At 73.2% G+C, this 56,975-nt stretch carries 50 protein-coding genes (1 of these 50 running past the window's edge); 34 read left to right on the top strand and 16 right to left on the bottom strand.

Annotation, left to right across the window (positions count from 1 at the left end):
- Both trpS and KUM38_RS05035 read left to right on the top strand, forming a co-directional pair.
- Positions 1-1,009: the 3' portion of a tryptophan--tRNA ligase gene (gene trpS, locus KUM38_RS05040; RefSeq protein ID WP_217128053.1), read on the top strand. 5 nt of this gene lie to the left of the window's left edge; 1,009 of the gene's 1,014 nt are visible here — the last part of the coding sequence; its start codon lies off the left edge, out of view; its stop codon occupies positions 1,007-1,009.
- Positions 1,010-1,211: 202 nt separating this feature from the next.
- On the top strand, positions 1,212-1,790 hold the full coding sequence (locus tag KUM38_RS05035; protein WP_217128052.1) for a 2'-5' RNA ligase family protein: 579 nt from the start codon (positions 1,212-1,214) through the stop codon (positions 1,788-1,790).
- Between the two features lie 17 nt (positions 1,791-1,807).
- Here KUM38_RS05035 and KUM38_RS05030 read toward each other — a convergent pair whose 3' ends face one another.
- Both KUM38_RS05030 and KUM38_RS05025 read right to left on the bottom strand, forming a co-directional pair.
- Positions 1,808-2,563, bottom strand: a complete 756-nt coding sequence (locus tag KUM38_RS05030; protein WP_217128051.1) for a decaprenylphospho-beta-D-erythro-pentofuranosid-2-ulose 2-reductase — start codon at positions 2,561-2,563, stop codon at positions 1,808-1,810.
- Positions 2,564-2,582: 19 nt separating this feature from the next.
- Entirely contained in the window at positions 2,583-3,938 is a 1,356-nt protein-coding gene (locus KUM38_RS05025; protein WP_217128050.1) for an FAD-binding oxidoreductase, read from the bottom strand.
- 134 nt (positions 3,939-4,072) lie between these two features.
- Here KUM38_RS05025 and KUM38_RS05020 point away from each other — a divergent pair, with 134 nt between their 5' ends.
- From KUM38_RS05020 to KUM38_RS05010, 3 genes are all read left to right on the top strand, one after another.
- On the top strand, positions 4,073-4,606 hold the full coding sequence (locus KUM38_RS05020; RefSeq protein WP_217128049.1) for a phosphatase PAP2 family protein: 534 nt from the start codon (positions 4,073-4,075) through the stop codon (positions 4,604-4,606).
- A 5-nt stretch (positions 4,607-4,611) separates the two neighbouring features.
- A complete protein-coding gene (locus KUM38_RS05015) occupies positions 4,612-5,538 on the top strand; it encodes a decaprenyl-phosphate phosphoribosyltransferase (protein WP_254396716.1) in 927 nt (308 codons plus the stop codon).
- An 87-nt stretch (positions 5,539-5,625) separates the two neighbouring features.
- Positions 5,626-6,543, top strand: a complete 918-nt coding sequence (locus KUM38_RS05010; protein WP_217128047.1) for a YihY/virulence factor BrkB family protein — start codon at positions 5,626-5,628, stop codon at positions 6,541-6,543.
- Here the strand turns inward: KUM38_RS05010 and KUM38_RS05005 are convergent.
- A complete protein-coding gene (locus KUM38_RS05005; protein ID WP_366812696.1) occupies positions 6,491-7,780 on the bottom strand; it encodes a D-alanyl-D-alanine carboxypeptidase in 1,290 nt (429 codons plus the stop codon). The genes KUM38_RS05010 and KUM38_RS05005 overlap by 53 nt on opposite strands.
- A gap of 91 nt (positions 7,781-7,871) precedes the next feature.
- Here KUM38_RS05005 and KUM38_RS05000 point away from each other — a divergent pair, with 91 nt between their 5' ends.
- The 3 genes from KUM38_RS05000 (at position 7,872) to KUM38_RS04990 (ending at position 9,873) form a co-directional block, all read left to right on the top strand.
- Positions 7,872-8,120, top strand: a complete 249-nt coding sequence (locus KUM38_RS05000) for an SCO4848 family membrane protein (RefSeq protein WP_030829790.1) — start codon at positions 7,872-7,874, stop codon at positions 8,118-8,120.
- A gap of 24 nt (positions 8,121-8,144) precedes the next feature.
- The gene (locus KUM38_RS04995; protein ID WP_217128045.1) at positions 8,145-9,488 is read left to right on the top strand and encodes a metallophosphoesterase; all 1,344 of its coding nucleotides are present in this window, start codon (positions 8,145-8,147) and stop codon (positions 9,486-9,488) included.
- A 178-nt stretch (positions 9,489-9,666) separates the two neighbouring features.
- On the top strand, positions 9,667-9,873 hold the full coding sequence (locus KUM38_RS04990) for a hypothetical protein (RefSeq protein ID WP_217128044.1): 207 nt from the start codon (positions 9,667-9,669) through the stop codon (positions 9,871-9,873).
- Positions 9,874-9,880: 7 nt separating this feature from the next.
- Here the strand turns inward: KUM38_RS04990 and KUM38_RS04985 are convergent, their stop codons facing one another.
- Positions 9,881-11,407, bottom strand: coding sequence for a HAMP domain-containing sensor histidine kinase (locus tag KUM38_RS04985; RefSeq protein ID WP_308408902.1), 1,527 nt, complete (start codon positions 11,405-11,407; stop codon positions 9,881-9,883).
- On the bottom strand, positions 11,404-12,093 hold the full coding sequence (locus KUM38_RS04980) for a response regulator transcription factor (RefSeq protein WP_217128043.1): 690 nt from the start codon (positions 12,091-12,093) through the stop codon (positions 11,404-11,406). Before KUM38_RS04980 ends, KUM38_RS04985 begins: the two co-directional genes overlap by 4 nt.
- Before the next feature lie 163 nt (positions 12,094-12,256).
- On the opposite strand from KUM38_RS04980, the gene KUM38_RS04975 reads away from it, so the two are divergent.
- Positions 12,257-14,671, top strand: a complete 2,415-nt coding sequence (locus KUM38_RS04975) for an MMPL family transporter (RefSeq protein ID WP_217128236.1) — start codon at positions 12,257-12,259, stop codon at positions 14,669-14,671.
- Here the strand turns inward: KUM38_RS04975 and KUM38_RS04970 are convergent.
- From KUM38_RS04970 to KUM38_RS04960, 3 genes are read right to left on the bottom strand one after another with little or no spacing between them, the layout of a single operon-like run.
- Positions 14,664-15,437, bottom strand: coding sequence for a TetR/AcrR family transcriptional regulator (locus tag KUM38_RS04970; RefSeq protein WP_217128042.1), 774 nt, complete (start codon positions 15,435-15,437; stop codon positions 14,664-14,666). The two genes, KUM38_RS04975 and KUM38_RS04970, sit on opposite strands and share 8 nt — an antisense overlap.
- A 31-nt stretch (positions 15,438-15,468) precedes the next feature.
- Positions 15,469-15,972 (bottom strand): thiol-disulfide oxidoreductase DCC family protein, encoded by a 504-nt coding sequence (locus tag KUM38_RS04965; RefSeq protein WP_374227039.1) that lies wholly within the window; start codon positions 15,970-15,972, stop codon positions 15,469-15,471.
- Positions 15,969-16,385 (bottom strand): hypothetical protein, encoded by a 417-nt coding sequence (locus tag KUM38_RS04960; protein ID WP_217128040.1) that lies wholly within the window; start codon positions 16,383-16,385, stop codon positions 15,969-15,971. The genes KUM38_RS04965 and KUM38_RS04960 overlap by 4 nt, the downstream gene beginning before the upstream one ends.
- Before the next feature lie 157 nt (positions 16,386-16,542).
- Here KUM38_RS04960 and KUM38_RS04955 point away from each other — a divergent pair, with 157 nt between their 5' ends.
- Together KUM38_RS04955 and KUM38_RS04950 are read left to right on the top strand one after the other, a co-directional pair.
- Positions 16,543-16,935, top strand: a complete 393-nt coding sequence (locus KUM38_RS04955) for a hypothetical protein (protein WP_217128039.1) — start codon at positions 16,543-16,545, stop codon at positions 16,933-16,935.
- A complete protein-coding gene (locus KUM38_RS04950) occupies positions 16,935-19,397 on the top strand; it encodes a DUF4132 domain-containing protein (RefSeq protein ID WP_254396698.1) in 2,463 nt (820 codons plus the stop codon). The genes KUM38_RS04955 and KUM38_RS04950 overlap by 1 nt, the downstream gene beginning before the upstream one ends.
- Here KUM38_RS04950 and KUM38_RS04945 read toward each other — a convergent pair.
- The 6 genes from KUM38_RS04945 to KUM38_RS04920 all read right to left on the bottom strand — a co-directional run bounded on the left by KUM38_RS04945 (position 19,394) and on the right by KUM38_RS04920 (position 24,458).
- A complete protein-coding gene (locus KUM38_RS04945) occupies positions 19,394-20,014 on the bottom strand; it encodes a Uma2 family endonuclease (RefSeq protein ID WP_217128038.1) in 621 nt (206 codons plus the stop codon). The genes KUM38_RS04950 and KUM38_RS04945 overlap by 4 nt on opposite strands.
- A gap of 157 nt (positions 20,015-20,171) precedes the next feature.
- Complete coding sequence (locus tag KUM38_RS04940; protein ID WP_217128037.1) at positions 20,172-20,951, bottom strand: succinate dehydrogenase iron-sulfur subunit; 780 nt, start codon at positions 20,949-20,951, stop codon at positions 20,172-20,174.
- On the bottom strand, positions 20,951-22,705 hold the full coding sequence (sdhA, locus tag KUM38_RS04935; protein WP_217128036.1) for a succinate dehydrogenase flavoprotein subunit: 1,755 nt from the start codon (positions 22,703-22,705) through the stop codon (positions 20,951-20,953). The genes KUM38_RS04940 and sdhA overlap by 1 nt, the downstream gene beginning before the upstream one ends.
- A gap of 19 nt (positions 22,706-22,724) precedes the next feature.
- A complete protein-coding gene (locus KUM38_RS04930; RefSeq protein WP_217128035.1) occupies positions 22,725-23,207 on the bottom strand; it encodes a succinate dehydrogenase hydrophobic membrane anchor subunit in 483 nt (160 codons plus the stop codon).
- A 5-nt stretch (positions 23,208-23,212) separates the two neighbouring features.
- Positions 23,213-23,593: a succinate dehydrogenase, cytochrome b556 subunit gene (sdhC, locus tag KUM38_RS04925; protein ID WP_078903214.1), complete on the bottom strand. Its 381-nt coding sequence runs from the start codon at positions 23,591-23,593 to the stop codon at positions 23,213-23,215.
- Between the two features lie 178 nt (positions 23,594-23,771).
- Positions 23,772-24,458 carry a 2-oxo-4-hydroxy-4-carboxy-5-ureidoimidazoline decarboxylase gene (locus tag KUM38_RS04920; protein ID WP_374227038.1) on the bottom strand — a complete coding sequence of 229 codons (687 nt, stop codon included), beginning with the start codon at positions 24,456-24,458 and terminating at the stop codon, positions 23,772-23,774.
- Positions 24,459-24,640: 182 nt separating this feature from the next.
- On the opposite strand from KUM38_RS04920, the gene KUM38_RS04915 reads away from it, so the two are divergent.
- The 4 genes from KUM38_RS04915 to KUM38_RS04900 all read left to right on the top strand — a co-directional run bounded on the left by KUM38_RS04915 (position 24,641) and on the right by KUM38_RS04900 (position 27,987).
- Complete coding sequence (locus KUM38_RS04915) at positions 24,641-26,218, top strand: glycoside hydrolase family 20 protein (RefSeq protein ID WP_217128233.1); 1,578 nt, start codon at positions 24,641-24,643, stop codon at positions 26,216-26,218.
- A 122-nt stretch (positions 26,219-26,340) separates the two neighbouring features.
- Positions 26,341-26,847 carry a hypothetical protein gene (locus KUM38_RS04910; RefSeq protein WP_217128232.1) on the top strand — a complete coding sequence of 169 codons (507 nt, stop codon included), beginning with the start codon at positions 26,341-26,343 and terminating at the stop codon, positions 26,845-26,847.
- Between the two features lie 106 nt (positions 26,848-26,953).
- Complete coding sequence (locus tag KUM38_RS04905; RefSeq protein WP_217128034.1) at positions 26,954-27,511, top strand: hypothetical protein; 558 nt, start codon at positions 26,954-26,956, stop codon at positions 27,509-27,511.
- 83 nt (positions 27,512-27,594) lie between these two features.
- Positions 27,595-27,987, top strand: a complete 393-nt coding sequence (locus KUM38_RS04900) for a hypothetical protein (protein ID WP_217128033.1) — start codon at positions 27,595-27,597, stop codon at positions 27,985-27,987.
- 106 nt (positions 27,988-28,093) lie between these two features.
- On the opposite strand, the gene KUM38_RS04895 is transcribed toward KUM38_RS04900, so the two are convergent.
- Complete coding sequence (locus KUM38_RS04895; protein ID WP_217128032.1) at positions 28,094-30,823, bottom strand: FG-GAP-like repeat-containing protein; 2,730 nt, start codon at positions 30,821-30,823, stop codon at positions 28,094-28,096.
- A 406-nt stretch (positions 30,824-31,229) separates the two neighbouring features.
- Between KUM38_RS04895 and KUM38_RS04890 the strand changes: the two genes are divergently transcribed.
- On the top strand, positions 31,230-31,847 hold the full coding sequence (locus KUM38_RS04890; protein ID WP_217128031.1) for an RNA polymerase sigma factor: 618 nt from the start codon (positions 31,230-31,232) through the stop codon (positions 31,845-31,847).
- Between the two features lie 236 nt (positions 31,848-32,083).
- Positions 32,084-33,010 (top strand): hypothetical protein, encoded by a 927-nt coding sequence (locus tag KUM38_RS04885; RefSeq protein WP_217128030.1) that lies wholly within the window; start codon positions 32,084-32,086, stop codon positions 33,008-33,010.
- 291 nt (positions 33,011-33,301) lie between these two features.
- Here KUM38_RS04885 and KUM38_RS04880 read toward each other — a convergent pair whose 3' ends face one another.
- Positions 33,302-34,660, bottom strand: a complete 1,359-nt coding sequence (locus tag KUM38_RS04880) for a hydrolytic protein (RefSeq protein WP_308408901.1) — start codon at positions 34,658-34,660, stop codon at positions 33,302-33,304.
- Positions 34,661-34,864: 204 nt separating this feature from the next.
- Between KUM38_RS04880 and KUM38_RS04875 the strand changes: the two genes are divergently transcribed.
- From KUM38_RS04875 to KUM38_RS04795, 17 genes are all read left to right on the top strand, one after another.
- Positions 34,865-35,587 carry a LuxR C-terminal-related transcriptional regulator gene (locus tag KUM38_RS04875; protein WP_366816051.1) on the top strand — a complete coding sequence of 241 codons (723 nt, stop codon included), beginning with the start codon at positions 34,865-34,867 and terminating at the stop codon, positions 35,585-35,587.
- A gap of 168 nt (positions 35,588-35,755) precedes the next feature.
- Positions 35,756-39,034, top strand: a complete 3,279-nt coding sequence (locus KUM38_RS04870; protein WP_217128028.1) for a DUF11 domain-containing protein — start codon at positions 35,756-35,758, stop codon at positions 39,032-39,034.
- Positions 39,031-39,738 (top strand): DUF4255 domain-containing protein, encoded by a 708-nt coding sequence (locus KUM38_RS04865; protein ID WP_217128027.1) that lies wholly within the window; start codon positions 39,031-39,033, stop codon positions 39,736-39,738. The genes KUM38_RS04870 and KUM38_RS04865 overlap by 4 nt, the downstream gene beginning before the upstream one ends.
- Before the next feature lie 110 nt (positions 39,739-39,848).
- Positions 39,849-41,906 (top strand): ATP-binding protein, encoded by a 2,058-nt coding sequence (locus tag KUM38_RS04860; RefSeq protein ID WP_308408909.1) that lies wholly within the window; start codon positions 39,849-39,851, stop codon positions 41,904-41,906.
- A gap of 145 nt (positions 41,907-42,051) precedes the next feature.
- On the top strand, positions 42,052-43,458 hold the full coding sequence (locus KUM38_RS04855; RefSeq protein WP_217128026.1) for a DUF4157 domain-containing protein: 1,407 nt from the start codon (positions 42,052-42,054) through the stop codon (positions 43,456-43,458).
- A 261-nt stretch (positions 43,459-43,719) separates the two neighbouring features.
- Positions 43,720-45,282: a phage tail sheath family protein gene (locus KUM38_RS04850; RefSeq protein WP_217128025.1), complete on the top strand. Its 1,563-nt coding sequence runs from the start codon at positions 43,720-43,722 to the stop codon at positions 45,280-45,282.
- A gap of 35 nt (positions 45,283-45,317) precedes the next feature.
- Positions 45,318-45,758 (top strand): phage tail protein, encoded by a 441-nt coding sequence (locus KUM38_RS04845; protein WP_217128024.1) that lies wholly within the window; start codon positions 45,318-45,320, stop codon positions 45,756-45,758.
- The gene (locus tag KUM38_RS04840) at positions 45,755-46,252 is read left to right on the top strand and encodes a zinc-ribbon domain-containing protein (RefSeq protein WP_217128023.1); all 498 of its coding nucleotides are present in this window, start codon (positions 45,755-45,757) and stop codon (positions 46,250-46,252) included. The genes KUM38_RS04845 and KUM38_RS04840 overlap by 4 nt, the downstream gene beginning before the upstream one ends.
- On the top strand, positions 46,249-46,407 hold the full coding sequence (locus tag KUM38_RS04835) for a DUF6760 family protein (RefSeq protein WP_217128022.1): 159 nt from the start codon (positions 46,249-46,251) through the stop codon (positions 46,405-46,407). Before KUM38_RS04840 ends, KUM38_RS04835 begins: the two co-directional genes overlap by 4 nt.
- Positions 46,408-46,411: 4 nt before the next feature.
- Positions 46,412-49,642 (top strand): hypothetical protein, encoded by a 3,231-nt coding sequence (locus KUM38_RS04830; RefSeq protein WP_217128021.1) that lies wholly within the window; start codon positions 46,412-46,414, stop codon positions 49,640-49,642.
- A gap of 29 nt (positions 49,643-49,671) precedes the next feature.
- Positions 49,672-50,097, top strand: coding sequence for a phage tail protein (locus KUM38_RS04825; RefSeq protein WP_217128020.1), 426 nt, complete (start codon positions 49,672-49,674; stop codon positions 50,095-50,097).
- Positions 50,098-50,154: 57 nt separating this feature from the next.
- Complete coding sequence (locus KUM38_RS04820; protein ID WP_217128019.1) at positions 50,155-50,877, top strand: LysM peptidoglycan-binding domain-containing protein; 723 nt, start codon at positions 50,155-50,157, stop codon at positions 50,875-50,877.
- Entirely contained in the window at positions 50,874-52,703 is a 1,830-nt protein-coding gene (locus tag KUM38_RS04815) for a VgrG-related protein (RefSeq protein ID WP_308408900.1), read from the top strand. Before KUM38_RS04820 ends, KUM38_RS04815 begins: the two co-directional genes overlap by 4 nt.
- Before the next feature lie 67 nt (positions 52,704-52,770).
- Positions 52,771-53,091 (top strand): PAAR domain-containing protein, encoded by a 321-nt coding sequence (locus KUM38_RS04810; protein ID WP_217128018.1) that lies wholly within the window; start codon positions 52,771-52,773, stop codon positions 53,089-53,091.
- On the top strand, positions 53,088-53,510 hold the full coding sequence (locus KUM38_RS04805) for a GPW/gp25 family protein (protein ID WP_217128017.1): 423 nt from the start codon (positions 53,088-53,090) through the stop codon (positions 53,508-53,510). The genes KUM38_RS04810 and KUM38_RS04805 overlap by 4 nt, the downstream gene beginning before the upstream one ends.
- On the top strand, positions 53,510-55,471 hold the full coding sequence (locus tag KUM38_RS04800; RefSeq protein WP_217128016.1) for a putative baseplate assembly protein: 1,962 nt from the start codon (positions 53,510-53,512) through the stop codon (positions 55,469-55,471). Before KUM38_RS04805 ends, KUM38_RS04800 begins: the two co-directional genes overlap by 1 nt.
- Positions 55,468-56,031 (top strand): phage tail protein, encoded by a 564-nt coding sequence (locus tag KUM38_RS04795; protein WP_217128015.1) that lies wholly within the window; start codon positions 55,468-55,470, stop codon positions 56,029-56,031. The genes KUM38_RS04800 and KUM38_RS04795 overlap by 4 nt, the downstream gene beginning before the upstream one ends.
- The last annotated feature ends 944 nt before the right edge of the window (positions 56,032-56,975 follow it).

The raw sequence follows: 56,975 nt of genomic DNA, 5'->3' as shown, positions 1-56,975 counted from the left end.
GACTGACCGACCCCGCGTGCTCTCCGGAATCCAGCCCACCGCAGGCTCGTTCCACCTCGGCAACTACCTCGGCGCCGTCCGCCAGTGGGTGGCCCTGCAGGAGACCCACGACGCGTTCTACATGGTCGTCGACCTGCACGCGATCACGGTCCCGCAGGACCCGGCCGAGCTGCGCGCCAACACCCGGCTGGCCGTCGCCCAGCTGCTGGCCGCCGGTCTCGACCCGGACCGCTGCACGCTCTTCGTGCAGAGCCACGTCCCCGAGCACGCCCAGCTCGCCTGGGTCATGAACTGCCTCACCGGCTTCGGCGAGGCCTCCCGCATGACCCAGTTCAAGGACAAGTCCGCCAAGCAGGGCGCCGACCGCGCCTCGGTCGGCCTGTTCACGTACCCGGTCCTGCAGGTCGCGGACATCCTGCTCTACCAGGCCGACGAGGTGCCGGTGGGCGAGGACCAGCGCCAGCACATCGAACTCACCCGCGACCTCGCCGACCGTTTCAACGGCCGGTTCGGCGAGACGTTCACGATGCCGAAGCCGTACATCCTCAAGGAGACGGCGAAGATCTACGACCTCCAGGACCCGGCGGTCAAGATGAGCAAGTCGGCGTCGACGCCGAAGGGCCTCATCAACCTCCTGGACGAGCCGAAGACCACCGCCAAGAAGGTGAAGAGCGCGGTCACCGACACCGACACGGTGATCCGCTACGACGTCGTGGAGAAGCCCGGGGTGAGCAATCTCCTCACGATCTACTCGACCCTCACCGGAGCGGACATCCCCGAACTGGAGCAGAAGTACGAGGGCAAGGGCTACGGTGCGCTCAAGACGGACCTGGCCGAGGTCATGGTCGAGTTCGTGACCCCGTTCAAGGAGCGCACCCAGCAGTACCTGGACGACCCCGAGACGCTCGACTCGATCCTGGCCAAGGGCGCAGAGAAGGCGCGTGCCGTCGCCGCGGAGACCCTCTCCCGGGCGTACGACCGGGTCGGTTTCCTGCCCGCCAAGCACTGAACCGCCGAGCGCCGGACCGGCGCTGAACCGGCCCACGGCCGCCGTCCGTACCACCGCACAGCGCTGCACATCACTCCGGTTGCGCCTGCCCGCATCCGGGTCGTGGTCGTACAGTCGATGACAGGGTGACCGTTCCGGCGGTCACCCGGTGCTCACCGCAGCTTCACCACCGCGCTTCACCACCACAACGACAGGAGACGACGTGGGGACCGTAACGATCGGTGTGTCGATCGCGGTCCCGGAGCCTCACGGCAGCCGGCTTCAGCAGCTGCGCGCGGGCTTCGGCGACGCCGCTGCTCACGGTATCCCCACGCACGTCACCCTGCTGCCGCCGACCGAGGTCGACGACGCCGACCTGGCGGCCGTCGAGGCGCATCTCGGCGAGGTCGCCGCGGCAGGCCGCCCGTTCCCGATGCGGCTGTCCGGCACCGGCACCTTCCGGCCGCTGTCGCCGGTGGTGTACGTCCGGGTCGTCGACGGCGGTGAGGCCTGCACCTGGCTGCAGAAGCAGGTCCGCGACGCCTCCGGCCCGGTCGCCCGCGAGCTGCAGTTCCCGTACCACCCGCACGTCACCGTGGCGCACGGCATCGAGGAGGCGGCCATGGACCGCGCCTTCGAGGAGCTCGCCGGCTACGAGGCCGAGTGGCCCTGCACCGGTTTCGCGCTCTACGAACAGGGCGCCGACGGGGTGTGGCGCAAGCTGCGCGAGTTCCCCTTCGGCTCCGCGGTGGTGCCCCCGCAGTCCGGGAGCGTGGACCGGGGATCCGTCTCCGCCCACTGAGCACCCCCGGCCGGCCCTCAGACCGGCAGCCGGCGGAACACCCCGCGCGGCAGGTGCCGCAGCGCCGACATCACCACCCGCAGCGCGCCCGGCACCCACACGGTCTCCGCGCGGCGCCGCAGTCCCAGCTCGACGGCCGCCGCGACCGCCTCCGGCGTGGTGGCCAGCGGCGCCTCGGGAAGTCCGGCGGTCATCCGCGTACGGACAAAACCGGGGCGTACGACCATGACGTGCACCCCCGTGCCGTACAGCGCGTCGCCGAGGCCCTGGGCGAAGGCGTCCAGGCCGGCCTTGCTGGAGCCGTAGATGAAGTTGGCGCGGCGGGCCCGCTCGCCCGCGACGGAGGAGAGCACCACCAGCGAGCCGTGGCCCTGTGCCTGGAGCGCGCTCGCGCACACCAGGCCCGCCGAGACCGCGCCGGTGTAGTTGGTCTGCGCGACCCGCACCGCGGCCGACGGGTCCCGCTCGTCGTGCGCCTGGTCGCCCAGGGTGCCGAAGGCGAGCAGCACCATGTCGACGTCGCCCTCGGCGAAGACCTTGCCGAGGGCGTCCTCGTGGGCGGCGGGGTCGAGCGCGTCGAAGGCGACCGTGCGCACCTCGGCGCCGAGGCCGCGCAGCTGCCCGGCGGCCTCGTCCAGGCCGGGGGAGGGGCGGCCGGCCAGCCACACCGTGCGGGTGCGGCGGGCGATCAGCCGCCGCGCGGTGGCCAGCGCGATCTCGGACGTACCGCCGAGGACGAGCAGGGACTGGGGGAGGCCGAAGGCGTCCTTCATGACGGCTCCTGGAGGTTGTCTAGAGATGGAGGCGGCGGGCCAGGTCGGAGACGAACACCCCGCGCGGGTCCAGTTCGGCGCGCAGCGCGCGGAAGTCGTCCAGGCGCGGGTACATGGCCGCGAGCAGCTCCGGGCGCAGCCGGGAGTCCTTGGCGAGGTAGACGCGTCCGCCGGCGCCGGCGACCTCCTCGTCGAGTTCGTCGAGGAAGCCGCCGAGGCCGGGCAGTGACGCGGGGATGTCCAGGGCCAGGGTCCAGCCCGGCACCGGGAAGGACAGCCAGCCGGGGTCGGCCTCCCCGAAGCGCTTGAGGACGGCGAGGAAGGACGGGCAGCGGCGCCCGGAGATCCGGCGCACGATCCGGCGCAGGGCGTCCTCCCGGCCGTGCCCGACGACGAACTGGTACTGCACGAAGCCGCCCCGGCCGTAGACGCGGTTCCAGTGCGGCACGCCGTCCAAGGGGTGGAAGAACGCGGGGATCCGCTGGAGCTGCCCCATCCGCGCGCGGGGGGCCTTGCGGTACCAGAGCTCGTTGAACAGTCCCACGGTGGTGCGGCTGAGCAGGCCCTCGGGGACGAAGGAGGGGGCGGCCGGGAGCCGGGAGGTGCGGAAGGAGAGGGGTTCCCCGCGCGCGCGGCTGCCCCGGGGCAGGGCGTCCAGGGGAGCGTGGTCGCCGCGCGTGAGCACCGCGCGGCCGGTGGCCCGGCCGCGGGCCAGCAGATCGATCCAGGCGACCGAGTAGCGGTAGCGGTGGTCGGTGTCGGCGAGGCGGGCCATCAGGTCGTCGAGGTCGTCCGCGCGCTCGGTGTCGACGCACATCAGCGAGGTCTCGACCGGCTGGAGCCGGACCGTCGCGGTGAGGATCACCCCGGTCAGGCCCATGCCGCCCGCGGTCGCCTCGAACAGCGGCGTGCCCGGCACGACCGTACGGACCCGCCCGTCGGCGGTGAGCAGCTCCAGGGACAGCACATGGCGGGAGAAGGAGCCGGAGACGTGGTGGTTCTTGCCGTGGATGTCGGCGCCGATCGCCCCGCCGACCGTCACATAGCGCGTGCCCGGCGTCACCGGCACGAACCAGCCGAGCGGCAGCAGCACCTCCATCAGCCGGTGCAGGGAGACGCCCGCGTCGCACAGCACGGTGCCGCCGTCGGCGTCGATCGCGTGCACGCGGTCCAGGCCCGTCATGTCGAGCACGGCGCCGCCCGCGTTCTGCGCCGCGTCCCCGTACGCCCGCCCCAGTCCTCGCGCGATGCCCCCGCGGGCCCCGCACTCCCGGACGGCCAGGGCGGCCTCCTCGTACGTCCGTGGGCGGATCAGCCGGGCGGCGGTGGGAGCGGTGCGGCCCCACCCCGTGACGGGAACGGTGTCGGCAGGCATGACGGTGACCGTATCGTCCCTATGTGACTTTTTAGTTTTGAAACGTCATCCCTATCCCTGAAACGGGTGATTAATGGGATGTCGCTCCCGGGCGACGGGAATTCCGGCCCGCCGGGCGTGAACAGTGGGTCCCCATGGACGACCTCCACGACCTCCCCCGCACCCGCGGTCTCCACGGCATGGACCACCGGATCGTCTCGGCCCTCAGAGCGTGCGGCGCGGACCCTCGCGTGGCCGGTGCCGCGCGGGTCCTGTCCCGGGCGGGGGAGCACGGGGCGGTGTGGCTCGCCGCGGGGCTCGCCGGAGCCGTCGTCGACCGCCCCCGGCGCGGCGCCTGGCTGCGCGGCACCGCGCTCACCGCGGGCGCCCACGTCGCCGGCTCGGTGGTGAAACGGGTCGTGCGCCGTCCGCGCCCCGCGCACGTCGAACCCCTGGTCGGTACGGTCGGCCGGCACTCCTTCCCCAGCGCGCACGCCACCTCGGCGGCGGCCGCCGCCGTCGCCTTCGGCGCGCTGGGCGCCCGCGCGGTGCCCCCGCTCGCCGCCGCCGTCTGCGTGTCCCGCCTGGTGGCCGGCGTCCACTACCCGTCGGACGTGGCGGCCGGCGCCGTCCTCGGCGCGCTCACGGCCCGCCTCGGCGCCCGCTGGATGACGGGAGGCCCCGCGTGACCCTCCTGCGCGAGCGCCCCGACCGACGGCAGACCGCACCGTCCGGCAGGGGCGGCCTGCTCAAGGGCCTGCTGCTGACCGCGCGGCCCAAGCAGTGGGTCAAGAACGTCCTGGTGATCGCCGCCCCGGCCGCCGCCGGCGAGCTGTTCTCCGTCCACGCCCTGACCCGGCTCGCCCTGGTCTTCGTCCTGTTCACCGCCTGCGCCGCCGCCGTCTACCTCGTCAACGACGCGCGTGACGCCGACGCCGACCGCGCCCACCCCGTCAAGTGCCGCCGCCCGGTCGCCGCCGGCCAGGTCCCCGTACCGGCCGCCTACGCCGCCGGAGCCGCCCTCGGCGTCCTCGCGCCCGCCGTCGCGGCCCGGCTGTGCCCCCCGGAGGCCGCCGCGCTGCTGACCGCCTACCTCGTCATGCAACTGGCGTACTGCGTCAGCCTCAAGCACGTCCTCGTCGTCGACCTCGTCGTCGTCACCACCGGCTTCGTGATGCGCGCGGTGATCGGCGGCCTCGCCCTCGGCATCCCCCTGTCCCGCTGGTTCCTCATCACCACCGGGTTCGGCGCACTGTTCATGGTCGCCGCCAAGCGCTACTCCGAGGCCGTGCGGATGACCGGGAAAGCGGGCGCCACGCGCGCGTTGCTCACCGAGTACACCACCGGCTACCTCCGCTTCGTCTGGCAGCTCGCCGCCGGCGTCGCCGTCCTCGGCTACTGCCTGTGGGCCCTGGAGGAGGGCGGCGTGCCGCACGCCAGCGTGCTGCCCTGGCGACAGCTGTCCGTGGTCGCCTTCGTCCTCGCCGTCCTCCGCTACGCCGTCTTCGCCGACCGCGGGACCGCCGGCGAACCCGAGGACGTGGTGCTGGGCGACCGCGCGCTCGCCGTCATCGGCCTGGTCTGGGCGGCGATGTACGCCCTGGCGGTGGCCGACTGGTGAGGGACCGTCCGCTCCGCCACCGGTCACGGAAGCCCGGTTCCGGGGTACCAGGACATGGGGCTTCCGGGACGGGGGCAGAGTCGGATCATGGACTGGCTGAAAAGGCTTCCGGTCGTCGGGCCGTGGACGGCCCGGCTGATGCTCACGCACGCGTGGCGGTCGTACGAGCGCCTGGACCGGGTGCACTGGACGCGGCTGGCCGCCGCGATGACGTTCACCAGTTTCGTCGCGCTGTTCCCGCTGCTCACCGTGGCCGCCTCGATCGGCGCCGCCACACTCAGCCGGGAACAGCGGGACACCCTCCAGGACAGGATCGCCGAGCAGGTGCCCGGCATCTCCGACCAGCTGAACATCGGGGACCTGGTGGAGAACGCCGGCACCATCGGGCTCATCGCCGGTGCCGCGCTGCTGTTCACCGGCATCAGCTGGGCCGGCTCCACGCGCGAATGCCTGCGCGCGGTGTGGGAGCTGCCCGACGAGGAGGAGAACCCCTTCCTGCGCAAGGGCAAGGACCTGGGCGTCCTCGTCGGCCTGGGCGGCGCGGTGCTGATCACCCTGGTCGCCTCCACCGTCGCCTCCGCGATGGTCGGCCGGATCAGCGACGCCATCGGGCTCGAGGAGGGCGGCTGGGGCGGGATCGTCCTGCACGTCGCGGCGTTCGCCGTCGCCGTCGGCGCCGACTTCCTGCTCCTGCTGTACGTCCTCACCCTGCTGCCCGGCGTCGAACCCGCCCGGCACCGTCTGATCGTCGCCGCCCTCACCGGCGCGGTCGGCTTCGAACTGCTGAAGCTGCTGCTCAGCGGCTACCTGCAGGGCGTGGCCACGAAGAGCATGTACGGCGCGTTCGGCGTCCCGGTGGCCCTGCTGCTGTGGATCAACCTCACCTCGAAACTGGTCCTGTTCTGCGCCGCCTGGACGGCGACGCGCGGCAAGCGGGACGAGGTCCCCGGGCTCACGGACGCGAGCGGCGGCGCACCAGGTCCGGCAGCGGCCAGCGCCGGTTGACCAGGAACGCACCGCCCGCGAGCAGCACGACCACCCCGCCGGCGATGCCCAGCGCGACCCCGATGCCGTCGGTGCCACCGCCCGACGCGGCGGTCGTCACCGGCTTCGCCCCGGCCGCGACGGCACCGTCCCCGGTGCCCCCGGCCTCACCGGGAGAGGCGGACGGGCCCGGCTGGGCACTGGCCTGCGCCGCGCTCCTCGGCCGCACCAGCTCGCCCACCGGCTCGACCTTGCCGGCCGCCTTGAAACCCCAGTCGAGGAGCTTCGCGGTCTCCTTGTAGACCCCGTTGCTCACGTTTTTCTGCGGGTTCATCACGGTGACCAGCAGTACCTTGCCGTCCCGCTCGGCGACACCGGTGAAGGTGGCGCCCGCGTTGGTGGTGTTGCCGTTCTTCACACCGGCTATGCCCTGGTAGACCGGCACGTCGGTGTCGCCGGCCAGCAGCCGGTTGGTGTTCTGGATCTCGAAGGACCCGCGGACCTTCTTGCCCTTCTTGTTCTTCTTCGTCTCACCGGGGAACCGCGCCCTGACCGTCGAGCTGTACTCCCGGAAGTCCTTCTTCTGCAGCCCGGAACGGGCGATCAGCGTCAGGTCGTAGGCGGACGACACCTGCTTCGGGGCGTCGTAACCGTCGGGGCTGACCACGTGGGTGTCGAGGGCCTGGAGCTCCTCGGCGTGCGCGTTCATCTCCTCGACGGTGTTCTCGACGCCGCCGTTCATCGCCGACAGCACGTGCACCGCGTCGTTGCCGGAGCGGAGGAAGACACCCAGCCACAGGTCGTGGACGGTGTACGTCTCGTCCTCCTTGATGCCGACCATGCTGGAACCGGAGCCGACCCCGGCCAGGTCGGACGGCTCGACCTTGTGCTCCGTCGTCCTGGGCCACTTCGGCAGCAGCGTGTCGGCGAACAGCATCTTCAGCGTGCTCGCCGGGGCCAGCCGCCAGTGCGCGTTGTGCGCGGCGAGCACCTCACCCGACTCGGCGTCGGCGACGATCCAGGAGCGGGCCGACAGGTCCTTCGGCAGCACCGGCACCCCGCTCGCGAGGTTGACCTGCGTCCCCGCCTGGCCGAGCCGGGCGCCGCCCACCTTGGACATGTTCGCCGGGGGCGTGGCCGACGGACTCGTCGACGGTTTCGGGGCCGCGAGCGCGACGGGTGCGGTCAGCGCGGTGGACAACAGGACGGCGGAGGCGACCAGCAGCGATCGCCGGACGGTGTTCTTGGGTGCGGGCACGACCGGAAACGTACATGCCATACCTGACGAAGTCCCGGGCAGGCCCCCACCCCGGGCAAGGATCCGGACACCGCCCGGTGATACTGGACATATGAAGCTCAGCCGCCCCGTCTCCTGGTTCCTGCTCGCCTTCGGGGTGTGGAGCTGGGTCATCTGGGTCACTTTCGTCAAGAACCTGGTCAAGGACAGCAGCGGACTCGCGTTCGAGGACGGGCACCCGACGGCGTACTTCTTCGTTCACCTGACGCTCGCCGTCGTCTCCTTCGTATTGGGGACGGTCATCGGGGGCATCGGGTTGCGCGGACTGCGCGCACTGAGCCGGACGTCACGGACGTCCTGACCGGGAACAGGGGAACTCCGCCTCGTGGCCATCGTTTTCGTACTCATCGCGCTACTGGTCGTGGCCGTCCTGGTGACGGGCAACTGGTACGTGTGGCGGCGTCTGTTCCGGGACACCACGAAGGGCCCGGGCGCGGTGCGCCGCGCGGGCGCCGTGGTGATCGTCGGCGGCTGGGTGCTGACCGTCGGGGCCCTCGTCGCCGAGCGCGGCGGGGCCCCCTTCTGGCTCCAGCAGGTCCTGGCCTGGCCCGGCTTCCTATGGCTGGCCCTGGCCCTGTACCTGCTGCTGGCGGTGCTCGCGGGCGAGCTGGTGCGCCCGGTGCTGCGGCGGATCCTGGACCGGCGGGCGGGGACTTCGGAGGCGGCGCCCGTACCGGCGCGGCCGGAGCCGATACCGGCCGGGCAGGGCACGGGGCGCGGTCCGGGCGGTGTGCCGGGTGACGGCGCGCCCGGGGACGGACCGGCGGCCGACGGCGGTGCGTCCGGCCCGCAGGAGCCGCAGGAGCCGCAGAACTCGCAGAACCCGCAGGAAGCGCCCGCCGGCCCTTCCCGGCGTCTGTTCGTCTCCCGTGTCGTCGGCGGGGCCGCCGCCGCGGCGGCCGTGGGGACCGTCGGCTACGGGACGTACGGCGTGCTGCGCGGTCCGCGGGTGAAGCGGGTCACCGTGCCGCTCGCCAAGCTTCCCCGCGCGGCGCACGGTTACCGCATCGCGGTGGTCAGCGACATCCACCTCGGGCCGGTGCTCGGGCGCGGCTTCGCGCAGAAGGTCGTCGACACGATCAACTCGACCCAGCCGGACCTGATCGCGGTCGTCGGCGACCTGGTGGACGGGAGCGTGAAGGACCTCGGCCCGGCCGCGGCCCCGCTGGCGCAGCTGAGGGCACGTCACGGCTCGTTCTTCGTCACGGGCAACCACGAGTACTTCTCCGGCGCCGAGCAGTGGGTCGAGGAGGTGCGGCGGCTCGGGCTGAACCCGCTGGAGAACGCCCGCACGGAGCTGCCGCACTTCGACCTGGCGGGGGTCAACGACGTGGCCGGCGAGGACGAGGGGCAGGGTCCGGACTACGCGAAGGCGCTCGGTGACCGGGATCGGGGGCGGGCGTGTGTGTTGCTCGCCCATCAGCCGGTGCAGATCCATGATGCCGTCGACCACGGTGTCGACCTTCAGCTGTCCGGGCACACCCACGGTGGGCAGCTGTTCCCCGGCAACCTTGTGGCCGGTCTGGCCAATCCCACTCTGGCGGGGCTCGATCGGTACGGCGACACCCAGCTGTACGTCAGCCGGGGTGCGGGGGCGTGGGGGCCGCCCACGCGGGTGGGTGCGCCGTCGGACGTCACGGTGATCGAGCTGGCATCCAAGCAGGCGTGAGGCGTTGGTGCGGGCCGGGGGTGGGTTTCGCTCACCCGCGCTTGCGGATGCCTCCCCCACTCTCGACTTCGCTCGAGCGGGAGGTACCCCCATCGCCCACCCGTGCCGCCCTGGGGGTACCTCCCAGGCCCTTTCGGGCCCTGGGGGAGGCACGACTGCCCGCAGCTAGGGGGAGTCAATGGGTCATGTTCGTACGGCGCTGGTGCTGATCGATCTGCAGTGGTGGATCGTCGACATGAAGTGGGGGCCGGTCGGTGGTGAGGTCGTCGTCGAGGACGTCACCGCGAGCCCCGACGAGGCGCGGCACCGCGAGGCCCTCGACCGGCTGACCGCGCTCGGCGCGCGCACCGCCCGGGTCGCCGACCTCACGGCCGCCGGGGAGTGACCCGGCCTCATGCCGTGCGGCTCGACGGAGCGGGTGCCGGCGCCGGCTCCGGGACGGTCGTCGTCGTCCCGTCGTCCGTCGGGCACGCTCCCGGCCGGGCCGGCAGCGTCACGGTCACCTCCAGCCCCTCGCCCGGCGCCGTCCGCACCGACACCTCACCCCCGTGCGCCCGCACCACGCCCTGCACGATCGCCATGCCGAGACCGCTCCCCGCACCCCCGCCGGCACGGAAGAAGCGGTCGAAGACGCGCGCCGCGTCCTCCGCCGCGAGCCCCGGCCCGTCGTCCGCCACGGACAGCCGCACCGTCCCGTCCGCGCGGACCACCCCGAGCCGTACCGCGACGTCCGCCGGAGTGTGCGTACGCACATTGCCCAGCAGGTTCCCCAGGACCTGCCGCAGCCCCGCCTCGTCCGCGTGCACCAGCACCGAGCCGTCCGCGTCCACGGTCACCGCCCGCTCCGGCTGCTGCACCCGCAGGTCCTCCGCCGCGTCCCGCATCAGCCGGCACACGTCCACGTTCCGCAGCCGCAGTTCGGGACGCTGGTCCAGGCGGGCCAGCACCAGCAGCTCGTCGACCAGTCGCCCCATGCGGTCGGACTCCGCCATCATCCGGTCCCAGGCCCGCTTGCGCTCCGTCGGCTCGCGCAGCATCCCCCGGTCGTACAGCTGGAGGTAGCCGCGTATCGCGGCCAGGGGCGTCCGCAGTTCGTGCGAGGCGTCGGCGACGAACCGCCGCAGCTGGGCCGCGCTGCGCTCACGCGTCCGGTACGCCGACTCCACCTGCTGGAGCATCGAGTTGAGGGCGATCCGCAGTTGCTCCACCTCGAGGATCGTCTCCCGGCTGGAGGGCACCCGCCGGGTCAGGTCGCCCTCCGCGATCGCCGACGAGGTCTCCACCATGTCCTCCAGCGGCCGCATCCGCCGCCGCACGCTGATCATGGTCAGGCAGGCCAGCAGCAGCAACAGCAGCGTCCCGATGGTCAGGTCGAACTTGACCACCTTGGCGATGGCGTGGTGCACCGCCTCGGTGGAGCCGGCGATCAGGATGTACGTGCCGTCCGCGAGCCGGGTGGCGGTGACGCGGTAGGTGGCGCCGCGCACGGTGACGTCGTGCGGTTCCGGGTCCTGGAGCAGGGTGCGCGCGTCGCCCACCGCGTCGGCCAGGTCGCGTTGTGCGTCGGTCGGTGCGAAGCCGAGGATGCCGACGGGCTCGCCCCGGGTGTTCACGGCGGCGAAGATCGAGTCCGGGTCGTCCTCCCGGTTCCAGTCCGGATCCACCCGGTCGCGGAAGAAACTCAGCACGCTCAGCGAGTCGATCTGGCGCAGCGTCAGCTCCGTGCCGCCCAGCGAGTCCCGGGTCCGGGTCAGCTCCGTGTCGATCTGGTCCAGCAGGTAGTAGCGCATGCCCATCACGCTCACCACGGTGGCCGCCACGATGCCGAGGGCCAGCAGCACCACGTTCGCCAGGGTCAGCGCCCCGCGCAGCGAGTGGATGCCGCGCCCGCGGCCCGGCTTCCGGATCGGGAGCCTCACGTCAGGCCGTACCCGACCCCGCGCCGGGTGGTGATCACCGGCGGGCCCAGGGTGTCGAGTTTGCGCCGCAGATAGCTGATGTAGGTCTCGACGACGGTCGACTCGGCCGGGGTGTGCTCGTACTGCCAGACGTGGCGCAGCAGTTGTTCCTTCGGCACGATCCGTCCGCCGTTGCGCACCAGGAAGCGCAGCAGCGCGTACTCGGTGGGGGTGAGTTCGACCGAGCGGCCCGCGCGGCGCACCGAGTACGTCGTCTCGTCCAGTTCCAGGTCGCCGTGGCGCAGCGGCGCCCGCTGCGGGAGGACGTCGGCGGGGCGGGTGCGGCGCAGTACGGCGGTGATCCGGGCGACGACCTCGTCGATGTTGAACGGCTTGGTGATGTAGTCGTCGCCGAAGCCGAGCGCGCCGACGACCTCGGCGGGCGCGTCCCGCGCGGTGAGGAACACCAGCGCCAGCTCCGGCCGCCGGGACCGCAGTTCACGGCCGAGGGCGCGGCCGTCGCCGTCCGGCAGCATCACGTCGAGGAGGGCGGCGTCGGGGCGGGTGTGCTCGGTCAGCGCGAGCGCCTCGCGGACCGTGCCCGCGGTCATGACCTCGAAACGGTGGTAGCGCAGGGCGATGGCGAGGACGTCCGCGATGCTCTCCTCGTCCTCCACGACCAGCACGGTGCCGGGAGCTGTCGTCATGCCCCCAGTATCGGCGGAACCGCCGTCGGTCGTACCGGTGTTCGCTTTGGAGTTCCTTGAGAGTCCCGCCCGAGTCGTGTCCCCGCGCGGGTGCCGCCGTCGATTCTGCTGCCCAGGACCTGGGGGACCGACCGAGCGACAAAGGAGTAGTCACGTGGCGGTATTGGCACGCTGGTGCTATCGGCATCGGCTGGTGGTCCTGTTGCTGTGGGTGGGGGCGCTGTTCGGACTGGGGGTTTCGGCGAGCAGCGCGGGCACGAACTACGCGGAGGTCTTCTCGCTGCCGGACACGGACTCCAAGCGGGCGATCGACCTGATGGAGAAGGCGTTCCCGGAACGCGCCGGTGACACCGACACCGTGGTGTGGAAGGTCGACGAGGGCTCCGTGCGGGACGACTCCGTACGGTCCCGGATCGAGCCGGCGCTGGCGGAGATCGGTCGCATGGAGGGCGTCGGCGACGTCACCGACCCCTACGGTGAGCAGGGCGCGGCGCAGATCAGCGAGGACGGGCGGACCGCCTACGCGCAGGTCACGTTCGCCGAGCAGGCGGACGCCGTGCCGAAGGAGCTGGTCCAGGACGTCGTCGACACCGCGCAGGACGCCGCGCGCGACGGGCTCCAGGTGGAGCTGGGCGGCCAGGCCATCACGCGCGTCCAGGAACCGCCGACGGGCACGGCCGAGCTGGTCGGCATCCTGGCCGCCGCGGTCGTGCTGTTCGTGGCCTTCGGGTCGCTCTTCGCGATGCTGCTGCCGATCGTGGTCGCCGTCTTCGGCGTCGGCACCGGCATGTTCGGCACCCAGCTGCTCAGCCATGTCACGAACGTCCCCGAACTCGCCACGCTGCTCTCCACGCTGATCGGTCTCGGCGTCGGCATCGACTACGCCCTGTTCATCGTCACCCGGCACCGGCGCGGCATCCTGCGCGGCGCCGATCCGGAGGAGGCGGCGGTCACCGCCCTCAACACCTCCGGCCGGGCGGTGCTGTTCGCGGGCGGCACGGTGTGCATCGCCCTCGCCGGGATGCTGGTGACGAACCTGCGGTTCCTGGACGGCGTGGTCATCGGCACCACGCTCACCGTCGTGCTGAGCGTGCTCGCCGCCGTCACCCTGCTGCCCGCGCTGCTCGGCCTGCTCGGGCACCGGGTGCTCAGCCGCCGCCAGCGCCGCAGGCTCGCGGCGCAGGGGCCGGAGACCGAGGCGGTGAGCGGTCTCGCCGCGCGCTGGTCCGCGGGCGTCCAGCGCCGCCCGCGGTCCGTGGCCGTCCTGGCCGTGGTCCTGATGGCGGCGCTCGCCGTCCCGCTGCTGTCGCTGCGCCTGGGCACCGTGGACCAGGGCAACGACGAGGCCTCCATGACCACCAGGAAGGCCTACGACCTGCTCGCCGAGGGCTTCGGGCCCGGCTTCAACGGCCCGCTGCAGGTGGTCGTGGACGGCGAGGCGTCCGACGACCTGGTGACGGTCCTGGAGAAGACCGAGGGCGTCGCCCAGGTCGCCGCCGTACCGCCCGCGAACGGTGTCAGCGTCATCCAGGTCGTCCCCACCACGTCCCCGCAGGACGCGGAGACGGACCGGCTCATCGACACCCTGCGCGAGGACGTCATCCCGGGCGCGGGCGTGGAGGCCCACGTCGGCGGGGTGACCGCGGTGTCCAAGGACTTCGCGACGGTGACCGGCGAACGGCTGCCGCTGTTCATCGGCACGATCATCGGCCTGGGCTTCCTGCTCCTGCTGCTCGCGTTCCGTTCCCTGGTGGTGCCGCTGACGGCCGCCGTGATGAACCTGCTCGCGGCGGCGGCCTCCTTCGGCGTCCTGGTGATGATCTTCCAGTGGGGTTACGGCCTGGACCTGCTGGGCCTCGGCAAGGAGGGCCCCATCGCGTCCTTCCTGCCGATCATCATGCTGTCGCTGCTGTTCGGGCTCTCCATGGACTACCAGGTGTTCCTGGTGAGCCGGATGCACGAGGAGTGGGTGCACACCCGGGACAACGCCCGCGCGGTGCGCGTCGGCCTCGCGGAGACCAGCCGCGTCATCAACTCCGCTGCTCTGATCATGGTCTGCGTCTTCCTCGCCTTCGTGCTCAGCGGCGACTACGGCGCCGCCATGGCGGGCGTGGGACTGGCCGCCGCGGTCGCCCTGGACGCGTTCATCCTGCGTACGGCACTGGTGCCGGCCGTGATGCACCTGCTCGGGAAGTCCAACTGGTGGCTGCCGGCCGGGCTGGAGAAGCGGCTGCCGCACCTGGCGGTCGAACCGAAGGAGGAGGCCGTGGCGGCCGAGCAGGGCCCCGCCCGGCACGAGGGTCCCTCCTCGGTGGTCCACGGCTTCGTCCGCACGGCCGACGGCGAACCCGTCGAGGGTGCCGCCCTCACCCTGCTGACCTCGGGCGGCCGCCAGCTGGACCGTGTGGTCTCCCTCGCCGACGGCTCGTACATCGTCTCCGTACCGGCCCCGGGCACCTATCTGCTCGCGGCCACGGCGACCCCGCTCGGCTCCCGCGCGGCACACGTGACCGTGACGGACGGTCCACTGGTGCACGACGTGGAACTCGTGCCCGGTGAGGTGGACGCCGTCAACTGACGGTGCCGGGGCGCCCGTCGCCGGCGGGCGCCCCGTTCCCCTTCTTCGCCGGGTCGGGGAGCGCCTTCGTCATCCCGGGCAGGAACTCCGTGAACAGTTCGTGCACCTCGCGCACCAGCGGCCGCAGCACCCGGAAACGGGCCAGGGCGATGCCCCGCGCGGTGAGCCGGGCGCCGCGCTCGGCGAGCCGGTAGCTGCGCTCGCGGCCCTCGGTGCGGTCGAAGATCCAGTACAGGACGAGCCCCATCTGGGACAGCCACATCAACTCGGGCAGGACGTCCCGCAGTTCCTCGGGCACCTTCGTCCTCGTCCCGGCGAGCACCGCGCGGTGGACGCTGATCGCCTCCACGCGCGCGTGCTCGGACTCGGGGGAGAAGGGGCTGAGCGGACTGTCCGGGTCGGCGGCGTTCTTGAAGAACTGCACCGCGAACTCGTGGTACGGCGTGGCGATGTCCAGCCACGCCTTCAGCACGCCCGCGAGCCGGGCCTCCAGGTCGGTCTCCCGGCGCAGGACCTCCCGGACGGCCGCCTGGTGCTCGGCGGCGATCCGGTCGTAGAAGCCCTGGATCAGGTGCTCCTTGCCCTCGAAGTAGTAGTACGCGTTGCCGACGGAGACCCCCGCCTCCTTGGCGATGGCCCGCATGGTCGTCTTGTCGTACCCGCGCTCCTGGAAGAGCCGCATGGCGGTCTCGAGGATCAGGGCGCGGGTCTGCTCGGACTTGCTGAGGGTGGCGCCGTCGCCGGGGCCGTCGTTCTTCGCGGACACGGAAGGAGCCTAACGCCAGGAAGGGCCCGTCCTACGGGGCGGTGCAGGTGCCTGCCACGCAGTCCGGCGGGGTGTAGCTCCAGCCGCCGTGCGGATCGTACGTCCACCCGTCACCCCGGCGGTACACGCCTCCGCCCCACCCGGACACCGCCCCGCGCCACTTGGCGGCGGCCAGCACCGCGCCCTTGGCGAGCAGGGCGCCGGACGGGGTGCTCAGCCGGTGGGCCAGCCGCCGGTACTCGCGCAGCGCCCACAGGGTGACGACCCAGGCGCCGGCCCCCCGGTACACCTGCCCGCCGTCACCCACGACGGTGATCTCCTCCAGGGTGGCCCCGTGGTCGAGGCCGGGGAACCGGGCCCGCGCCGCCTGCGACGCCGCCGGGACCAGCTCCAGGGGTACCAGCTGCGGCTGGCGCACCAGCCAGTCCCGTACGAAGGCGCACAGGGAGCACTCGGCGTCGTACAGCACGGTGAGCCGGCGGACCGGGACGCGCGCGGCGCCCCGGTCCTCGCGTGTGGCCGTCACGCCGCTCACGCCCCGGCCGACGGGGCCGACGGGGTCACCCAGCCCTGCGGCGGGACCGGCGGCAGCTGCTCCCGCTCCATCACCCCGCGGCGCCGGATCTTGTTGAGCACGTACACGTTGGCCAGGTGCATCACGCCCAGCACCAGCAGCACCACACCGAGCTTGGTCGACAGGGCCTCGAAGATGCCGCGGGTGTCGGCGATCGTCTCGTCGTCGCTCAGGTACAGCGCGACGAACCCGAGGTTGACGAGGTAGAAGCCGACCACCAGGAGGTGGTTGACGGCGTCGGCGAGCTTCTCGTTGCCGTGCAGCACGTCGGCGAGGAAGACCCGTCCGTTGCTGCTGAGCGTGCGAGCCACCCAGACGGTCAGCCCGATGCTGACGACGAGGTAGATGACATAGGCGATGACCGTGCGGTCCATGTCCCCCAGCCCTTCTTGAACACGTTCAAAACGCTGACGGGAGAGACTCTAGACCCTTTTTTTGAACATGTTCAACTCAGTTGCGGGTGGGCCTCGTCACGGCCGTCGCCCCGGGCCCGGACGGTGATTGTCAGTGGTGGCCCGTACTGTCCTCGCCATGGGAATCGTGACGTTCGTCGACGAGACGACGACAGGGGAGCGGCGCGCGGCCCGGGGCCTGGAGATCACCGAGGAACGGCTGACGGTGCGCGAGCTGATCAGGCGCCGGGTCTTCCAGGAGGTCGCCGAGTACAACGCCCGTACGCCGGAGGTGTTCCAGGGGCTCGTACGGCCGACGGACGCGGAGCGCGTCGTCAACGGCTACGCGCTCAAGGAGCCCCGCCGCATCGACCCGGAGGCGCAGACCGGGCTGGCGCTGCGGGCCTTCGCGGGCAACGGCTTCCTGGTCCTGGTGGGGGACCGTCAGGTCACCGACCCGGACGAGGAGATCGACCTGCCGCCGGGCACCGAGGTCACGTTCCTGAAGCTCGTGCCGCTGGTGGGTGGCTGATGCGTACGCCCACGTCGCACCTGGCGCGGATGCGCAACCGGATCGACGGCGGCGACCTGGGCCGGGCCGCCGCCGAGGCGATGAAGGCGCTCGGCTCGCGCAGCGGTGGCTGGAGCGGGCAGTGGGACGCCGTCCTCGACGCACTGCGGGACCTCCCGGCGGAGCGGCGCCGGGAGCTGGTGCGCGCCGTGGCCGACCGCTTCGACTCGGTCGGTGACGACCTGGAGGAGCGCGGTCGCGTCCTCGCCCTGTGTTACCGCCTCCTCGACGGCGCGGCCGACGACCCCCTGGTCGCCGAGCGCCGCGAGGCCCTGGACGAGGTGGGCCGGTGGCACTCGTTCTGGTACACCTCCCGCTTCGACGTGCTGGCGGAGGCGGAGCTGTCCGCGGGCCGCCCGCTCGCACCGGCCGTCGTGGCCGTCGTCCGCCGTTCGGCGTTGAACGCCGCCACCTGCAAGGAGCTGGCCCTGTTGGGGAAGAGCCTCACCGACCCGGTCCTCAACGTCGGCGAGCAGTGGTCCGAGCAGGCCCTGCGCGACGCCACAGGACCCGACTGGGGGGCCCTGCTCGCCCACGCCGCCACCGCCGGCTCGTCCAGGCCCACCGCCGAGTGGGACACCCGGGCCCGCGCCCTCGTCGACGCCCTCGGCGCCGACCGGGTCCGCGAGACCGTCCTGTCCTGGCTCGCGCTCGTGGGCCGCCCCCGCACCCTCCCGCTGGTCCGCCCCGTGTACGGGCCGGACCCCAACAACACCTTCGACCCCTGCAACGCCACCGCCCTGCGCGGCCTGGCCTGGCTGCTTTCCCTGCTGCAGCCACACCCTGACACCCCCCGGGCGCTGGGCGCGCTGGTCGAGACGTCCCTCAAGAAGGTGGCGGGCCTCGGCCCCCGCAGCCCCAAGGTCGCGGGCGCCGGCGTCTTCGCGCTCGCCCGGATCGACGGCGAGGCCGCCCTCGCCGAACTCGCCCGGCTCGCCACCCGCGTGACGTTCAAGACCACCGCCAAGCTCCTCGACGCGGCCCTCCAGGAGCGGGCCACCGCCCTCGGGCTCGGCCGCGACGAGATCGAGGAGCTGGCCGTCCCGGCGTACGGGCTGACCGGGGTCGGCCGCGCGGAGCACCGGTTCGGCGACGCCACCGCCGTGCTGGAGGTGGACGGCACCCGCGCCCGGCTGACCTGGCGCAACGCGGCCGGCAAGACGGTGAAGAGCGTGCCCGCCGCCGTGCAGCGGGACCACGCCGAGGAGGTGAAGGAGCTCAAGGCCGCGGTCAAGGACGTCGACAAGATGCTCTCGGCGCAGAGCGAGCGCCTGGACCGCCTGTTCCTGGCCCGCCGCACCTGGCCCTACGCCGCCTGGCGCGAGCGCTACCTCGACCACCCCCTGGTCGGCACCCTGGCCCGTCGCCTGCTGTGGACGGTCGACGGCACGCCCGCCGGCTACACGGACGGCGCCCTGCGCACCCTCACCGACGATCCCGTGACCGGGGGCACCGAGGTCGCCCTGTGGCACCCGGTCGGCCGGGAACCCGCCGAGATCGTCGCCTGGCGGGACTGGCTGGAGCGGCACGGCGTCACCCAGCCGTTCAAGCAGGCCCACCGCGAGGTGTACCTGCTCACCGACGCCGAGCGCACCACGCACACGTACTCCAACCGCTTCGCGGCCCACGTCCTGCGCCAGCACCAGTTCCACTCCCTGGCGGCCGTCCGGGGCTGGCGCGACCAACTGCGGCTGTGCGTCGACGGTTCGGCACCGCCGGCCACCCGCGCCCTGCCCGCCTGGGGCCTGCGCGCCGAGTACTGGATCGAGGGCGACGGCCAGGAGTACGGCGTCGACACCACCGATTCCGGCACCTACCTGCGTCTGCGCACTGACCAGGTCCGCTTCTACCCGATCGACGCGCCCGGGAACTCGGCGCCCTGCTACGGCGGCGCGTACTCGATGGGGCTGCGCGACGGACAGAACCCCGTCGACCCGATTCCGCTGGAGGACATACCGCCCCTGGTCCTCTCCGAAGTGCTGCGGGACGTCGACCTGTTCGTCGGCGTGGCCAGCGTCGGCAACGACCCCACCTGGCAGGACGGCGGTCCCGGCGGCCGCTTCGGGGCGTACTGGACGTCGTACGGCTTCGGTGAGCTGAACCAGGGCGCACAGACCCGGCGCGCCCTGCTGGAGCGGCTGGTCCCCAGGCTGGCGATAGCCGACCGGTGCACCGTCGAGGGCCGCTTCCTGCACGTGAGGGGCGAACGCCACACCTACAAGATCCACCTGGGCTCGGGCAACATCCTCATGACCCCGAACGACCAGTACCTGTGCATCGTCCAGAAGTCCGACCCGGCCGCCCCGCAGGCCGGTTACCTCCCCTACGAGGGGGACCGGATGCTGGCGGTGATCCTCAGCAAGGCGATGCTGCTGGCCGACGACACGGCCATCACGGACCCGACGATCCTGAGCCAGCTCTAGCTCTGATCGGGCGTCCGCTTCGCGCGGCCGGCCTCGAGGATCTCGGCCACGTCCAGGGTGACCTTGGCGCCGATGGAGTCGGGGAGGGTGACCTGCTGGCCGGGGGAGTGGAAGCGGTGGGTGGCGTACTCGTTCTCGATCGGGTCGGTCAGGACGTGGACGCGCTGGTGCTTGCGGTCGACGACGACGTAGACAGGGACCTTGGCCTCGGCGTAGGAGGCGACCTTGGTCTTGAGATCGGTCTTCCAGTTGCTGGAAGTGACCTCCAGGACGAGGCGGAAGCAGACCGGGTCGTAGGAGTTGTTCTCGATGAGGTGGTCGTGGAAGTCCGCGTCCACCACCGCAAGGTCAGGAATTGCGTAGTCTTCGGTGCCGGTCGGCAGCCAGAGACCGATGCCCTGGACCACCTTCGAATCCACGCCGTGCAGGCCGGCGGTCGCGAACGGCAACATGAGGTCGGTCAGGACTACGGCGTGCGGGCCGTCCGGTGGCGGGGTCACGAGGAGCTGGTCTCCGATGATCTCGACGCGGTAGCCCGGAAGGCGGTCCATGAGACGGTTCGCCTCCGCGATCAGCGGACGCTCGTCGTGGGGCCGCTCGACGGATGCTGCGGACATCGCGTGCCTCCTAGGGGCTGGTGTCGAGACCATCATCGTAGGACTGAGGGCGCCCTCACGTCCGTCTCAACCACGTTCACCCGAACGTGCGGCATATGCCAGAGGGCCCCGTCTCCAGCGGAAACGGGGCCCTCACGGGCGTGGCGAACGACGTACCTCAGTAGCGTCGCGTGATCAGCGCGCGCTTCACTTCCGCGATCGCCTTGGTGACCTCGATACCGCGCGGGCAGGCGTCCGTGCAGTTGAAGGTCGTGCGGCAGCGCCACACGCCGTCACGGTCGTTGAGGATCTCCAGGCGCTGCTCGCCGGCCTCGTCACGCGAGTCGAAGATGAAGCGGTGCGCGTTGACGATGGCCGCCGGGCCGAAGTACTGCCCGTCGTTCCAGAACACCGGGCACGAGGACGTGCACGCGGCGCACAGGATGCACTTGGTCGTGTCGTCGAAGCGCTCGCGGTCCTCGGCGGACTGCAGCCGCTCGCGCGTCGGCTCGTTGGTGTCCTTCGTGATCAGGAAGGGCATCACGTCCCGGTACGCCTGGAAGAACGGCTCCATGTCCACGACCAGGTCCTTGAGGACCGTCAGGCCCTTGATGGCCTCGACCGTGATCGGCTTCTCGGGGTTGATGTCCTTGATCAGCGTCTTGCACGCCAGGCGGTTCTTGCCGTTGATCCGCATGGCGTCGGAGCCGCAGATGCCGTGGGCGCAGGAACGGCGGAAGGTCAGCGTGCCGTCCAGGTCCCACTTGATCTTGTGCAGCGCGTCGAGGACGCGCTCCTTCGGGTCGATCTCCAGCTGGAAGTCTTCCCAGACCGCCTCGGCCGCGACCTCCGGGTTGAACCGGCGGATCCGCATCGTGACGGTGATGTAGGGGGAGTCAGCGAAACCGGGCCCGGGGGAACCGGCCGCGTCCGCCTTGTCCAGAACAGGGGTAGCCATCAGTACTTACGCTCCATCGGCTGGTAGCGGGTCTGGACGACCGGCTTGTAGTCCAGACGGACGGTCTCGGTGCCGTCGGCGCCGACCTCGCGGTACGCCATCGTGTGGCGCATGAAGTTGACGTCGTCGCGGTTCGGGTAGTCCTCGCGGTAGTGACCGCCGCGGGACTCCTTGCGGGCCAGCGCGGAGACGGCCATGACCTCGGCCAGGTCGAGCAGGTTGCCCAGCTCGACGGCCTCGAGGAGGTCGGTGTTGAACCGCTTGCCCTTGTCCTGGATGGCGACGTTCTTGTAGCGCTCGCGCAGCTCGGCGATCTTCTCGACCGCCGTCTTGATCGTCTGCTCGGTGCGGAACACCATGACGTTGGCGTCCATGGTCTCCTGCAGCTCACGGCGGATGGTGGCCACCCGCTCGTTGCCGGTGGAGGACCGCAGCCGCTCGATCTGCTCGACGACCAGGGACTCCGGGTTCTCCGGCAGCTCGACGAAGTCGGCCTTCTGCGAGTACTCCGCCGCCGCGATGCCGGCCCGCTTGCCGAACACGTTGATGTCCAGCAGCGAGTTGGTGCCCAGGCGGTTGGCGCCGTGCACGGAGACACAGGCGACCTCGCCGGCCGCGTACAGGCCCGGGACGACGGTGGTGTTGTCCGCGAGGACCTCACCCTCGACGTTGGTCGGGATGCCGCCCATCGCGTAGTGCGCGGTCGGCTGGATCGGGATCGGGTCCGTGTAGGGCTCGATGCCGAGGTAGGTCCGCGCGAACTCCGTGATGTCGGGCAGCTTGGCGTCCAGCTGCTCCGGCGGCAGGTGGGTGAGGTCGAGGTAGACGTGGTCGCCCTCGGGACCGCAGCCGCGGCCCTCGCGGATCTCCGTGTAGATGGAGCGCGAGACGACGTCACGCGAGGCGAGGTCCTTCATGACCGGCGCGTACTTCTCCATGAAGCGCTCGCCGTCCTTGTTGCGGAGGATGCCGCCCTCACCGCGGGCGCCCTCCGTCAGCAGGATGCCCATGCGCCAGATGCCGGTCGGGTGGAACTGGAAGAACTCCATGTCCTCCAGCGGCAGCCCGCGCCGGTACACGGCCGCCTGGCCGTCACCGGTCAGCGTGTGCGCGTTCGAGGTCACCTTGAAGAACTTGCCGGTGCCGCCGGACGCGTAGATCACGGCCTTCGCCTGGAAGACGTGGATCTCGCCGGTGGCCAGCTCGTAGGCGACCACGCCGGCGGACTTCTTGACGCCGTCGACCTCGGTGATCAGCTGGTCCAGGACGTAGAACTCGTTGAAGAACTCCACGCCCTCCTTGACGCAGTTCTGGTACAGCGTCTGGAGGATCATGTGGCCGGTGCGGTCGGCCGCGTAGCAGGACCGGCGGACCGGGGCCTCGCCGTGGTTGCGGCTGTGACCGCCGAAGCGGCGCTGGTCGATGGTGCCGTTCGGGGTCCGGTTGAACGGCAGGCCCATCTTCTCCAGGTCGAGGACGGAGTCGATGGCCTCCTTCGCCAGGATCTCGGCGGCGTCCTGGTCGACCAGGTAGTCACCGCCCTTGACCGTGTCGAAGGTGTGCCACTCCCAGTTGTCCTCCTCCACGTTGGCCAGCGCGGCGGCCATGCCGCCCTGCGCGGCGCCCGTGTGGGAGCGGGTGGGGTAGAGCTTCGTCAGGACGGCCGTGCGGCTGCGCTTCGTCGACTCGATGGCCGCGCGCATGCCCGCGCCGCCGGCGCCGACGATGACGGTGTCGTACTTGTGGATCTTCATGATTCTCGCAGCCCCGTGCCTAGCGGATGTTCGGGTCGAAGGTGAAGATCACCAGCGTGCCCAGCAGGATGGTGAACACCGTGGCGGTGTAGAGCAGGCCCTTGAGCCACAGCCGGGTGTTCGGCCGCTCCGCGTAGTCGTTGATGACCGTGCGCAGGCCGTTGGCGCCGTGCAGCATCGCCAGCCACAGCATCAGCAGGTCCCAGACCTGCCAGAACGGCGAGGCCCAGCGGCCGGCCACGAAGGCGAAGCCGATCTTGGAGACGCCGCCGTCGAGGACCAGCTGGATCAGCAGGTGGCCGATGACGAGGACGACCAGGACGACGCCGGACAGGCGCATGAACAGCCAGGCGGCCATCTCGAAGTTGCCGCGCGTGCTCTTCGGGCTCTTCTTGGTCCGCTTGCGCGGGGGCTCGATGACCGGCGCCGGGTTGTCGACGGAGTAGAGCGAGGCGCCTTCGACGGGGCCGATGCCCGAGGCGGTGGTGTCAGTCGTGGACATGGGTGTCAGCTCCCGAACAGTTCACGAGCGGCGTGGCCGAGCACGGGGTAGATCGCCCCGATCATCAGCACGAGCCACAGGGCGACGACGGTCCAGAGCATCTGCTTCTGGTAGCGGGCGCCCTTGACCCAGAAGTCGACGGCGATGACACGCAGGCCGTTGAGCGCGTGGAACAGGATGGCGGCGACGAGGCCGTACTCCAGCAGCGCGACGATCGGCGTCTTGTACGTGGCCACGACGGTGTCGTAGGCCTCGGGGGACACCCGCACGAGAGCGGTGTCCAGCACGTGAACGAACAGGAAGAAGAAAATGAGGACGCCGGTGACTCGGTGAGCCACCCAGGACCACATTCCTTCCCGGCCGCGGTACAGCGTTCCAGCCGGCACGGAAGTTTCCTCCGGGAGCGGGGTTCGGGGCCGCGCCGGCTTTCCTTGTCGGTCGGGCCCGGCCGGGTACGGTCCACCGGCCCTCAGCATCGTAGCGAGCCGTCGGCGCCGGGCATCGGCGGGGTCGGGGGGTGTGATCAAAGTTGCACCCGAAGGGGTGCGTGTCGGTTCTTGGCGGCTACCCGGGCGGGGCTTTGTCGCGTGTGCCGGGCGTGGAGCCGTCGGTGGCCGGTCGTGTCCACGTGGCGGAGCCGTACATGTCGTAGCCCCGTGCCCCCAGCAGGGCGAGCAACCGCTCCCTGGCCAGGCGCCGGAGTTCTTCCGCCGCCACCGCTCGTTCGTCGTCCGGATCGTTCGCCAATCGTGACCGGATGCTCTCCAGGACCCGGTCCAGGGCCTCTTCCTCGGGGACGCCGTCCAGGCAGATGACGAACACGTGGCCGAACTTGGTCTCGTACGCCGTGTGGGCCGCGTTCAGGGCCGTGTGGGCGGCGGAGTAGGTGCCGTCGGGGAGGGCGGGGAGGGATTCCGCGGCCAGGGCCTCCGTCAGTTCCTCGGGGGAGAGGTCGTACGCCGCCTCGTCGGAGGCGGCCAGGAGGGACGGCAGGTCGGGGTAGGGGCGGTGGCCGGAGAGGCGCAGGGCCCAGCGCAGGCTGCGCAGGCAGGCCAGGAGGGCGCGCTCGGCATCCTCGGCGGGAGCGGTGTTGAACCGCTCGAGCGCGGGCGGGGCGCCGGGTGCGCCGCGGGACTGCCCGGGTATGGCGACTCGGCCGGGGAGGTCTGGGAGACGGTGCGCAGGCAGCGTGGGTCCTCGTGGGCGTCGCGTATGTATCGATGGAAGATGCTGTGAGAGTTGTGACGACACGTTATCGAGTGAGTCCGAGACGTGTCCGATCGGTACCCCGAATTCACCCGGACGGCAGAGTTTGAAGGCGGCTCATCCGCGCCCTTCACTCGTTCGGGTCGTACGTTGGCTGGGTGAGTCAGCACAGGCAGCACAGGGAGCACGGGCGCCGCACGGTGACGGGGACGGTGCGGCGGCGATGGGTGCCGGTCGTGGCCGTCGCCGCGGGCGCGCTGGTGGCCGCGTCCGGCGTGGGCCTCGGCCTCTGGGCGGCCTCGGACGGCGACGGAGCGCCCGCGGGCCGGGCGGCGGCCTCCCCCGCGGAGAGCCCGCGTCCGAGCCCCAGCCGCACCTACCCGCTGTCGCAGGCGCCGCGCACCATACCCGCCGTACGCGACCACACCGCGGAGCGCGGCCCGGGCTGGCGTCCCGCGAAGGACCACCGGGTGGTCGTGGACGATCCCGCGCTGGCCGACGAGGGGCGGCTGATCGCCGGTGAGCTGGGACTGGCGTACGCGGGGGAGAAGGGCGACCGGCGGGCCGGGGACCTGCGGCTGGAGCTGAACCGGGACGCGGGCGCGAACCCCGAGTCGTACACGATGACCGTGCGGGACGGGCGGGTGACCGTCAGCGCTCCCGGCGAGGCGGGCGCGTTCTACGGCACCCGCACCCTCAAGCAGGAGATCAAGGGGGCCGGCGCCGCCCCCGAGGGCGTGGTGCGCGACGAGCCCGCCAAGCAGCGGCGCGGGCTGATGCTGGACATCGCGCGCAAGCACTACACCGCCGGCTGGATCGAGGACCGGATCCGCGAGCTGGGCGATCTGAAGTTCAACGAGATCGGCCTGCACTTCTCCGACGACCAGGGCTTCCGCATCGAGTCCGACTCGCACCCGGAGATCGTGTCCGCGGACCACCTGACCAAGGCGCAGGTGAAGAGGATCGTCGACCTCGCGGAGAGCCGGCACATCACCGTCGTCCCCGAGATCGACTCGCCCGGACACCTCGGCGCGGTCATCGCCGCCCACCCGGACCTCCAGCTGCGCGATGTGGGGGGCGGCGCCGTGCGCGGCGCGATCGACATCTCGAAACCCGGGTCCGCCGAGATCGTCGACGACCTGCTGGACGAGTACGCCGGGCTCTTCCCGGGCGGGCAGTGGCACCTGGGCGGCGACGAGTACCAGGCGCTGGTGGTCCCCGACCCCGAGGCGTCGTTCCCGGGCCTGGCCGCCGCCGCGCGGGAGAAGTACGGCTCCGGCGCGACCGTGGAGGACCTGACCACCGGCTGGCTCAACGACCGGGCCGCCACCGTCCGCGCGCACGACCGCACGCCCCGCGCCTGGAACGACGGCTTCTTCCGGGGCGGGTCGGTGCGGGCCGCGAAGGACATCCGGGTCGCCTACTGGACCGGCAAGGAGATCGGCGCCCGGCAGCCCGCGGAGTACCTGAGCGAGGGCCGTGAGGTCGTCAACTACAACGACGAGTTCCTCTACTACGTCCTCGGGGAGCCCCTGACCTTCGTCTATCCGACGGGCGAGCGAATCTACGAGCAGTGGACGCCGCTGGTGCTGCGCGGCACCACCGCCGTCCCGGAGCGGTACGACGACCGGATCCTCGGCGGGTCCTTCGCGATCTGGGGCGACATCCCCCGGGCCCAGACCCAGGACCAGGTCGCGGACGGGATCAGGATGCCGCTGCGGGCGACCGTCCAGAAACTCTGGGACCCGGACGAACCGGAGCTGTCCTGGGCGCAGTTCCGGAGCCTGGCCGACAGGCTGGACTGACCGGACCGCCGGGCCGGCCCGTGTCGTGGGACGGATTGCCGCATATGGCTGCGAACTCCCGTACGACTGTGGTGGTGTTCTGGACAGGACGGAGAACCGACACACCGGGGGAACAGCGGCACATGGGCTACTGGGGGTATTTCGTCGTGGGCCGCGGGGAGCGGCCGCTCGCCGAACTGGACACGCTGGCCGGTGCGGCCGGGGACATGACCCTGCACACCTCGGCGCCCGGCGGCTGGCAGGTGTGGGAGTACCCGGGCGGCCGGGGCGACATCGGGAACATGAACGACCTGGCCCGGGAGACCGGCGCGCCCGCGCTGTTCGGATACGTCATGAACAGCGACTGCGTGGTGGTGGAGGCGGCGTCACCGGAGAGCGGGGCGTGGACGACCTGCCTGGCGCGGGCCCGCATGGCCGGCTACCTCGAGGGGCAGCAGGAGGGGCTCACGCTGGAGGACTACTTCCTGGATCCCTCCGACGCCGCCGAGCGGGCCGTCTTCTGGGCCGAGGAGGCGGGGCGCACCGCGTCCGCCGAGGACCTGGCCGAGGTGCTGACCGCCGACCCCGACCCGGTGGCCGAAAACCTCCTCTTCCGCCTCCTCGACCGGCTCGGCGTGGTGCCCCTGTGACACTCCTGGCCCGTCGCACGCAGTAAGGGGAGATGCGGGCTCCGTGAGGGATGGGGCACGTGAGGGCCTCGTCCGGGGCCCGCGAACACCCCTTGAGGAGGCGTGGATGAGCCTGGTGGAACTGATCGCGCGGGCCGACGAGCGCGGGCTGGCCGTGAGCGGGCTGGCTTGTTTGGATCGGTGCGTGCCGCTGCTGGGCGGCGACGACGAGGTGCTGCGGCCGCTGTGGGCGAGCCTCTCCCCGGCCGCGCCCGCCGGTGACTGGGCACAGCGGCTGGAGCAGGCCCGCGGCACGCTGGACGCGGCGGACGGCGGCGCGGACGAGGCCGTGACGCTCGCGCACCGGATGCTCGCCGGCGCCCCCGCCGAGTGGTCCGCCGCCGGGCTGCGGGAGTGGGCCGACGGCTGCTCCGTCACCGCGCTGCGGATCCACCGGCTGCTGGACGGCGGCGGCGACGACTCCGGTCTCGCCGACGCCCGCCGTGACGGCCGCTCCGACGGCCTGTCGCCGCTGCTCGCCGCCGAACTGCGCCGCCAGCTCACGGTCCTGGAACTCCTCGCCGCCCACGGCCCGGCGGGCCTGCGCGGAGCCCTCGAGGTCTCGACGGAGGGGCGCCGGGTCCTGCGCGCCGTGGTGTCCCGCCGCAGCCGCCGGGACGCCTAGGTCCGTGATGCCGGCACGATCCGAACGGCAGTGACGAAACGCTTCGCCGGATCGCTTACCAGGATGTGACGACTGCGACGACTGTGACCACACAGCAGGAGACCAGGCCCTCGGCCGCGACCAAGCCGGTCCGCTGGGCGGCGGACGCGGTGGCGGCGATGCGGGAAGGGGCACGGCTGCGCCTCGACTACTCGGCGCGCAGTCTGTGGAGCGTCGACCGGATGATCGAGGACATACGCCAGGAGGAGGCCCCGTTCGCCGCCGTGGAACTGGTGCTGCGCGGATTCGGCGCCTACGCCGGCGAGGTGATCGCCCGCCAGACCGGCGGCGAGTGGTGGTCCTCCGGCGGCGACCACTGGGTCCGCACCCCCGACGGCCGCCTCTGGGACCCCATCGACGAGGCCCGCCGCTGCTACACGGGCGACGGCTCCCTCCGCCTGCTGTGCCGCGACGCGTCGGACGGCGCACGGGCCTGACGCCTGCGACGGCCGGGGCCCCGCACGGCGCGCGGGCCCGACACGGACGACGGCCGGGGTCCCGCATGGCGCGCGGGACCCCGGCCGTCGTCGTGCCGGGTGCGGGTTACGGCGTCAGGGTCTGGCCCAGCCGGACGTCCGCCGCCAGGCCGAGGGTGCCCCTGCCGAAGGCGTACGAGTCGCCGTAGCCGAGGCCCGAGCCGTTGCTCGGCAGGTACAGGAGCACGCCGTCCGAGGTGTCCTCGCCGTCCGCGCCGACCGTCAGGTCCGCGCGGCCGTAGCCGGACAGGTCCGTCAGGGACACCGCGGAACCGAACCGGTCACCGGACTCCGTGGAGCCGGCGATGCCGGAGGTGTCCTGGGAGACGCCCACCGCGCCGGAGCCGGTGAGGCCGGAGGAGCCGCCGCGGAACAGGAGCACCTGACCCGCGTCCTTGCGGCTGCTGCCGCTGCGGGTGAGGTCCTCGCCGGGGGCACCGGCCAGGACGTCCGCGTAGCCGTCGCGGTTGTAGTCGCCGGCCGACACCGAGGTGCCCAGCGCGTCACCGGACTCGTTGCCGCCGGGGACGCCGGAGGTGTCCTGGTGGAGGGTCCGCATGCCGGTGGTGGTGAACCCGGTCGACGTGCCCAGGACCATGGCGATCCGCCCGCCCGGCGTCGAACCGCCGGACTCGGCGGCCACCGGCTGGCCGATGACGATGTCGTCGTAGCCGTTGCCGTTGAAGTCGCCCGCGGCGAGGGAGCGCCCGCCCTTGACGGAGAGGACGCCCGCCTTGGTCAGGCCGGACGCGGAACCCGCGAAGCGGACGATGCGGCTGATGCCGCCGGTGTCGCGGTAGTTGAGGGCGATGTCCGCGTAGCCGTCCCGGTTGAAGTCGCCGCTCGCGGCGTCCAGGTAGGAGACGGCACCGGTGGAACCGGTGAGGGTGCCGTACTTGGTGGCGCCGCCGGTGTGCCGGGCGTTCCAGTTGCCGCCCCGGCCGGTGCCGGCCGCGAACACGTCCGCCTTGCCGTCACCGTCGAAGTCGCCGACGGCGACCGTGGTGCCGAGCTTCGCGCCGGTCTGCGTGACGCCCGAGGTGGAGTACGAGAAGCCGGTGTTCAGGCCCGGGCCGTACATCACCACGACGCCACCGCGGTCGGTGTCGCCGTCGGTGTCGTTCTCGCCGGGCACGCCGATCGCGAGGTCCGCGTGGCCGTCGCCGTTGACGTCGCCCCAGGCGGTGGAGGTGCCGAAGCCGTCACCGGACTCGTTGGAGCCGGGGACGCCGGCGCTGCTCTGGGTGAGCGTCCTCTTCGCTCCGGTGACCGGGCCGTTCAGTCCGCCGGGGATCACGGTCACGCTGCCGCCGCTGGAGGCCTTCGGGGTGCCGGCGACCAGGTCGGCGAGGCCGTCCCGGTTGTGGTCCGAGGTGGCCAGGGCGTGCGAGACGCCCGGGGTCTTGGCGAGCGCGGCGATGAGGGACAGCTTCGGGTACAGGTTCGCGCCGGGGCAGGCCGTGTAGTTGGTGTCCCGGTGGCCGAGGACCCGCGGCAGGGTGACCGACTCACCCTTGTCGATCTTGTTGCCGCTGACGCCGGCCTCCGTGCCGGAGGTCAGCGTGACCTTGCCGGTCGGGTCGATGCCGTACATGCCGAACTTCCAGGCGACGACCCGCGCGATCGAGTCCAGCGCGGCCCGGCTCGGGCGGGCGCTCTCGAAGTTGCCCAGGTACGAGATGCCGAGCGTGTCGGTGTTGAAGCCGACGTCGTGCGCGCCGACCACCGGCAGGTCCATGCCGCCGCTGCGGCCCTCGAAGATCTGCCCGCAGCGGTCGACGACGAAGTTGTAGCCGATGTCGTAGTAGCCGCGCGCGAAGTGCTCCTGCTGGATGGAGCGCATCCGGGCCCGCGAGTCGGCGCAGGAGACGCTGTTGTCGCTGTCGACGCCGGTGTGGTGGATGACGGCGGCCTTGATCTCGGTGCCGTAGCTCGGCGTTCCGTCGTAGTCCGTGGACGCGCCCCACTCGGCCTGCGTGATGACGGGCGGCTTCACGACCGTCGACGGGCGGGGCTCGGGGACGGTGGGCGTCGGCTCGGGGGACGCGGTGTCCGTGGCCGTCTCCGACGGGGCGCCGGTCGGCTCCGCGGACGCCGTGTCCGTGGGCGTGGCCGTGTCCGTGGCGGGCGGCTCCGCAGGCGTTCCGGTGGTCTGGGTCTCCGTCGGCCCGGTGGTCTGCGTCTCCGTCGGCTCCGTGGTCACCGGTGCCGTGGTCTCCGCCAGGAACGCGGCCGGCTCCATGGCCGCGACCGTCGGCGCGCCCTCGGGGTCCGTGCCCGGGTCGAGGAGCTTGACGTCCATGCCGGCCGGCTGACCGCCCGCCTGGGTGCCGTCGGCGTTCACCACGCGGACCTCGACGCCGTCGGAGTCGTCGGTCCACACCGACGCCGTACCGCCGCGGGTCGCCGCCCGCTCGCCCTCCGCGCCGTCGGCCTGGTTCGGCTCGTCCTCCAGCTTCCGCCAGCCGGACCACTCGCCGGTCTCCACGTCCCGGGTGCGCACCTCGGGCGTGCCCTTGGCGTCCGCCTCCGGGTTGTCCCAGGTCACCAGCACCGCGCTGAAGCGCTCCGTGGCCTGCCGGTCGAGCCCCCGGCGGCCCGCGCCCCGGTTCTCCATCTCCAGCGTGTGGACGCTCGGCTCGCGGGCCTCCTCCCGCGGGTCGGCCGGTGCGGACGACTGACCGGCCACCGCGTACGTGACGGCGCCCGCGCCACTGAGCACGACGGCTCCGACGGTCAGCCAGGCCCGCCGTTTCAGGCTGAGCGGCTTGTACGCATGGGTCCTGCGAGGACTCAATTACCCCACCCCTAGAAAAAACACATGGACACCACCTGTCCCACAGATGGCACTCCTTCAGCGCCGAGCGTGGGCCAAACGTCACACGGGGAGTCACCGGATCCGTGCGCGATCCGATGGACCCCCACGGACGTACGAGAGGGCGAAAAGCTGTACGGATCCCGTGAGTTGACCGTGTGGTGACCGCCACGTCCGCGGCCCGTGGCGATCGCCGCCCGACGGCCGCCCGGTTCCCGGGGATCGCGGGCGGACCGGCCCGCTCGCGCGTGCCGCACGAGGCGTGTGACGAGCTGTGACACTTTCGTGGCGCCGGACGCTGATGACCGTGGGGGTGTGGGCACCGTCAGACGTGCTCACGCCAAGCGACAGCGGTGCGCTACGCGCTCGGTACGGACGAGGACAGTTCTTGGGCCACGGAGGGGAACCCCGCCGCGCACAGGCGTACGACGGGGAACTGGGCGCGGCCGTCGCGCGGGCCCAGAAGGGGGAAGAGGCCGCCTTCGCCGTGGCCTACCGGCTCGTACAGCCCGGCCTGCTCGCCTATGTGCGCGGGCTCGTCGGGGACGACGCCGAGGACGTGATGTCGGACGCCTGGCTGGAGATAGCCCGCGACCTGGGGAGGTTCAAGGGCGACGGGGCCGGGTTCCGGGGCTGGACGGCGACCATCGCCCGGCACCGGGCGCTGGACCATCTGCGCCGGCAGCGGGTACGGCCCCGGCCGTCGACGCTGGAACAGGACGTCCTGGAGCTGCCCGGGCCGCAGAGCACCCACGACCAGGCCATGGAGGCCATGTCCACCGAGTACGCCCTCGAACTGGTCGGCGGGCTGCCGCGCGACCAGGCCGAGGCCGTGCTGCTGCGGGTGGTCGTCGGCCTCGACGGCCCGGCCGCCGCCCGCGTCCTCGGCAAGCGGCCGGGCGCGGTGCGGACGGCCGCGTACCGGGGTCTGAAGCGGCTGGCGAAGCAGCTCGGCGCCGAGAGTGTGACGGATGAGGCGTCGCGGACGCTGGGTGAGTCGACATGAACGTCGGCCGGGACGGCGGACACGGCGGTCGGCGCGGCGACGCGCGACCCGGGCCGTCCGCACCCGGCGGTCCACGACGGCCCCCCAGGGCCGCCGGCTGAACGGGCCGGACATGCGGAACGTATCCGTCGGTCCGGGAGGTACCGCCCGCGCGTCCGGCCCGCACGGGTGCGGTGGGCCGGACGGGCCGCGTCGGCAGCATGTATCAGGTGGAACGAGCAGGAACGGGATCGGACATGGGTGAACGGCAGAACGACGACGGGCCGGCCGGCCGTCGGCGTGTGCACCCTGAGGGCGCGCCGTCCGGGCACATCGGTCCGGATCCCGTCACCGGTGGGCGCCGGGTCGTCGACGCCGCCGACCTGGAGGCGCTGCTCGCCGCCGCGCTGATCCGCCGCGGCGTGGACGCCGGGGCCGAGCAGCGGGCCGTCGCCGCGTTCCTGGCCGCCCGGGAGGCGGGGGCGCACGGCGCGCGCACCCGGAGCCGGGACGACTGGCGGACCCGGCGGAGCCGGTTCGGCCGCCACTCGCTGAAGGCCACGCTCTCCGTGGTGGTCGCCGGTCTCACCCTGAGCGGGGTCGCGGTCGCCGGCATCGGCGCGGCGGGCTCGTCCACGGACGGTCCGGCGGAGGACGGCAGGCGCACCCACGCCCCCTCGCCCGGCACCACCGGCCCGTCCACCGGAGGCTCCGCGGGCCCGGGCCCGGGCCCGGGCCCGGGCGCCGGCACCGGCCGGCCGGACCTCCCGGGGGCCGCCGGGGAGACCGAGGCCCCCTGCCGCGCCTACGAAGAGGTCCAGGGGCGCGGCAAGGCGCTGGACTCGGCGGCCTGGGAGCGGCTGACGGAGGCGGCGGGCGGTGCGGCGAACGTCGACGCCTACTGCGCCGAGCGGCTGGGAGGGGCGGCGGGGGCCGAGGAGCGGTCCGCCGGCACCCGGGCGCCGGAGAAGAAGGACGAGGGTTCGGCCGACCGGTCCGGGAACGGCCTCTCCGGCGTTCCGGGGGGCGACGTCCCGGGCGACAACGCCACGCGCGACGCGGGCAACGGCTCGGGGACCGCGGGCAACGTCCCGGACGCCGTGGGCACCGGCCCCGACGCCGCGGGCAACGTCCCGGACGGCAGCACGGGGAAGCCCGGTAACCCGGGTGGCAACCGCCCGTAGCGCACCCGTGTGACCCGCCGTCGCGGTGCACGGCTCGCCGGCGAGCGCGTCGAGCCGTGCACCGCCGGTGACGAGTGCCCGCGCACGGCCGCGCCGGATGCGCGTGGGCGGCGGATCGGGTGATCCGCCGCCCACGTCACCACTCCGTCAGAGGTCCGTGCCCTACGGGGCCCCTGTGGTCGGATGCCGGTTTTGAGACCAAGGTTATCGATTTCAGGCCGAAAGGCATTCGACGCTTTACGGATGCAGTCGCCACTGATCGAGGATGAGTTCGGAAGTAGAACATCCGATTCATTGCGTGGTGGTACTGAGTACTCCGCTCACGTTCAGGACCTCGTGGCACTCCGACGCCTGACGACCCGTGGCCGGTGTACCGGGCTTCGCGCAGGTCACGTTGATGGTCACCGTGTCGTTCTCGGGGATCTTGATGGGGGTGACCCAGTGGTAGTCCTGGTTGCGGAACGTCTCCAGCGCGATCGTGGTGATCTTGCGGTCGCCGAAGGAGATGGTCATCACGCCCTCGTCGCCCTGGAAGTTGGCGACGACGATGTCGGTGACCCCGAAGACGCTGTTCTCGGGCACCTTGTAGGTACCGGTCCCGGGCGCCCCGGTGCCCGTCTTCAGGTCGATGGTCGCCGAGCTCTGCTGGCCGCCGGCCGTGGTGCCGCCCCCGGCCGGGGAGCCGCTTCCGTCGCCGCCCGACCCGGCCGCGCCCGCCTCCGCCCCCGACTCCTGGCCGCCGCCTCCGGGCCGGCTGTCCGCGCCGGTGCCGGGAGGGTCTCCGGCGGCCTCCTGCTCCCCGGCCGGCGTCGGCCGCGGCTGGACCGCCTCGGTGGCCGCCTCCTCGGCGGCGCTGCGCACCGCGGGACGGACCAGCGTGAACCAGGCGAGCAACAGCGCGAGCAGCGCGGCGAGCAGTATCAGCAGCCACTTGGGGAAGATCGGGATCTGGACGAACTCCGCGTCCAGCGGCGGCCGTGCGACGGGATCGTCCCAGCGGGACTCCGCCGGCTCCTCCTGGTCGCCGGCCTCCGTGGTGTCCACGGTGAACGGCCACACCACGGGGTCGCCGAACCACACCGGCTTGGCGGTACGGACCCGCAGTCCGACCTCCGCCGACTCGCCGGGCTCCAGCTTCGGCTGCGCCGGGGCGAAGGCGAACCCCAGCTCCTCGCCCGCCTGTCCGGGGGTGAAGCGCACCTGTACGGCGGTGTTGCCCTGGTTGCGTACGGCCAGCCGGTAGCGGCCGCGCAGCCAGCCGCGCCGGCGGCGCGGGGACAGCTCGGTCTTGAGCTCGTGGAACTCCCCGATGTGCACGGTGGTCTCGAGGACCCGTACCGCGTCGGGGTGCTCGTTGGGCAGCACCCGCACGCCGAGGGGCATCTCGCCGGCCCGGATCTCCGGGGACCGCGGCGGCTCCAGACGGAGCGTCACCGTCTCGGAGGTGCCGGGATACAGGGAGACGCGCGCCGGTTCCACCGTGGTCCAGGCGGCGCAGTCCCCGACGACCCTCAGGTCGTACGCCTCGACGATGTCGCTGTCGTTGCGCACCGTCAGGGTGGTGGTGGCGATGTCGCCCGGAGTCACCGTCACGGCCGGGATGTCGAGGCCGGGCGCACCGGGACCGGAAGAGGCTGTGGAAGGCGTCACGCCCTCACCGTAGGAGCGCGCCCGGAGGCGCGGCCAGGAACGCGAGGGCAACGCGCGGGCAGTGACGCTGCCCGGCCAGCCAATGTCAACTCCCCTGTAACGGTGGGTCCTTAATGTGGCGAGCCGCCTCTCGCGCACCCCCACCCCGTGATCGCCTCACCTTGCATTCCTTACCCCCCACCGACTCATGAAACAGGTAGCCCCATGCTCCACGTAGAAGAGAACAGATCTGCCTCGTCCGACACCGCACCCCGTGACTTCGTCCGGGCCGGCTCGGCCCTCCGCAGCTCTCGCTCCGAGCGCCCGACCCGAATGACCCTGGCCGTCTACGCCGCCGACCCCGTGCTGCGCGTGGGCGTCGTCCAGCAGTTGCGGCACCGCCCCGAGATCGACCTGGTCGACGCCGACGACGCCGACTCGGCCCAGGTGTCCCTGGTGGTGGTCGACACCGTCGACGACGACGTGGCCGCCCTGCTCAACCGGCTGCGGCACAACAGCGCCACCCGCACCGGCCTGGTGATAGGCACCCTCGGGGCCGGCGGGCTGCAACGCGTCATCGAGTGCGGTGTGGCGGCCGTGCTGCGCCGCGCCGAGGCCGATCAGGACCAGCTGCTGCGCCTGGTCCTGGCGACGGGCAACGGCGAGGGAATGCTGCCCGGCGACCTGCTCGGCGAACTGCTCAACCACGTCGGCAGCCTCCAGCGCTCCGCGCTCGACCCCGGCGCCCTGTCCCTGTCCACCCTCACCACGCGCGAGGCGGACATGCTGCGCCTGGTGTCGGAGGGACTGGACACGGCGGAGATAGCCCGCAAGACCTCGTACTCCGAACGCACCGTGAAGAACGTCCTGCACGAGGTCATCACCCGGCTGCAACTGCGCAACCGGGCGCACGCCGTGGGCTACGCGCTGCGCAACGGGCTGATCTGAGGCCCGCCGGGCGACCCCGTCGACGACGCCGGGGAACCCCGCGCTGCCCGAAAGCACACCCCGTGCTTCCCCCGGATGCGGCCCCACCGCCCTGCCGCCGTGCGCGCGGCCGGTGCACGGTGGCGAGGGCACATCCAGATGCCGCACCAGACTGCGAAGGGGACCGTGATGGAAACCGCTGGCTCCGGCGGGCGGTACCGCCTGGGGAGACTCGGCATGTCGCTGCTGCTGGTCATCCCCCTCCTCGGGGTGACGGCGGCGGCCGGTCCGGGCAGCGCCGAGCCGCAGGCGACGGCCGCGGCGGACGCCGCCCAGACCCGGATCGCGTACGCCGGTACCGGGCACCGCAGTCTCGGCCAGGCCACCACCACCACCTCCAGCACCGCACTGCCCGACGAGGATCCGGCCTCCTCCGACGAGGGTCCGGCCCACTACGACGTGCAGCCGTCCGCCCTCGGCGACCAATTGGTCTTCGCCAGCCGCCGCGACGAGAAGAACCCGCAGATCTACCTGCGGGCCGCCGACGGTTCGGTACGGCGGCTCACCACCGGCATGGACGCGGCGCACCCCCAACTGACGTTCGACGGGCGGTTCGTGGTGTTCGACGCGGCCGAGCCCGCCGCGGGCGGCGGGACGCAGCGCGACCTGTGGCTGGTGCGCACCGACGGCACCGTCGGCACCGGTCTGACCCCGCTGACCAACACCCCGAACGCCGACGAGGAGGACCCGACGGTCTCCCCCGACGGGAAGCGCATCGCGTACGCCTCCGACGTCGACTCGTCGGCCGGCCGGCAGATCTACGTACGGGACCTGTACGACGGCATCGCCACCCGGATCACCGACCCCGCGAACGGCACCGCCTCCGAACCGGCGTGGAACCCGGTCGACGACGACGTCAACCGCGACTGGATCGCGTACACCGTCACCACGACCGAGGACGGGAAGTCCGTGCGCCGGTTGCGGATCACGAACCGGACGGTCGACGAGCCGCCCACGAACGGGACGGTCGACGAGCCGCTGTTCGGGGGCGCGAGGGCCGGCTGGCGTGCCCACGGGGCAGCGTGGCTGCCCGACGGGGACGGTCTGGTGTTCCTCAGCCCCGAGACCACCTGTGAGTGCGAGGGCGACTGGGACCACGTGTTCCGGTCCACCGCCCACTCCGACCGGGTCCCCTCGCTGGTGCTCAACGAGAACCGGGACGTCCTCTCGCCCACCTGGCTCGGCCCCCTCGACGGCGGCAAAGCGGTGGTCGAGCGCACCTCCGCGGCCGGCCCGCACGTGGTGACGCTCCAGGACGCCCGGGCGGACGGCTCCGACCCCCGCGACCTGGGGCTGACGATCCTCAACGAGGATCCGGAGGCCGACACCAACATCGACGCCGCCAAGGACCCGCTGTTCGATCCCGGGTCCGGCTACGACCCGTGGACCGAACGGCAGAGCTACACGCCCGACGGCCGCCGGATCGTCGTCACCCGCTTCGAGACCAACGCCGCCGGCCAACGGATCCAGCGGATCTGGACGGTGGACGCCGACGGCTCCAACCCGGCGCCCATGGAGCTCGAGGGACGCGCCGACACGGACTGGGACACCGACCCGGCGTTCTCCCCGGACGGCAAGTACCTCGCCTTCACCCGGACCTCGCCCGGCGGCGTCGGCGGAGACAGCCACATCCTCATCGCGGACGTCGCCAGCGGCGAGATCATCGGCAAGGTCGTCCCGCCGGACGGAGAGCTCACCGGCCGGGACGCCCAGCCCACCTGGTCCCCCGACGGCACCACCCTGGCCTTCACCCGCGCCGAGGAGATCAACGGGGTCGGCGGCAACAAGCACGTGTGGACCGTGTCGGTGGACGACCTGTCCCAGCAGGACGGCCTGTCCCAGCAGGACGACCTGAGCAAGGAGAACTGCCCGGACGACTGCGAGGTCATCGACGACAGCCCTGCGTTCTCCCCGGACGGCCGCGGCATCGCCTTCAACCGCAAGAACGGCGCCGGCCTGATCGATGAGGAGAACGGCATCCTGCTGACCTCCCTGACCGGCGACACCTGCCGGGTCCTGCTGCCGACCGCCGCCCGCGGCCTGCCCGGCGCCTGCGGCCGGGAGCTGCCGGACACCTCGGTCACCGGCCCGCACCAGCCCCGCGACGCCGCCTGGACCGCCGACGGCAAGGGGCTCGTGTTCAGCTCCCGCGCCGCGGTCGCGGTCAACAGCCCCGAGAAGCTGAACCTCCTCGACATCGCCTCCGGTGACATCACCGCGCTCACCGGCGACCTCGCGGGCCGGCAGAAGGAACCCGCCGTCCAGCAGTCCGTGGACCTCGCCGTCCGGGTACCCGGCACCGCCCCGCGGGTCACCGTCGGCGACACCACCACGGTCACCGTCGAGGTGGTCAACAACGGCCCCGCCGCCTCCCCCGGCACCCGTCTGACCATCGCCCCGCCGGCCGGCGTGCAGGTCACCCGGATCAGTTGGTCCGGCGACCCCTGCGACGCGGCCTCCCTCCAGTGCGACCTCGACGTGGTGGAGCCCGGCAGCACCGTCCCGGTGGACGTCACGCTCACCGGAGTCGTCCCCGGCGACGCGCCGGTCGACTGGCTGGTCACCGGTACGGTCATCGACCCGCAGCCCAGCGACAACGCGGGCCGGACCGTGGTGCCGGTGGCCGAGGCCACGCCGACGCCCACGCCCACACCTACGCCGACTCCGACGCCCACACCGCCCGCGCCCCCGACTCCCACGCCGCCCGCGACCCCGACCCCGACGCCGACTCCCACGGTGCCTCCGGAGCCGGAGGAGCCCGAGGCCGGTCCCGGGGTGCGGGTCACCGCCCAGCCGAACCCCGGCTACGTCGGCGGGCGCGTCGTGGTGACGTACACCGTCCGCAACGGCCGCAACGCGCTCGCCACCGGACTGCGGCTGCGCATCGGCCTGCCCGCCGGCCTGCCCAACAGCGGGCGCCCGGCCGGCTGCGACCGGAGCTGGGTGTGCGCGCTGCCCGACCTCACGCCGGGCGCGAGCACTGTCGTACGGGTCGTGCTCAGCCCGGACAAGGCGATGACCGGCCAGGTCACCGGCGTGCTCACCACCACCGGCACGGACGCCGACAAGAACGACAACACCGCCCGGCAGCGGCTGCGCGTCCTCCAGCCGCGCATCGTCGCGGTGCCGGAGATCGGCAAGCCCGGCTTCGTCACCTCCGTGCGCGGCAAGGACTTCCCGCCGGGAGCGCCGGTGCGGTTCAAGTGGAAGCCGGGGATCACCGCGGCGGCGGCGCCGACCGTCCCGCTGGCGAACGGCACGTTCACCGGCCAGCTGCTCATCCTCGCCAAGGACCAGACCGGACCGCGCGTCATCACGGCCAGCGGCCCCGGATTCTCCCCGGTGAAGACCGACTTCCTGGTCGTCAGCGGCAGCGTGCAGCCGCCGGACGAGGTGACCCGCCGGTGATCCACGAGGTCGACGAGGGGCTGCGCCGGCTGCTCGCCGGGAGCGGGCTTGAGGCGTCGGGCGTCGACGTGGTCTTCGACGCCCCCACCCGGGACTGGGCGGCGCGGCGCAGCGCCCCGACCGTCTGCGTCTTCCTGTACGACATCCGGGAGGACGCCCTGCGGCGCGGCACCGGCGCCGGGGAGGTGTACGACGAGGACGGACACCTCGTCGCCCGGCGCTCCCCGCCGCGCTGGTTCCAGCTGACGTACCTCGTCACGGCGTGGGCGAGCCGTCCGCAGGACGAGCACCGGCTGCTGTCCCAGGTGCTCGGCACCCTGGTGGCCCACGACGTGCTGCCCTCGGGGCTGCTCACCGGCTCGCTCGCCGAACTCGGCCTGACCGTGGGCCTGGACACCGCCGGGACCGGGATGGACGCCCCGGCCGCCGCCGACGTGTGGTCGGCGCTCGGCGGGGAGCTGAAGGCGTCCCTCGGGGTCCAGGTACGGGCACCGCTCGCCGGAGTGACCAAAGCCGTCGCGCCGCCGGTCACCGAGGGCCTCGTCGTGCGCTCCGCCGCCGCGCGCGAGGGCGCGGAGGCGAGCCCGGGACGCCGGCTGCGCTACACGGAGGCGAGCGACCCGGGCCCGGACGGCTTCACCGGCCCGCGCGAACGCCCGCCGGCCCCGGCCCGACGCCGCCGCAAGGGAGACCGCCAGCCGTGACACACACCGTGGAACCCGCGCTCGACGACGACCACGTCGGGGGAGGGGACGGCGGAACCGGCCGGGACGGTGACGCCGATGCCCCCTTCGCCGGTCCCGACGCCCTCTGGGTGCGGCTCGGGGCGGTCGAGAGGCGGGTGCGGGAGGCCGTGGCGGTGCGGCGGGACGCCGATCCGGATCCCGACGACCCCTACCGCGGCCAGTACCTCACACCGGAGGCGGTGGCGCGGATCCTGGACGAGCCGGGCGGGCTCGACATGCCCGCGCGGGAACCCTGGCAGCCGCCGGACCGCTCCGTCCTCGGCACGCTCGCCCGGCGGTTCGGGCTGTCGCCGCTCGACCTGGACCTGCTGCTGGTCGCCCTGGCGCCCGATCTGGACGCACGGTTCGAGCGGCTCTACGGCTACCTCAACGACGACCTGACACGCCGTCGGCCCACGGTCGGACTCGCGCTGGAGCTGTGCGGGCTCGGCGGCGCGTCGCCCGCCCGGTTCCGCCTCGCCCCCGGGGCCCCGCTGATCGAGGGCGGTCTGGTGGAGGTCACCGAACCGGAACGGCCCCCGCTCTCCCGCGCCCTGGTGGTCCCCGACCGGGTCACCGGCCACCTCCTGGGCGACACACGGCCCGACGCCCGGCTCACCGGTGTGCTCGACGAGGTCCGGGAGGACCCCACCGCCGAGACCGCCGAGGTCCACCGGGCGGCGGCCGCGGCCGGGACCGGGGTCGGCCTCGTCCATCTGCGCAGCCGGGGCGGCGACGCCGAGGGACTGGCCACCGCGGCCCTGCGCCTGGCCGGCCTGCGCCCGCTCGTCCTGGACACGGCGGCGCTCGCCCGGCGCCCGGCCGACGTGCCGGCGCTGGCCCGGGTGATCGCCCTCGAAGCCCGCCTGACCGGCGCCGGTGTGGTGCTCGGCCCGCTGGCGGCACTGCCCGGCGAACCCGCCGAACGGGCCCGCACGCTCAGCGCGCTCTGCGCCGGACTGCGGGGCATCCCCCTGTTCACGCACGGCACGACGGGCTGGGACCCGGTCTGGGCGGCCGACACCCCCGTCGTCCTGACCGTCCCGGCCCCCTCACCCGAACGCCAGGCCGCCCGCTGGCGGCACGCGCTCACCCGGGCAGCCGGCGCGGCCGGGGACCTCGGCGGTGCCTCCGCCGACGCCGTTCCGGTCGGTGACGTCGAGGAGCTCGCGCAAGCCGTCGCCGCGCACCGGCTGGACGCCGGACAGTTGCGCCGGGCCGCCGACGCGGCGGTGCGCACGGCCGCCCTCGACGGCCGTCCCGTCGGGCCGGACGACCTGCGCGTCGCCGTACGCGCCCAGAACGGTGCGGGACTGGACCGGCTCGCCCGGCGGCTGGAGCCGGGCGTCGGCTGGGACGACCTGGTGCTGCCGCCCACCACCCACCGGCGGCTGCGGGAACTGGCGCTGCGCGCCCGCCACCGCGAGCAGGTGCTCGGGCAGTGGGGGATGCGGCCCGGCGGCGGCCGGGGGCGCGGCGTCATCGCGCTGTTCGCCGGCGAGTCCGGCACCGGCAAGACCATGTCCGCGGAGGTCGTCGCCGCGGACCTGGGCATGGACCTGTACGTGGTGGACCTGTCCACGGTGGTGGACAAGTACATCGGGGAGACCGAGAAGAACCTGGAGCGCATCTTCACCGAGGCGTCGGCGGTCAACGCGGTGCTGCTCTTCGACGAGGCCGACGCGATCTTCGGCAAGCGCTCGGAGGTGAAGGACGCGCACGACCGGCACGCCAACATCGAGTCGGCGTACCTGCTCCAGCGCATGGAGTCGTTCGACGGGATCGCGGTGCTGACCACCAACCTGCGGGCCAACCTGGACGAGGCGTTCACCCGTCGCCTGGACGTGGTGGCGGACTTCCCGATGCCGGACACCGGCCAGCGCCTCGCCCTGTGGGAGCGGTGCCTGGGCGACCGGCTGCCCCGGGCCGACGACCTCGACCTCGCCTTCTGCGCGGACCGCTTCGAACTGGCCGGCGGCTCGATCCGGGCCTGCGCGGTCACCGCGGCCTACCTCGCCGCGGAGTCCGGCGAACCGCTCACCATGCGGCAGACGGTGACCGCGATAGCGCAGGAGTACCGCAAACTCGGACGCCTGGTCCTGGAGAGCGAGTTCGGGCCGTACTTGGCGGAGGCCACCGGCGCCTGAGCGGGTGCCCGGGAGTGCCGCGTCCCGCGGGGAGCCCGCCCGAGCGGGCAGCGAACTCCGTCCCCGCGGACAGCGTCCGTGCCCCCGTACGGCACCGTTCCCGGACGACGCCGCCGTTAGGGTCGAACCGTGAGCCGACCGGGCGATGGGCGGCCTCCGCGCCGCTGAACACGCCGACCACGAGCGGAAGGAGCCGGCAACGGTGCACTCCCCCAAGAAGCCCGAGGAGTCCGAGCGGCGCAGGCCCGGCGGCAGTACCGCCACGGCCGCACCGGGGTTCCGTCCCGGTGCGAACGCGCCGAGCCCCACGGCCCTGGTCGGTCTGCAGCGCACGGTGGGCAACGCGGCCGTGGCCCGCATGGTCGAGGAGGAGCGGCACGCCCACGGGGACTGCTCCGGCGCCCACCCGGACCGGCAGGCCGGGCAGCCCGCGGTGCAGCGCTCGTCGGTGCACGCCGTCCTGCGCTCCGCCGGACGGCCGCTGGACGAACCGGTGCGGACCGAGATGGAGGCCCGCCTCGGCGCGGACTTCTCGGACGTGCGGCTGCACACCGGCGCGGCGGCCCGCGCCTCCGCCACCGAGATCGGCGCCCGCGCCTACACCTCCGGCAGCCATGTCGTCGTCGGCGAGGGCGGGACGGACCGGCACACCCTGGCCCACGAGCTCACCCATGTCATCCAGCAGCGCAAGGGTCCGGTCGCCGGAACCGATCACGGCAACGGGCTGAAGATCTCCGACCCGTCGGACCGGTTCGAACGGGAGGCGGAGGCGAACGCGACCCGCGCCCTCGCGACACCGCTCGCCCCGGCGCGGGCGTCCGCGGCGGAGCACGGCGCCGCGGCCCCCGCGTCCGCCGACGCCGTGCAGCGGGCGCCCAAGAAGCGGGACAGCACCGCCGCCGACCTGAAGGGGAGCAGCCCGCCGCCGCAGCGCCGCAACACGCGGGCAAGCATGAAGCCACCGCCCGATCTCGACCATCCGACCCTGACGTTCACCTCCTCCTACACGGGACCGGCGACCCAACGGCTCGACGCCGACCAGGACATCGGATTCACCCAGGCCGCCACGCTGCACAACCCGGACAACGCGCCCCAGCGCGTCTCCACCAACTACCACTTCTGGCAGGAGGTCACCGACAAGAACGTGCAGATCATCCCCACCAAGGACGGCCGCCGCGAGGAGCGGTCCTCCCGGGACTGGGAGCAGGACGGCCCGTACAGGCCGCGCTACACCAACTCGGTCATCATGGACGGGCAGAACGCCATCACCTTCAACGACGACCCGGGCTTCAGCACGTTTGCGAAGATGAGCGCCGGATACTGGCTGAAGTCCTACAGCGTGAGCTTCCGCTGGAAGGTGGCGGAGAACACGGGGACCTGGAACCCCGAGATGCCCGCCTGGACCAGCCCGATCGTCAAGCACACCCTGACCTCGGTCTTCGACCCCGACAACCCGGACACCCCGGCGCCGATCAGCGCCCGGGCCGCAGGCGACAAGTCGTGGACGGTCGACCTGACGAACGTGAGGAGGAGGGAGCCTGCCGAGTCCTGATGACCGTGCCGTGCCGTGCCGTCCCGTCGCACACATCGCGGCAGCTCCTCATCCGGATGCCCGTGCGGTCCGACGGGGCGTCCAGGCCCGTACGGGCAGTGCGGGGGCAGGGGCGGGTGACGTCCGGACGGTCAGCGGGGGGCGCCCGGAAAGGCAGACGTCTTGCCCCCGGGCAGGTCCACACGTCCCTGCCGCCCCGCCCGGTGCGCCGCGCAGACTCGGCCTGGACACAGGTGACCGCAAGGACGTTAAGGAGCGAGCATGCCGACGTACCTCACCCCGGGCGTGTACGTGGAGGAGGTGCAGTCCGGTGCCCGGCCGATCGAAGGGGTCGGCACGGCCGTCGCCGCGTTCGTCGGCTTCGCCGAGAAGGGCCCGTTCCACGCGCCGACGCTGGTCACCAGCTGGGACCAGTACTCCCAGCTGTTCGGCGGCTTCACCGAGGGCACCTATCTGGCCCACGCGGTCTACGGGTACTTCGCCAACGGCGGCGGCGCCGCGTACGTGGTGCGCATCGGCGGGTCCGCCGAGGACACCTCCGCCCCGGCGGCGGGCAACGGCCGGCCGCGCGGGGTCGGCAGGGCCGTGCAGCCGGTGGAGCTCGGCGGCTTCCTGATCGCGGCCAGGCCGGGCGTGACCGGGGTGTCGGTGGAGATCGCCGACGCGGACGGCGAGAACCCGCCGGAGGACCGCTTCAAGGTCCTGGTCCGCCGCGGCGACCAGGTGGTGGAGACCTACGAGGCCTCCACCCGCAAGAACGTCAAGGGATACCTGGTCACCCAGGCCCGCGCCTCCGAGCTGATCGAGGTCACCGAGCAGCGCGGCGCCGGCCAGACCAAGCCCGCCGCGCAGACCGTGGCGGTCCCCGACGCCCCGGGCGCGCCGGCCGTGAACGGCTCCGGCGAGCCGGCCCGCATCGACCCCGCCGAGTACGTCGGCGACGCGGCGGCCCGCACCGGGTTCGGCGGCCTGGAGACCATCGACGAGATCACCATGGTCGCGGTGCCGGACCTGATGGGCGCCTACCAGCGCGGTGACATCGACGCCGAGGGCGTGCGCACCGTGCAGCTCGCCGTCATCTCGCACTGCGAGCAGATGGGCGACCGGGTGGCCGTGCTCGACGCCCCGCCCGGGATGTCCGCCCAGCAGGTGCGCACCTGGCGCAACGACGAGGCGGGCTACGACTCCCGCTACGCCACCCTGTACTACCCGTGGGTGCGGGTCTTCGACCCGGCCCTCGGACGCAACACCACCGTCCCGCCGAGCGGTCACGTCGCCGGTGTGTGGGCGCGCAGCGACGCCGAGCGCGGTGTGCACAAGGCGCCCGCCAACGAGGTGATCCGCGGCGCGGTCGACCTGGAGCTGCGGCTCAGCAAGGGCGAGCAGGACCTGCTCAACCCGATCGGCGTGAACTGCATCCGGGCCTTCCCCGGCCGCGGCATCCGGATCTGGGGCGCCCGCACCCTCTCCTCCGACCCGGCCTGGCGCTACCTGAACGTGCGCCGTCTGTTCAACTACCTCGAAGAGTCCATCCTGCTCGGCACCCAGTGGGTGGTGTTCGAGCCGAACGACGACCGCCTGTGGTCGAGCATCCGGCGCAACGTCACCGCGTTCCTCCAGGAGGAGTGGCGCCGGGGCGCGCTGTTCGGCCGGACCGCCGCCGAGGCGTTCTACGTGAAGTGCGACCGCGACAACAACCCGCAGGAGTCCATCGACCAGGGCCGGGTCGTCTGCGAGATCGGCGTCGCGCCGGTCAAGCCCGCGGAGTTCGTGGTGTTCCGGCTGGCCCAGTTCTCCGACACCACCAGCCTCATCGACGAGTGACCCGCGGGTCCGCAAGGGAAGGTTGACAGACAGACATGGCAACGGGCGACGCTCTTTCCACCCACGTCTTCGGCGTGCAGCTCGGCGGGTACCTGGTCGAATCGATCCAGGAGATCAGCGGGTTCACCGTCGAGGAGGATGTCGTCGAGGTCAAGCAGGTGACCTCGGAGGGCAAGCAGATCATCCGCAAGCAGCCGGGTGCCCGGCAGGCCGGCGAGATCACGATCACCCGGGGACTCGACCAGAGCAGCGAGTTCACCAACTGGATCAAGGAGACCCTGAACAACGGGGCCGTCAACTCCGCGCGCCAGAACCTCACGATCGAGATCAAGGACACCGAGGGCACCACGGTCCGCCGGATCCAGCTGCTGCAGGGCTGGGCCTCCAAGTGGGAGGGCCCGTCCCTGAAGGCGGGCGAGTCCTCCCCGGCCACCGAGTCCGTCACGATCGTGTTCGAGGAGATCGTCGTCGAATGAGGCGTCGTACGGTCACGGCGGGCAACCTGGAGGAGCTCCTCCAGGCGACGGCGCCCGCCCAGGCGTCGGAGCAGGCGGCGGCCACCCCGGCCGCCGCCGCCCCGCCGCGCCGGGAGGACCACGGACTGCGCACCGAGTTCGAGTTCGAGCTGCCGCGCGGCTACGTGGACGACGAGGGCACGGTGCACCGGCACGGCACGATGCGCCTGGCCACCGCCCGCGACGAACTGCGGCCCCAGATCGATCTGCGGGTCAAGGAGAACCCGGCGTACCTGAGCGTGGTGCTGCTGAGCCAGGTGATCACCCAGCTCGGCTCGATCACCGATGTGCACGCCGGGGTCGTGGAGCGGATGTACGCCACCGACGTCGCCTTCCTCCAGGACTTCTACCGCCGCATCAACAGCGAGGGCCACACCCGCGCGGCGGTGACCTGTCCGCACTGCGAGGGCGGCTTCGAGGTCGACCTCTCGGGTGGGCGCCTGGGGGAATCGTGACGTACGCGCTTCCCCGGCTCCGGGAGGAGATCGCGTACGTCGCCTACCACTTCCACTGGCAGCGCGAGGAGATCCTCGACCTGACCCACGGCGAACGCCAGCAGTGGGTGGCCGAGATCGCCCGTATCAACACCCGCATGAACGAAGGCGGTTGAACACATGGCATGGCGGGACAGGCTGCGCCGCCGGGCCGCGGGGCCGTCGGCGGGCGGCCGGTCCGGCGCGTCCGGCGCGGGCGTGGACCGGGGCGCGAACGGCGTCCCGGCCGCTGCCGTGCCCGGCGACGGCCCGGGTCCCGCCGTGCCCGGTGGTTCCGGTCCCGCCGTGCCCGCCGACTGGGACGGCGGCTGGCGCCGCACCGCCGCGCCACAACTCACCGTCTCCCGCGCCCCGCTGGGCGTGAGTGACGGCCTCTCCTTCCGCTCGGGTCTCGCCGCCTGGCAGAACCCGTCCTTCGACAGCGGCCTCGGCCACGCCCTGCTGCCCGACGCCCCGACCGGCCTGGTGCGGGGGGTCACGCGTCCGGCCGCCCCGCAGGCCACCGGCACCGGCGGGGGGCCACTGCTGCTCCGTGCGGTACGGACGGAGGGGGACGGCCCGCAGGGCGGTGCGCCGGACGCGGTGCGGCCGGACGCGGTGCGTTCGGATACGGCGCGTGCGGGCACGGCGCGTGCGGACGGCGCGGCGTCGGCCACGCCGGTCGCGCGCCGGACGCGCTCGTCCGGTTCGGCGTCATCGGGTTCCGGGTCTTCGGGCTCTGGGTCCTCAGGTTCGGTGTCTTCGGGGTCGACGTCCTCGGGTTCCGGGTCTTCGGGTTCGGCGTCCTCGGGTTCGGCGTCTTCCGGTTCCGGGGTCTCCGGTCCCAAGCCGTCCGGCCCGGCATCCTCCGGTCCGGGGACGTCCCACGGCGGCTCAGGCGGTGCGCGGGCGGCGGGCACGGGTTCCGGGGCGGAGACCGTGGTGGCCCGTTCCGCCGACGGCACCGACAGCGGTTCCGGTACGGGGAGGCCGGGCGGCGCCCCGCGGACCCGCGGCATCACGTCCACGACGTCCCCCGCCGTGCTCTCCTCGTCGGCTCCCGCTGTGCAGCGGGCCGTGACACCGGGCAGCACCCCGGTCGTGGCCCCCTCCGATTCCGGCGGCCGCCCGTCGACCACTCCGCCGATTCCGCTCGTACGCCGTGTCTCCGTGGTCCCCGGTGCGTCCGCCGGGGGAGCCGGTGCCCGGCCCGCTTCCGGCGCCTCCTCCTCTTCCTCGCGGACACCCTCCGGGGGGCACGGTGCGAACCCCGGGTCCGCGTCCGGGCCGTCCGTACAGCGCACCGTCACGGGGGCGTCGCCCGAACGGAGCGGCGGCCGACCGGAGGCGTCCCGGGCCCCCGATGCCGAGGCGTCCCGCCCGGTCGCCCGGCCGCGGCCGGTGGGGCCCCGGCTGACCGTCGCCCGCCGCGTGGCCGTGCCCGTACGCCGTGTACCCGCCCTGCGCCCCGCCACCGCCACCGCCACCGCCACTGCCACCGCCCCTGCGCCGGGCGACGCCACGACCTCCGACCCATCCGGCTCGGCCGCCCCCGCCCCGACCGCACCGGCCGGTCCGCAGGCACCCTCGGCCGCCCCCGTCCAACGCGCGGGCGGCCGGCCGCCACTGGGCGCCCCGCTCACCGAACTGCCGCACACGGCGACACCGTTGGCGAAGGACGCTCCCGCCGTACCCGCCACGGGGCCCGCTTCCGGCCCCACGCTTCCCGTCGTCCAGCGCCAGGCCGAGGACACGGCCGGCACCTCGTCCGCCGGCGGTGTGCGGGGGACAGCCCCGAGCACCGGCCCCGACAGCCCTGCCTCGGACCCGAGTCCCGTTCCCCGGCGATCCGGTGCCCGCGCCCGCGGCGGTCTGGGCGCGCCCCTGCCCGCGCTGCCCCTCAGCGCCGACCTTCCCGGCGCCACCGCGTCCGGCGCCCGGGCCCCCCGTACGACGTCCGGCGCCCGGACGCCCGCGGAGACGTCCCCGGCACGGGGAGGGGGCGCGGCGGACGCCCCGCTGCTGGGGACCGTCGGTGTCCAGCGCAGCCTCACGGATCACTCCGCCACACCGAGCACGCCGAACACGCCGAGCACCCCGTCACCCGGTCCCGCGGGTTCTCACGGCAGCGGGCCGGCCACGCCGCTGGTGACGCCGGCTCCGGCCGCCGCGTCCCCGGGTCCGGCACCGGAAGGCCCGGCCGGGAACGCCGTACGCCCCACGTCGGCGTCGGCGGCGTCGGCCGGACCGGGCCCGGGTCCCGTCGTCGCCCGTGCCATGAGCCCTGCCGCAGGCGCGACCCCCACGGGCGCCCGCACCACGGCCGGGAGCACGGCAAGCGCAGGCTCCACGGCCGGCGCAGGGTCTACGGCCAGTGGCCCGGGGGCCACCCGTCCCGCGGCCAGGAGCACCGCGGCGGCCCGGCCCGCCGCCACAACCACTCCCCGCGCCACCCCTCGCCCCCGCACCCTCGCGCTGCTCCCCGCCCGCCCGCTCAGCCTCAACACCCGGGCCCCCGAAGGCGCGGCACCGGCGGCCGCGTCCCGCACCGGCGGCGGCCGTCCCGTCGTGGCCGCGCGCTGGACCACGGCCCCGGCCGCCTCCGGCGCCGGCCCCGCAGCGCCCACCGGCGCGCCCACGCGCCCGGCGCCTGCCCCGTCCCCGGGTTCCCCGGCGACCCCGCCGCACGTCCAGCGGGCCGTGACGACGCACCGGCCGCAGGACCCGGGTGTGCGGCGACCCGACCCTGCGGTACGGGCCGGCGGACCGGTCGGCCCTCGGAGCACCGGTACCGGCCCTCGGAGCACCGGTACCGGCCCTCGGGGCACCGGTGCCGGCCGGCGCGTCCCCGTCGTCAAGCCCGAGCCGCCCCGCACGGCGCCCGGTACGGCGGCCGCCCCCGCACCGGCGCGGTCCCTCCCCGTGACCGCCCTCCAGACGGCACCCCTCGCCCACGGCCCGTCGGCCACGACGGCACCGGCGCCGGTGGGACCCGTCCCCGTGGTCCGCCCGAGGACCGTGACGCCAAGGCCGGCGGCAGGCGGCGGAACCGGCCGCGCGACGACCCCGGTCCAGCGCGACGCCTCCCCCGCCGGTGACCTCGCCGTGGCCAAGGGCGTACCGGTCAAGGCCGTACCGGCCAAGTCGGGCTCGGAACGCGCCCGTTCGTCGTCGGTCTCCGCCGCCGGCGACCTCGCGGTTCCCGAGGGCCACGGCAGGGGCGCGAACCGGTCGGCCGATTCCCCGCAGAACCCCGGTGCCGACCTGGACGACCTGGCGCGCCGCCTGATCGACCCGCTGGCCCGCCTGCTCCGTGCCGAACTGCGGCGCGGCCGGGAACGTACGGGCCGCCCCTACGACGGACGCCGCTGAGGGCACGGCACGGAACGGATGACGGACTGATGACGGACAACATCTTCGCGAGCAGCGTGTTCTTCCAGCTCACGATCGGCGGCAACGACCTGGGCGCCTTCAACACCTGCTCCGGCATGGGCGCCGAGGTGGAGATCGAGAGCTATGCGGAGGGCGGCAACAACGGCTTCTCCTGGCAGCTGCCCGGCCGCGTGACCTGGTCGAACATCACACTCACCCGGCCGGTCACCGCCGACACGGCGAAGATCGGCCGCTGGCTGGACGAGACGCTGAAGCGGGTGCAGCCCAAGGACGGCGAGATCGTGGCGCTGAGGCCGAACCTCAGCCGGATCATCAGCTGGCAGGTGTTCGGGATCGTGCCGGTGCGCTGGCAGGGCCCGTCCTTCGACCCCAACGACTCGCAGGCCGCGGTGGAGACCCTGGAGATCGCCTACGAGGGGCTGCGCCCCTCCTGACCCGGCCCCGCCGACCGCCCGCCCCACCCGCACCCGCCCCGGAAAGGAAGTCCCGGCATGTCCACAGTGTTCCGCTCCAGTCGGGCCAGGGCCCAGCTGACGCTGAAGGAGCCCCCGGCCTCCGTCGGAGCGAAGCCGGGCGGGACGATCGCGCAGCTGAACCTCCAGTTCAACCCCTCCACCCTGCAGTTGCAGAAGACCACCGAGTGGCGGCGCACCCCGTCCCGGATGGCGGGGCAGTCGGCGCTGCCCGAGTTCGTCGGCAGCGGCCCGCGCACGCTGAGCCTCGAAGTGTTCCTGGACGCCACCGCCAAGCACGACAACTCGGTGGAGCAGGCGGTGGAGAAGCTGATGAAGGGGTGCGTGCCGACCCCGGCGAGCATCAGCCGCAAGAAGCCGGCCAGTCCGTGGGTGCGGTTCGAGTGGGGCACCGCGCGCACGACCTCGTTCGACGGGGTGCTCTCCAGCCTGTCGGTGTCGTACACGCTGTTCGACGTGGACGGGAAGCCGCTGCGGGCCACCTGCCAGCTGTCGATCGAGGAGGCGAGCGTCGACCCGGCGGGCCAGAACCCGACCTCCGGCGCCCGCACCGCCCGCAGCACGCACACCGTCGTGGCGGGCGACAGCCTGGCCCTGCTGGCCTGGCGGGAGTACGGCGACGCGACGGCCTGGCGGGTCATCGCGGAGGCGAACGGGATCGACGATCCGATGGCCCTCGTGCCCGGCACCGAACTGGTGGTGCCGGGGCTGCGGGACGCGGACGGTGAGGAGGAGCAGTGAGCACTGCCGTGGAACGGGGCGGCCGGTCCTTCGCGGCGGACCCGATCGTGGAGACGCCCGGCGAACTCCCGCAGATCTGGGCCGCCCAGCTGGTGAGCTGCGTGGTGGACGAGAACGTGGGCCTGCCGGACGCGGCGGTGCTCACCTTCCGCGATCCCGACCACGAGTTCCTCCAGAAGACCGGCATCACCATCGGCACCCCGCTGAAGGTGTCGGTGGAGACGGTGTCCGGGCAGGCGCGCGAGCGGCTGTTCAGCGGCGAGGTGACGGCCCTGGAGCTGGACCGGGACCGCACCGGCTCGTTCACGGTGGTGCGCGCCTACTCCAAGGCGCACCGCCTCCAGCGCGGCCGGAAGGTGGTGGCGTACCGGAACATGACGGCGGCGGCCATCGTCCGCAAGGTGGCCGCCGGGGCGGGCCTGACCTGCGGCACCGTGCAGGCCGCGCCGGTCACCTACAAGCAGCTGTCGCAGGCGAACGTGTCCGACTGGGACTTCCTCCAGTTCCTGGCCGCCGAGAGCGGCGCGCAGGTGCGCGTCGACGACAAGGGCCTGCTCCAGTTCACCAAGCCGGAGAAGGCCTCCGGCGCGCCCTCGCCGTCCACGTCGGCCACCCGGAACCCGATGGTGCTGGAGTACGGGCGGAACCTGCTGGCGCTGCGGGCCTCCCTGTCGGCCGCGGACGGGGCGCAGCAGGTGGAGGTGCGCGGCTGGGACGTCACCACGAAGCGGCCGCTGGTGGCCGCCCGGCCCTCGGTGGACAGCGACGCGGTGGTGCCGGGACTGAGCCCGGCGCTCGCCGCCCGGTTCGGCAAGGCGAAGCTGACGGTCACCGACACCCCGTACCGCACCCAGGCCGAGACGAAGGCGGTCGCGGACGCGGTGGCGGATCAGGTGAGCGCGGGGTTCGGCGAGCTGGAGGTGCTGGCCGAGGGCAACCCGAAACTGCGGGCGGGCAAGCCCGTGGCGCTCGGCAACGTGGGGCAGGCCTTCACCGGCAAGTACACGGCGACGGCGGTGCAGCACGTCCTCGAACCGAACGGCGGATACCGTACGACGGTGTGGGTGAGCGCCAGCCCGGACCGCTCCCTGACCGGCCTGGTCACCGGCGCCAACGCGCCCTCCCGCGGCCCGCGCATCCCCGGTCTCGCGATCGGCGTGGTGACCGACGTGCGCGAGCCCGGCGGTGCCGAGAACGGCGCCGTGAAGCTCAAGTTCCCCTGGCTGGACGACACGTACGTCACCGACTGGGTGCGCACCGTGCAGTGGGGCGGCAAGGGCGGCGGGGGAGTGGTGAGCCCCGAGGTCAACGACGAGGTCCTGGTCGGCTTCGAACAGGGCCTGCTGGACAGCCCGTACGTCATCGGAGGGCTCTACAACGGCGTGGACAAGCCCTCGCCGCACGACGTGCCGCTGATTGACAAGACCACCGGGAAGGTCAACCGCCGTTCCGTCGTGTCGCGTTCGGGGCACCGGGTGGAGCTGCTGGACGCGCGGGCGCCCGGCCGCTCGGGGGTGCGGCTGATGACCGCCGACGAGCACATGGAGGTGTTCCTCGACGACCGCCGGGACCGGATCGAGCTGACGGTGTACTCCGGCAAGGGCGGGGCCCGGCAGCCCCTCAGCTCCGTCGTGCTCGACAAGAAGGGCATCACCCTGGACGCGGGACGGGGGGACGTGAGCGTGTCCGGCCGCAACGTGGACATCCAGGGCCGGGTCGACGTGAAGATCGGCGGCCGCAACGTGAACGTCACCGGAAGCTCGGGCGTCACCGTCGACGGCGGTCTGCTCGGCGTCCTCAAGGCCAAGCTCATCCGGATCAACTGACCCCGTCCCCCGTCCCCCGTCCCCCGTCCCTCGTCCGCCGACCCCGACATCCTCCAAGGAGCACCGCATGCCAGCCGCAGCCCGTACCGGTGACCCCACCGACCACGGCGGCCGGATCACCACCCCGCCACCCGCCGCCGCGCGGGCGGTGGCGACCGTCCTGATCGGCGGCCGCCCCGCCGCCGTCGTGGGCAGCCTGCACGTCTGTGTGATGCCCCAGCACGCGGTCATGGGGCCCGCCAACGTGATCCTGCCCAACCCGGCCGGGATCACCTCGGGACAGGTCCTCATCGGCGGGCTGCCGGCCGCGCGGGTACGCGACCGGACGGCGTGCGGCGCGACGGTCCTGCCCGGCGCCCTGAACGTCGTGATCGGCGGTGTGGTGTGAGCGAACGGTTCGTCGGCCGCGGCTGGGGGTTCCCGCTGCGGGTCGGGCCCACCGGCGGGATCGCCCTGGTCGAACGGGAACGGGAGATCGAGGAGGCGATCCGGCTGGTGCTCGGCACCGCGCCCGGCGAGCGCCCCATGCGCCCGGAGTTCGGCTGCGGCATCCACGACTACGTCTTCGCCCCCGGCGACGGCGCCACCGCCGGACGCATCGCGCAGCAGGTGCGCGAGGCCCTGGAGCGGTGGGAGCCGCGGATCGCGGTGGACGACGTGGTGGTCGCCTTCGACGCGGTCGAGGACGGCACCCTCTACATCGACGTGCACTACACCCTGCGATCCACCAACGACCGGCGCAACCTGGTCTTTCCCTTCTACACGATCCCCTCCGAGGAGGGGGCCGAGGAAGCGGGCGCGGACTGATGGCCCTGCCCTCCCCGAACCTGGACGACCGGCGGTTCCAGCAACTCGTCGACGAGGCCAAGCGGTACGTGCAGCAGCGTGCCCCGGAGTGGACCGACCACAACGTCTCCGACCCGGGCGTCACCCTGATCGAGACGTTCGCCTACCTCGTGGACCAGCTGCTGTACCGGCTGAACCGGGTCCCGGACAAGAACTACACCGCGTTCCTGGACCTGTTGGGCATCCAGCTGTTCCCGCCGACCGCGGCCGGCGCCGACGTCGACTTCTGGCTCTCGGCGCCGCAGCCCGACACGGTCGCGCTGCCCCCGGGCACCGAGGTGACCACCGCGCGCGGCGAGTCCGACGAGCCCGTGGTCTTCACCACCACCGACGAACTGCGCATCCTGCCGAGCGAGTTGATCCGCCTGGTCACCGCGCCGAAGACGGGCGAGCAGAGCGACCGGACCGGCATGCTCGCCGACGGCCTCGACATCCCCTGCTTCCAGACGAGGCCCGAGCCCGGCGACGCGCTGCTGTTCGGCCTGCCGACGGCGGTGCCGCGCTGCATCGTCGCGGTGCGCCTGGACAGCCGCGTCGAGGGCATCGGCGTGGACCCGCGCCAGCCCCCGCTGGTGTGGGAGGCCTGGGACGGCGGCGGCTGGCAGCCGTGCGAGACCGGCGACGACACCACCGGCGGCCTGAACCGGCCCGGCGAGGTCATCGTGTACGTGCCGGCCGGGCACACGGCGTCGGTGATCGGCGGCACCCGGGCCGGCTGGCTGCGCTGCCGGGTCACCGAGGCGGAGCCGGGCCAGCCGTTCTACTCGGAGTCCCCGACGGTGCGCGAGGCGGCGGTGTTCACCGTCGGCGGCACCATGTCCGTCGAGCACGCCGAGACCGTGACCGACGTGCCGCTCGGCACCTCGGAGGGGGTCGCCGGACAGACCTTCCGGCTCGGCCGCCCGCCGGTCCTCCTGGACGCCGGGCCGCCCGTGGTGGAGGTCTCCTCCGACGAGGGGTGGCAGCGCTGGGAGGTGGTGGAGCACTTCGGCCGCTCCGGGCCCGCCGACCGGCACGTCCGGGTGGACGCCACCACCGGCGAGTTCCTCTTCCCCCCGGCGCTGCGCGAACCCGACGGCACGCTGCGGCAGTGCGGCGCGGTGCCGCCGAAGGGCGCGCGGATACGGGTGGCCCGCTACCGCACCGGCGGCGGCCCCGCGGGCAACGTGGCCCGCGGCGCGATCTCCGTGCTGCTCAGCTCCGTGCCGTACATCGCCCAGGTCGTCAACCGGGAGGCGGCGCGCGGCGGGGTGGCCGGGGAGACCGTCGAGAACGCCAGGCGGCGCGCGCCGGAGGCACTGCGCATGCAGGACCGCGCGGTGACCGCCGAGGACTACGAGATCATCAGCCGTCAGGCCGCGCCCTCGGTGCGCCGGGTGCGCTGTCTGCCGGCCGCGGACGCGCCGGGCGCGGTACGGGTCCTGGTGGTGCCGGACGCGGTGGCCGACGAGGGCGACGACCGGCTGCGCTTCGAGCAGCTGATCCCCTCGGACCAGGTGCTCGCGGCGATCACCGCGAGCCTCGACGAACGGCGGCTGATCGGCACCCGGCTCGTGGTGGAGCCGCCGGTCTACCAGGGCGTCACCGTGGTGGCCCGGCTCTCGGCGGCCCCCGGCGACACCGACCGGGTCCGCGACGCCGCGCTCGACGCGCTCTTCGGCCACCTCAACCCGCTCGTCGGCGGCCCGGACGGCACCGGCTGGCCCTTCGGGCGGCCCGTCCAGTACGGCGAGATCTTCGGCGTCCTGCAACGCGCCACCGGCAACGCGCTGGTCGAGGAGATCCGGCTGTTCCCCGCCGACCCCGTCACCGGCCGCCGCGGCGCCCCCACGGACCGCATCGACCTGTCCGCGGGCGCGCTGGTCTTCTCGTACCAGCACCAGGTGGTCGTGACGGCGGTCGGGGCGGAGGGCCGGGGATGAGCCGGGCCGCGATACCCGGTCTGCCGAGCAGGTACCCGATCGGCGGTCAACTGCCCGCGCTGTACGCCGACGACGACTTCGCGCAGCGGTTCACCGCCGGGCTCGACACCGTCCTCGCCCCGGTGTTCTCGACCCTCGACAACCTGCCCGCCTATCTCGACCCCCGGGTGACACCGGTCGACTTCCTGGTCTGGCTGGCGTCCTGGGTGGGTGCCGGGGACGACCCGCAGTGGCCGGTGGAGCGGCGCCGCGAGGCCGTCGTCCGCGCGGTGGAGCTGCACCGGTGGCGCGGCACCCGGCGAGGGCTGGTCGAGGCCCTGCGGCTCGCGCTCGGCGTGCACGCCGACGTGACCGGCGACGGCGGTGCGGTGTGGTCGCGCACCGCCGGATCCGGCCTGCCGCCGGAACCGGCCGCCGAGGCGCTGGTCCGGGTCTGGCCGGCCGGCGGCACACCGGTGGACGTGGACAGGGTCCACGAGATCGTCCGGGCCATGTGTCCGGTGCACACGGCGTTCCGGGTGGAGGTCCTGTCCGGCCCGCCCGCCGAGGAAGGGAGCTGACGCATGCGCGCATGTCCCGCGTGCGGGGCGTCCAACGGCCCCGCGGACGACTTCTGCGGCAACTGCGGCACGTACTTGGGCTGGTCGGACACACCGCCCGCGACGAGCCGCGCCACGACACCGACGGCACCGACGGCACCGGCGTCGGCGGCTCCGGCGGCTCCGGCGGCCACGGAGCCTGCGGACCCTCCGGCCGGCTCGGTGCCTGCGGACCCTCCGGCCGGCTCGGCACCTCCGGCGGGCCCGGAGTCCTCGGCTGCCCCGGGGCGGCCGGCTGCCCCGGCGGGTCCGGGCCGTCCGACCGCTCGTCCGACTGCCGCGGAGCCCGAGGCGGACCCGGCCCCCACCGACCTCTCAGCGGCCGTCCCGGCGCTCCCCGCACTCCCCGCGTCCATGGACCCCCCGGCCGTCCCGGCGCCCCCGGCCCTCCCGGACGTCACCTCGCCGGAGGCGTCCGCGGCAGCCCTCTCGGAGGGCGGGCCCCTGTCGGCTGCGCGTGCCCTCGGAGCGTCGCTGCGCTCCCGGCTCACGGGCCGTGTGCTTGACGAGGCGAGCGTCCCGGACATCCCGGCCGCCCCTGCGGACCTCTTGGCCGCGGCTGCCCCGGAAAGCCCGGCCACGGATACCGCGGCCTCCCGTGCCGACGCCGATGACAGGTCAGACGCCGACGACAGGCCCGACGCCGACGACAGAACCGGTACCGACGACAGGCCCGGCACCGATCAAGGGCCCGGCACCGCCGAGGGCCACGGCACCGCCCCCGCCCACCCGGTGACCGCAAGCCCTCCGCCCCCCTCCGCGCCCGGCGCTTCCCGCACCGGCTCCCCGGCTCCCGTGCCCGGCGAGGTGCCCGCGGCCCCCTCGCCGGAGGCGCCCGCGGCCTCCTCGTCACCCCCCGCGGCAGCCGCTCCCCCCGTTTCCCCGACCGCTCCCCGGCCCCCCGC

This window comes from Streptomyces sp. AC558_RSS880, assembly GCF_019049255.1.
In the GTDB taxonomy this organism is placed as follows: Bacteria; Actinomycetota; Actinomycetes; order Streptomycetales; family Streptomycetaceae; genus Streptomyces.
The sequence above is the reverse complement of the archived record's forward strand: the minus strand, read 5'-3'. Positions and strand labels throughout refer to the sequence as shown.

What these genes read in the sequence shown, in the direction of transcription:
- KUM38_RS04945 (WP_217128038.1), bottom strand. Translation starts at nt 20,014, where the DNA reads ATGTCCGCAGCATCCGTCGAGCGGCCCCACGACGAGCGTCCGCTGATC.
- KUM38_RS04960 (WP_217128040.1), bottom strand. Translation starts at nt 16,385, where the DNA reads ATGGACCGCACGGTCATCGCCTATGTCATCTACCTCGTCGTCAGCATC.
- KUM38_RS04990 (WP_217128044.1), top strand. Translation starts at nt 9,667, where the DNA reads ATGGGTCATGTTCGTACGGCGCTGGTGCTGATCGATCTGCAGTGGTGG.
- KUM38_RS04870 (WP_217128028.1), top strand. Translation starts at nt 35,756, where the DNA reads ATGGAAACCGCTGGCTCCGGCGGGCGGTACCGCCTGGGGAGACTCGGC.
- KUM38_RS04850 (WP_217128025.1), top strand. Translation starts at nt 43,720, where the DNA reads ATGCCGACGTACCTCACCCCGGGCGTGTACGTGGAGGAGGTGCAGTCC.
- KUM38_RS04840 (WP_217128023.1), top strand. Translation starts at nt 45,755, where the DNA reads ATGAGGCGTCGTACGGTCACGGCGGGCAACCTGGAGGAGCTCCTCCAG.
- KUM38_RS04910 (WP_217128232.1), top strand. Translation starts at nt 26,341, where the DNA reads ATGGGCTACTGGGGGTATTTCGTCGTGGGCCGCGGGGAGCGGCCGCTC.
- KUM38_RS05010 (WP_217128047.1), top strand. Translation starts at nt 5,626, where the DNA reads ATGGACTGGCTGAAAAGGCTTCCGGTCGTCGGGCCGTGGACGGCCCGG.
- KUM38_RS05020 (WP_217128049.1), top strand. Translation starts at nt 4,073, where the DNA reads ATGGACGACCTCCACGACCTCCCCCGCACCCGCGGTCTCCACGGCATG.
- KUM38_RS04800 (WP_217128016.1), top strand. Translation starts at nt 53,510, where the DNA reads ATGGCCCTGCCCTCCCCGAACCTGGACGACCGGCGGTTCCAGCAACTC.
- KUM38_RS04885 (WP_217128030.1), top strand. Translation starts at nt 32,084, where the DNA reads ATGGGTGAACGGCAGAACGACGACGGGCCGGCCGGCCGTCGGCGTGTG.
- sdhA (WP_217128036.1), bottom strand. Translation starts at nt 22,705, where the DNA reads ATGAAGATCCACAAGTACGACACCGTCATCGTCGGCGCCGGCGGCGCG.
- KUM38_RS04810 (WP_217128018.1), top strand. Translation starts at nt 52,771, where the DNA reads ATGCCAGCCGCAGCCCGTACCGGTGACCCCACCGACCACGGCGGCCGG.
- KUM38_RS04940 (WP_217128037.1), bottom strand. Translation starts at nt 20,951, where the DNA reads ATGGCTACCCCTGTTCTGGACAAGGCGGACGCGGCCGGTTCCCCCGGG.
- KUM38_RS04930 (WP_217128035.1), bottom strand. Translation starts at nt 23,207, where the DNA reads ATGTCCACGACTGACACCACCGCCTCGGGCATCGGCCCCGTCGAAGGC.
- KUM38_RS04955 (WP_217128039.1), top strand. Translation starts at nt 16,543, where the DNA reads ATGGGAATCGTGACGTTCGTCGACGAGACGACGACAGGGGAGCGGCGC.
- KUM38_RS04820 (WP_217128019.1), top strand. Translation starts at nt 50,155, where the DNA reads ATGTCCACAGTGTTCCGCTCCAGTCGGGCCAGGGCCCAGCTGACGCTG.
- KUM38_RS05025 (WP_217128050.1), bottom strand. Translation starts at nt 3,938, where the DNA reads ATGCCTGCCGACACCGTTCCCGTCACGGGGTGGGGCCGCACCGCTCCC.
- KUM38_RS04905 (WP_217128034.1), top strand. Translation starts at nt 26,954, where the DNA reads ATGAGCCTGGTGGAACTGATCGCGCGGGCCGACGAGCGCGGGCTGGCC.
- KUM38_RS04795 (WP_217128015.1), top strand. Translation starts at nt 55,468, where the DNA reads ATGAGCCGGGCCGCGATACCCGGTCTGCCGAGCAGGTACCCGATCGGC.
- KUM38_RS04875 (WP_366816051.1), top strand. Translation starts at nt 34,865, where the DNA reads ATGCTCCACGTAGAAGAGAACAGATCTGCCTCGTCCGACACCGCACCC.
- KUM38_RS04825 (WP_217128020.1), top strand. Translation starts at nt 49,672, where the DNA reads ATGACGGACAACATCTTCGCGAGCAGCGTGTTCTTCCAGCTCACGATC.
- KUM38_RS05000 (WP_030829790.1), top strand. Translation starts at nt 7,872, where the DNA reads ATGAAGCTCAGCCGCCCCGTCTCCTGGTTCCTGCTCGCCTTCGGGGTG.
- KUM38_RS04830 (WP_217128021.1), top strand. Translation starts at nt 46,412, where the DNA reads ATGGCATGGCGGGACAGGCTGCGCCGCCGGGCCGCGGGGCCGTCGGCG.
- KUM38_RS05030 (WP_217128051.1), bottom strand. Translation starts at nt 2,563, where the DNA reads ATGAAGGACGCCTTCGGCCTCCCCCAGTCCCTGCTCGTCCTCGGCGGT.
- KUM38_RS04980 (WP_217128043.1), bottom strand. Translation starts at nt 12,093, where the DNA reads ATGACGACAGCTCCCGGCACCGTGCTGGTCGTGGAGGACGAGGAGAGC.
- KUM38_RS04845 (WP_217128024.1), top strand. Translation starts at nt 45,318, where the DNA reads ATGGCAACGGGCGACGCTCTTTCCACCCACGTCTTCGGCGTGCAGCTC.
- KUM38_RS04950 (WP_254396698.1), top strand. Translation starts at nt 16,935, where the DNA reads ATGCGTACGCCCACGTCGCACCTGGCGCGGATGCGCAACCGGATCGAC.
- KUM38_RS04855 (WP_217128026.1), top strand. Translation starts at nt 42,052, where the DNA reads ATGGGCGGCCTCCGCGCCGCTGAACACGCCGACCACGAGCGGAAGGAG.